This window comes from Caballeronia eucalypticola, from assembly GCF_047608185.1.
GTDB lineage: Bacteria > Pseudomonadota > Gammaproteobacteria > Burkholderiales > Burkholderiaceae > Caballeronia.
In genome coordinates, this window is the sequence record NZ_JBLKRU010000004.1 from 227,019 (window position 1) to 284,075 (window position 57,057).

At 60.7% G+C, this 57,057-nt stretch carries 53 protein-coding genes, 1 tRNA gene and 2 pseudogenes (1 of these 56 cut by a window edge); 33 read left to right on the top strand and 23 right to left on the bottom strand.

The genetic code is table 11. The features are described 5' to 3' along the window. Nucleotides 1–27 precede the first annotated feature (27 nt). Nucleotides 28–783, bottom strand: coding sequence for an ArsR/SmtB family transcription factor (locus tag ACMX25_RS07455; protein WP_414948943.1), 756 nt, complete (start codon nt 781–783; stop codon nt 28–30). A 161-nt stretch (nt 784–944) separates the two neighbouring features. Here ACMX25_RS07455 and ACMX25_RS07460 point away from each other — a divergent pair, with 161 nt between their 5' ends. From ACMX25_RS07460 to ACMX25_RS07475, 4 genes are all read left to right on the top strand, one after another. Continuing rightward, on the top strand, nt 945–1,097 hold the full coding sequence (locus ACMX25_RS07460) for a hypothetical protein (protein ID WP_414948944.1): 153 nt from the start codon (nt 945–947) through the stop codon (nt 1,095–1,097). A 125-nt stretch (nt 1,098–1,222) separates the two neighbouring features. Further along, nucleotides 1,223–1,750 (top strand): acyl-CoA thioesterase, encoded by a 528-nt coding sequence (locus ACMX25_RS07465; protein ID WP_414949071.1) that lies wholly within the window; start codon nt 1,223–1,225, stop codon nt 1,748–1,750. 475 nt (nt 1,751–2,225) lie between these two features. Continuing rightward, on the top strand, nt 2,226–2,672 hold the full coding sequence (locus ACMX25_RS07470) for a class I SAM-dependent methyltransferase (protein ID WP_414948946.1): 447 nt from the start codon (nt 2,226–2,228) through the stop codon (nt 2,670–2,672). 5 nt (nt 2,673–2,677) lie between these two features. Further along, a complete protein-coding gene (locus ACMX25_RS07475; RefSeq protein ID WP_414948948.1) occupies nt 2,678–3,022 on the top strand; it encodes a hypothetical protein in 345 nt (114 codons plus the stop codon). A 61-nt stretch (nt 3,023–3,083) separates the two neighbouring features. Here the strand turns inward: ACMX25_RS07475 and fumC are convergent, their stop codons facing one another. From fumC to ACMX25_RS07495, 4 genes are all read right to left on the bottom strand, one after another. After that, nucleotides 3,084–4,478 carry a class II fumarate hydratase gene (gene fumC, locus ACMX25_RS07480; RefSeq protein ID WP_414948949.1) on the bottom strand — a complete coding sequence of 465 codons (1,395 nt, stop codon included), beginning with the start codon at nt 4,476–4,478 and terminating at the stop codon, nt 3,084–3,086. A gap of 73 nt (nt 4,479–4,551) precedes the next feature. Further along, nucleotides 4,552–6,168 carry a phospholipase D family protein gene (locus ACMX25_RS07485; protein ID WP_414949072.1) on the bottom strand — a complete coding sequence of 539 codons (1,617 nt, stop codon included), beginning with the start codon at nt 6,166–6,168 and terminating at the stop codon, nt 4,552–4,554. A 644-nt stretch (nt 6,169–6,812) separates the two neighbouring features. Continuing rightward, nucleotides 6,813–8,237: an MATE family efflux transporter gene (locus ACMX25_RS07490; RefSeq protein ID WP_414948951.1), complete on the bottom strand. Its 1,425-nt coding sequence runs from the start codon at nt 8,235–8,237 to the stop codon at nt 6,813–6,815. A 391-nt stretch (nt 8,238–8,628) separates the two neighbouring features. Further along, complete coding sequence (locus ACMX25_RS07495; RefSeq protein WP_414948953.1) at nt 8,629–8,850, bottom strand: RNA-binding S4 domain-containing protein; 222 nt, start codon at nt 8,848–8,850, stop codon at nt 8,629–8,631. Between the two features lie 367 nt (nt 8,851–9,217). On the opposite strand from ACMX25_RS07495, the gene ACMX25_RS07500 reads away from it, so the two are divergent. The 3 genes from ACMX25_RS07500 (at nt 9,218) to ACMX25_RS07510 (ending at nt 12,232) form a co-directional block, all read left to right on the top strand. Continuing rightward, entirely contained in the window at nt 9,218–9,613 is a 396-nt protein-coding gene (locus tag ACMX25_RS07500; protein WP_414948954.1) for a hypothetical protein, read from the top strand. Nucleotides 9,614–9,674: 61 nt separating this feature from the next. Next, the gene (locus ACMX25_RS07505; protein WP_414948956.1) at nt 9,675–9,941 is read left to right on the top strand and encodes a hypothetical protein; all 267 of its coding nucleotides are present in this window, start codon (nt 9,675–9,677) and stop codon (nt 9,939–9,941) included. A 152-nt stretch (nt 9,942–10,093) separates the two neighbouring features. Further along, on the top strand, nt 10,094–12,232 hold the full coding sequence (locus ACMX25_RS07510; protein WP_414948958.1) for an ATP-dependent helicase: 2,139 nt from the start codon (nt 10,094–10,096) through the stop codon (nt 12,230–12,232). Between the two features lie 38 nt (nt 12,233–12,270). On the opposite strand, the gene ACMX25_RS07515 is transcribed toward ACMX25_RS07510, so the two are convergent. The 4 genes and pseudogenes from ACMX25_RS07515 to ACMX25_RS07530 all read right to left on the bottom strand — a co-directional run bounded on the left by ACMX25_RS07515 (nt 12,271) and on the right by ACMX25_RS07530 (nt 15,859). Next, entirely contained in the window at nt 12,271–13,035 is a 765-nt protein-coding gene (locus ACMX25_RS07515) for a DUF4088 family protein (RefSeq protein ID WP_414948960.1), read from the bottom strand. 168 nt (nt 13,036–13,203) lie between these two features. Next, nucleotides 13,204–13,696: pseudogene (locus tag ACMX25_RS07520) on the bottom strand (CreA family protein). A gap of 307 nt (nt 13,697–14,003) precedes the next feature. Continuing rightward, nucleotides 14,004–15,065 carry an aldose epimerase family protein gene (locus ACMX25_RS07525; RefSeq protein WP_414948961.1) on the bottom strand — a complete coding sequence of 354 codons (1,062 nt, stop codon included), beginning with the start codon at nt 15,063–15,065 and terminating at the stop codon, nt 14,004–14,006. Beyond that, nucleotides 15,062–15,859 carry a FadR/GntR family transcriptional regulator gene (locus ACMX25_RS07530; protein WP_414948963.1) on the bottom strand — a complete coding sequence of 266 codons (798 nt, stop codon included), beginning with the start codon at nt 15,857–15,859 and terminating at the stop codon, nt 15,062–15,064. The genes ACMX25_RS07525 and ACMX25_RS07530 overlap by 4 nt, the downstream gene beginning before the upstream one ends. A gap of 129 nt (nt 15,860–15,988) precedes the next feature. On the opposite strand from ACMX25_RS07530, the gene ACMX25_RS07535 reads away from it, so the two are divergent. Genes ACMX25_RS07535 through ACMX25_RS07545 form a run of 3 tightly spaced genes read left to right on the top strand, consistent with a single transcriptional unit; the run spans nt 15,989 to nt 18,722 of the window. Continuing rightward, entirely contained in the window at nt 15,989–16,732 is a 744-nt protein-coding gene (locus tag ACMX25_RS07535) for a (Fe-S)-binding protein (protein WP_414948964.1), read from the top strand. After that, nucleotides 16,729–18,138, top strand: coding sequence for a lactate utilization protein B (locus ACMX25_RS07540; RefSeq protein WP_414948965.1), 1,410 nt, complete (start codon nt 16,729–16,731; stop codon nt 18,136–18,138). The genes ACMX25_RS07535 and ACMX25_RS07540 overlap by 4 nt, the downstream gene beginning before the upstream one ends. Next, nucleotides 18,135–18,722: a LutC/YkgG family protein gene (locus ACMX25_RS07545; RefSeq protein ID WP_414948966.1), complete on the top strand. Its 588-nt coding sequence runs from the start codon at nt 18,135–18,137 to the stop codon at nt 18,720–18,722. Before ACMX25_RS07540 ends, ACMX25_RS07545 begins: the two co-directional genes overlap by 4 nt. Before the next feature lie 82 nt (nt 18,723–18,804). On the opposite strand, the gene kdgD is transcribed toward ACMX25_RS07545, so the two are convergent. The 6 genes from kdgD to fdxA all read right to left on the bottom strand — a co-directional run bounded on the left by kdgD (nt 18,805) and on the right by fdxA (nt 24,461). Beyond that, on the bottom strand, nt 18,805–19,722 hold the full coding sequence (gene kdgD / locus ACMX25_RS07550) for a 5-dehydro-4-deoxyglucarate dehydratase (RefSeq protein ID WP_414948968.1): 918 nt from the start codon (nt 19,720–19,722) through the stop codon (nt 18,805–18,807). Between the two features lie 58 nt (nt 19,723–19,780). Continuing rightward, on the bottom strand, nt 19,781–21,139 hold the full coding sequence (gudD, locus tag ACMX25_RS07555; RefSeq protein ID WP_414948969.1) for a glucarate dehydratase: 1,359 nt from the start codon (nt 21,137–21,139) through the stop codon (nt 19,781–19,783). A gap of 31 nt (nt 21,140–21,170) precedes the next feature. Further along, complete coding sequence (locus ACMX25_RS07560) at nt 21,171–22,508, bottom strand: MFS transporter (protein WP_414948970.1); 1,338 nt, start codon at nt 22,506–22,508, stop codon at nt 21,171–21,173. Between the two features lie 352 nt (nt 22,509–22,860). After that, entirely contained in the window at nt 22,861–23,604 is a 744-nt protein-coding gene (locus ACMX25_RS07565) for a FadR/GntR family transcriptional regulator (protein WP_414948971.1), read from the bottom strand. 325 nt (nt 23,605–23,929) lie between these two features. Then, a tRNA-Asn gene (locus ACMX25_RS07570) sits at nt 23,930–24,005 on the bottom strand. A 132-nt stretch (nt 24,006–24,137) separates the two neighbouring features. After that, the gene (fdxA, locus tag ACMX25_RS07575; RefSeq protein ID WP_299707510.1) at nt 24,138–24,461 is read right to left on the bottom strand and encodes a ferredoxin FdxA; all 324 of its coding nucleotides are present in this window, start codon (nt 24,459–24,461) and stop codon (nt 24,138–24,140) included. A 481-nt stretch (nt 24,462–24,942) separates the two neighbouring features. Between fdxA and pncB the strand changes: the two genes are divergently transcribed. From pncB to ACMX25_RS07595, 4 genes are all read left to right on the top strand, one after another. Further along, complete coding sequence (gene pncB, locus ACMX25_RS07580; RefSeq protein WP_414948972.1) at nt 24,943–26,133, top strand: nicotinate phosphoribosyltransferase; 1,191 nt, start codon at nt 24,943–24,945, stop codon at nt 26,131–26,133. A gap of 227 nt (nt 26,134–26,360) precedes the next feature. Continuing rightward, entirely contained in the window at nt 26,361–27,770 is a 1,410-nt protein-coding gene (locus tag ACMX25_RS07585) for a sodium:proton antiporter (RefSeq protein ID WP_414948974.1), read from the top strand. Between the two features lie 9 nt (nt 27,771–27,779). Beyond that, nucleotides 27,780–28,760 carry a 2-hydroxyacid dehydrogenase gene (locus tag ACMX25_RS07590; protein WP_414948976.1) on the top strand — a complete coding sequence of 327 codons (981 nt, stop codon included), beginning with the start codon at nt 27,780–27,782 and terminating at the stop codon, nt 28,758–28,760. A 2-nt stretch (nt 28,761–28,762) separates the two neighbouring features. Further along, entirely contained in the window at nt 28,763–30,238 is a 1,476-nt protein-coding gene (locus ACMX25_RS07595; protein WP_414949073.1) for a DNA recombination protein RmuC, read from the top strand. A gap of 10 nt (nt 30,239–30,248) precedes the next feature. Here ACMX25_RS07595 and ACMX25_RS07600 read toward each other — a convergent pair whose 3' ends face one another. The 6 genes from ACMX25_RS07600 to ACMX25_RS07625 all read right to left on the bottom strand — a co-directional run bounded on the left by ACMX25_RS07600 (nt 30,249) and on the right by ACMX25_RS07625 (nt 37,963). Next, nucleotides 30,249–30,740, bottom strand: a complete 492-nt coding sequence (locus tag ACMX25_RS07600; protein ID WP_414948978.1) for a GNAT family N-acetyltransferase — start codon at nt 30,738–30,740, stop codon at nt 30,249–30,251. Then, complete coding sequence (locus ACMX25_RS07605; RefSeq protein ID WP_031363462.1) at nt 30,737–31,012, bottom strand: hypothetical protein; 276 nt, start codon at nt 31,010–31,012, stop codon at nt 30,737–30,739. The genes ACMX25_RS07600 and ACMX25_RS07605 overlap by 4 nt, the downstream gene beginning before the upstream one ends. A 128-nt stretch (nt 31,013–31,140) precedes the next feature. Beyond that, nucleotides 31,141–32,448 (bottom strand): molybdopterin molybdotransferase MoeA, encoded by a 1,308-nt coding sequence (gene moeA / locus ACMX25_RS07610; RefSeq protein WP_414948981.1) that lies wholly within the window; start codon nt 32,446–32,448, stop codon nt 31,141–31,143. A 149-nt stretch (nt 32,449–32,597) separates the two neighbouring features. Next, complete coding sequence (gene mobA, locus ACMX25_RS07615) at nt 32,598–33,248, bottom strand: molybdenum cofactor guanylyltransferase MobA (RefSeq protein WP_414948983.1); 651 nt, start codon at nt 33,246–33,248, stop codon at nt 32,598–32,600. Between the two features lies 1 nt (nt 33,249). Further along, on the bottom strand, nt 33,250–34,359 hold the full coding sequence (gene moaA, locus ACMX25_RS07620) for a GTP 3',8-cyclase MoaA (protein ID WP_414948985.1): 1,110 nt from the start codon (nt 34,357–34,359) through the stop codon (nt 33,250–33,252). 187 nt (nt 34,360–34,546) lie between these two features. Further along, nucleotides 34,547–37,963, bottom strand: a complete 3,417-nt coding sequence (locus ACMX25_RS07625; RefSeq protein ID WP_414948987.1) for an Rne/Rng family ribonuclease — start codon at nt 37,961–37,963, stop codon at nt 34,547–34,549. A 922-nt stretch (nt 37,964–38,885) separates the two neighbouring features. Here ACMX25_RS07625 and ACMX25_RS07630 point away from each other — a divergent pair. From ACMX25_RS07630 to ACMX25_RS07645, 4 genes are all read left to right on the top strand, one after another. Next, nucleotides 38,886–39,890 carry an RluA family pseudouridine synthase gene (locus tag ACMX25_RS07630; protein WP_414948988.1) on the top strand — a complete coding sequence of 335 codons (1,005 nt, stop codon included), beginning with the start codon at nt 38,886–38,888 and terminating at the stop codon, nt 39,888–39,890. Next, nucleotides 39,891–40,550: an HAD-IIIA family hydrolase gene (locus tag ACMX25_RS07635; RefSeq protein WP_414948990.1), complete on the top strand. Its 660-nt coding sequence runs from the start codon at nt 39,891–39,893 to the stop codon at nt 40,548–40,550. After that, entirely contained in the window at nt 40,547–40,945 is a 399-nt protein-coding gene (locus ACMX25_RS07640; protein WP_414948992.1) for a Rieske (2Fe-2S) protein, read from the top strand. Before ACMX25_RS07635 ends, ACMX25_RS07640 begins: the two co-directional genes overlap by 4 nt. Nucleotides 40,946–41,040: 95 nt before the next feature. Next, a complete protein-coding gene (locus ACMX25_RS07645; RefSeq protein ID WP_414948994.1) occupies nt 41,041–42,039 on the top strand; it encodes a S49 family peptidase in 999 nt (332 codons plus the stop codon). Nucleotides 42,040–42,111: 72 nt separating this feature from the next. On the opposite strand, the gene ACMX25_RS07650 is transcribed toward ACMX25_RS07645, so the two are convergent. Both ACMX25_RS07650 and ACMX25_RS07655 read right to left on the bottom strand, forming a co-directional pair. Next, entirely contained in the window at nt 42,112–42,831 is a 720-nt protein-coding gene (locus tag ACMX25_RS07650; RefSeq protein ID WP_414948995.1) for an SAM-dependent methyltransferase, read from the bottom strand. Then, nucleotides 42,828–43,442, bottom strand: a complete 615-nt coding sequence (locus ACMX25_RS07655; RefSeq protein ID WP_414948997.1) for a Maf-like protein — start codon at nt 43,440–43,442, stop codon at nt 42,828–42,830. Before ACMX25_RS07655 ends, ACMX25_RS07650 begins: the two co-directional genes overlap by 4 nt. Before the next feature lie 446 nt (nt 43,443–43,888). Here ACMX25_RS07655 and ACMX25_RS07660 point away from each other — a divergent pair, with 446 nt between their 5' ends. The 15 genes and pseudogenes from ACMX25_RS07660 to lepA form a co-directional block, all read left to right on the top strand. Further along, complete coding sequence (locus tag ACMX25_RS07660; protein ID WP_414948999.1) at nt 43,889–44,542, top strand: DUF177 domain-containing protein; 654 nt, start codon at nt 43,889–43,891, stop codon at nt 44,540–44,542. Nucleotides 44,543–44,717: 175 nt separating this feature from the next. Further along, nucleotides 44,718–44,897, top strand: a complete 180-nt coding sequence (rpmF, locus tag ACMX25_RS07665) for a 50S ribosomal protein L32 (protein ID WP_299710249.1) — start codon at nt 44,718–44,720, stop codon at nt 44,895–44,897. A gap of 141 nt (nt 44,898–45,038) precedes the next feature. Then, nucleotides 45,039–46,038: pseudogene (plsX, locus tag ACMX25_RS07670) on the top strand (phosphate acyltransferase PlsX); the annotation flags it as partial. Nucleotides 46,039–46,210: 172 nt separating this feature from the next. Beyond that, complete coding sequence (locus ACMX25_RS07675; protein WP_414949001.1) at nt 46,211–47,200, top strand: beta-ketoacyl-ACP synthase III; 990 nt, start codon at nt 46,211–46,213, stop codon at nt 47,198–47,200. A gap of 69 nt (nt 47,201–47,269) precedes the next feature. Continuing rightward, nucleotides 47,270–48,202, top strand: a complete 933-nt coding sequence (fabD, locus tag ACMX25_RS07680; protein WP_414949002.1) for an ACP S-malonyltransferase — start codon at nt 47,270–47,272, stop codon at nt 48,200–48,202. Between the two features lie 67 nt (nt 48,203–48,269). Continuing rightward, nucleotides 48,270–49,010 (top strand): 3-oxoacyl-ACP reductase FabG, encoded by a 741-nt coding sequence (gene fabG / locus ACMX25_RS07685; protein ID WP_414949004.1) that lies wholly within the window; start codon nt 48,270–48,272, stop codon nt 49,008–49,010. Nucleotides 49,011–49,267: 257 nt separating this feature from the next. Then, nucleotides 49,268–49,507, top strand: a complete 240-nt coding sequence (acpP, locus tag ACMX25_RS07690; protein WP_004197638.1) for an acyl carrier protein — start codon at nt 49,268–49,270, stop codon at nt 49,505–49,507. A 147-nt stretch (nt 49,508–49,654) separates the two neighbouring features. Beyond that, nucleotides 49,655–50,893 carry a beta-ketoacyl-ACP synthase II gene (gene fabF, locus ACMX25_RS07695; protein ID WP_414949007.1) on the top strand — a complete coding sequence of 413 codons (1,239 nt, stop codon included), beginning with the start codon at nt 49,655–49,657 and terminating at the stop codon, nt 50,891–50,893. A 389-nt stretch (nt 50,894–51,282) separates the two neighbouring features. After that, nucleotides 51,283–51,417, top strand: a complete 135-nt coding sequence (locus tag ACMX25_RS07700; RefSeq protein WP_414949009.1) for a hypothetical protein — start codon at nt 51,283–51,285, stop codon at nt 51,415–51,417. Between the two features lie 95 nt (nt 51,418–51,512). Further along, the gene (gene rpoE / locus ACMX25_RS07705) at nt 51,513–52,112 is read left to right on the top strand and encodes an RNA polymerase sigma factor RpoE (protein WP_031363443.1); all 600 of its coding nucleotides are present in this window, start codon (nt 51,513–51,515) and stop codon (nt 52,110–52,112) included. A gap of 80 nt (nt 52,113–52,192) precedes the next feature. Then, nucleotides 52,193–52,822 (top strand): RseA family anti-sigma factor, encoded by a 630-nt coding sequence (locus tag ACMX25_RS07710; RefSeq protein ID WP_414949011.1) that lies wholly within the window; start codon nt 52,193–52,195, stop codon nt 52,820–52,822. 3 nt (nt 52,823–52,825) lie between these two features. Beyond that, complete coding sequence (locus ACMX25_RS07715; protein ID WP_414949012.1) at nt 52,826–53,869, top strand: MucB/RseB C-terminal domain-containing protein; 1,044 nt, start codon at nt 52,826–52,828, stop codon at nt 53,867–53,869. A gap of 19 nt (nt 53,870–53,888) precedes the next feature. Then, the gene (locus ACMX25_RS07720; protein WP_414949013.1) at nt 53,889–55,535 is read left to right on the top strand and encodes a DegQ family serine endoprotease; all 1,647 of its coding nucleotides are present in this window, start codon (nt 53,889–53,891) and stop codon (nt 55,533–55,535) included. Beyond that, entirely contained in the window at nt 55,532–55,801 is a 270-nt protein-coding gene (locus ACMX25_RS07725; protein ID WP_414949014.1) for a glutaredoxin family protein, read from the top strand. The genes ACMX25_RS07720 and ACMX25_RS07725 overlap by 4 nt, the downstream gene beginning before the upstream one ends. 131 nt (nt 55,802–55,932) lie before the next feature. Beyond that, nucleotides 55,933–57,057, top strand: the 5' portion of a protein-coding gene (gene lepA, locus ACMX25_RS07730; RefSeq protein ID WP_414949016.1) for a translation elongation factor 4. 666 nt of this gene lie beyond the right edge of the window; only the first 1,125 of its 1,791 coding nucleotides appear in the window; its start codon is at nt 55,933–55,935; its stop codon lies beyond the right edge, outside the window.

Consider the following 57,057-nt stretch of genomic DNA (forward strand, 5'->3'; position numbering starts at 1 on the left):
TCCCGGTTCCATGCCGTTGGGCGTCATTCATTCAGTCAGTACGGCGGAGAAATGCCGCTCACCAGCGGGCGTCACTCGCAGGACCCGTCGCTTGGCGGTTGTTTCGACCCAGCCATGTTCTGTGCAGGCATCGAGGAACGCCGCGCCCAGCGCGCCGCCGAGATGCGGCCGGCGTTCGCTCCAGTCGATGCACGTACACGCAAACCGTCTGCGCCGCGCTTTCTGAGCGGTGAGATCGATGCCGAGCCGCGAGAATTCATCGACTCCTTGCGGCGTTGCGTCGAGCGCCGTGGGGCCGGGCCGCTTCGATCCAGCCGGCACGACCTCCAGCCACTTCGATGTCAGCATCCGGTCGAACAGCCGCACCGCCAACTCGCCCGCGAGATGGTCGTAACACGTGCGCGCGTAGCGCATGTCGAGCGGCACGGCGGACGCCGGCCGCGGCGGCGGCCGATGCGCTTGCGCCGCTTCCCTCAGCGGCGCGCTGGCCTGCGCGAGATTAGCCAACGCTTCAATTGCCATCGCGATATCGGGCGTTGCAATGCGGTAATACCGGTGCCGTCCGCTCACTTCGAGCGCCAGCAGCCCACTTTCGACGAGCCGGGTGAAATGCCCGCTAGCGGCCGATGGCGAGATGCCGGCGATCATCGTAAGTTCGCCGGCGGGCCGGGCGGTTCCGTCCATCAGCGACCACAGCATGGCGGCGCGGCCGGGGTCCGCTAGCAGCGCGCCTATGCGTGACAAGCCGGGAAACGGGCGTGCATCTTCGTGATCGAGGGTCATCGCAGCCTCCTTGAATTAACTCTACATTAACGACTTCGCGCACTCGATGTTTCAGCGTAACGTGAAGTATCGATTCAAAGGCCGGACTCGATGTGAGCGCCGCTTGGCCCCCGCGCTAGAATGATGTTTCGCGTCAAATGAAGGCTGTGCAGGAGACTCTCGTGATAAAAATTTTGATAGCAACACTGCTGGTGGCGGCGTGTGCGGTGTCTGCGGGTTGTGCAGGCGCCTCGGGCGGTTCGCCGTCAGCGGGCGGGTCGGGCAGCATCACCATGTACGGGGTGGTCGACGAAGGTATATCCGTGCGAAAGTGAGTGTTAGAGCCGTTAAAGCGCGCCGATGCGGGGCGGCGGCCGCTTTTTTGAGACTCGTTTTGAGCCTCGTATAATTCGGCAACTCCACTTACCAGGCAGGCCCGTCCAGCTTGCCTTACATCACCATGAATACTGCAGCGCCCGTTCCTCAATCCACCGATGCCCCGATCACCGACCGGTCCGAAACCACGTTTCGTTTTCTAGCCGAACCGACCTCCGTCAACTTTGGCGGCAAGGTTCACGGCGGTGCGCTGATGAAGTGGATGGACGAGACGGCCTACGCGTGCGCCGCAGTCTGGTCCGGACGATATTGCGTGACGGTCAGCGTGGGCAATATCCGTTTTCGCCGGCCGATCCTGGTCGGCAACCTGGTCGAATTGCGCGCGCGCGTGGTGGCGACGGGGCGCACGAGCATGCACCTGCATATCTCCGTGCACGCAGGCGATCCGAAGAGCGGCGTGCTGCAACAGACCACGGATTGCCTGATGGTGTTTGTCGCCGTCGATGAACAGGGCAAGCCGGTGCCAGTTCCTTCGTTCGTGCCGGTGACGGACGAGCAGAAGCGGCTCGCGAAATATGCGATGGATGTGAAGGACGCGCTGGATGCCATCGTGGAATTGAAGCCGGAAGAAGTGGCGGCCGGGAAAGTGTAGTTAGCTGAAGCCGCGAGCGCGGTCGGATCGAGGGAGCTGCCCGTCTTGCGAACGAGAAGAACAAGCACAAGACGCGCTTCGTTCCTGATAACAGTTTCATAAATCAAACGAACAAATCAGACGTTTCTCATTCATGAACCAATGCGTTGTCGGCATAGTGCGCGCATCGCGCAGAGGCCGAACAGTCGCCTGGGCCAATACGCACAAACTTGAATGGGGAACGAGATATGGACTGGACCGAGGGATATAACAATTCGGTTGCCTACACAACGGGCTACTACCACGAGCAGAGTCCGACCTACCTGAACAGCTGCCTTGCGATGCAGCGCGTGTCGCCGCCATCGATTGAAAAATTCAACTACTGCGAGCTGGGCTTCGGCCAGGGCCTGACCTCGCTGATTCTTGCCGCAACGCATCCGCAGGGCGACTTCTACGCCTGCGACTTTAACCGCTGCATGTGCTGGCCGCGGCATCGGTGCGCGACGAAGCGAAGCTACCGAACCTCACCTTGCTGGAAAACAGCTTCGGTGAATTGGCGCAAGGCGCGGTCGAGCTTCCCATGTTCGACTACATCACGATGCACGGCATCATCTCGTGGATATCGGATGAAACGCGCGCGCAGATCGTGCAGTTCCTGAAGCGTTATCTGAAACCGGGCGGCGTGGTCCAGGTGAGCTACAACGCCATGCCCGGTCTTGCGCAGGTGTTGCCGTTGCAACGGCTGCTCATGCGAGGCGCAGCCAAAGGCGGGGATGCCTGGTCCGGCGCGTTGGAACTTGCGACGAAACTGGCGGATCTCGACGCGCTGCATTTCAAGCGCAACCCGGATTCGCTCGCGCGGGTTCAAGGTTTTCCCGGCCTGGACCCAAGCTACCTCGTCCATGAATATCTGCACGAAAACGCGCGTCGGCTGACCGGCTGAATGCCGTGTTGCTGTCGCGGGCGGAACAGGGTGAGAAGTGGAACGCGCTGGCGTCACCGCGATTGGGGGGCGGCGCAGGCGTGGGAACCCTCGACCTGTTAATGATGGCGTCCCTGCATGAGAAGGCCGACCGGAAAAAGGCGCTGAGCAAGGATATGGATGAGCTGACGGCGCGCGTCACACGTTCGCTGGCGGCAGTAGGTATGCAACTGAGGGTGGGCGACGTCGAGGTCGCGCCCGGCGACATCACGCGCCGCATGGGTCATATATTCGAAGACTCGGGCAAGACGCTGATAGCGCATGCGACCGAACTGGGTTTCTGGGCCGCACAGAAAGCCGCCACTCGGTAACCGGTCGCAGCGGTTGATGCTGCACGAACACCATCAACCGCTGCGCCCGAATACGTCTGAGTTACTTCTTCCCCACCATGTCTTCCGGCTTCACCCACTCGTCGAATTCCGCTTCGGTCACGTAACCAAGCGACAGCGCGGACGCTTTCAGCGTCGTGCCTTCCTTGTGCGCCTTCTTCGCGATCTTCGCGGCCTTGTCGTAACCGATATGCGGATTCAGCGCCGTCACGAGCATCAGCGATTCGTTCAGCAAACTGTCGATACGTGACTCGTTTGCCTCGATCCCGACCGCGCAGTTATCGTTGAAACTTTGCGCACCGTCGGCCAGCAGACGTGCCGATTGAAGCACGTTGTGCGCGATCATCGGGCGGAACACGTTGAGCTCGAAATTGCCGCTCGCGCCACCAATATTCACCGCCACGTCGTTCCCGAACACCTGGCAGCACAACATGGTGACGGCTTCGGACTGGGTCGGATTGACCTTGCCCGGCATGATCGAGCTACCTGGCTCGTTTTCCGGAATGGATAGTTCTCCCAACCCGCACCGCGGTCCGCTCGAGAGCCAGCGGATGTCGTTGGCGATCTTCATCAAGCCTGCCGCGATGGTTTTCAGCGCGCCATGCGCGAACACGAGCGCGTCGGCGGCGGCCATGACTTCGAACTTGTTCGGCGCGGTTTCGAACGGCAAACCGGTGAGCTTGCCGATCACGCCGGCGACCTTCACCGCAAACTCGGGATGCGCATTCAAACCCGTGCCGACCGCCGTGCCGCCCAATGCCAGTTGATACAGATGCGGCAACGTCGATTCAACGTGCCGGATGCCCTGGTCCAGTTGCGCGACATAACCTGAAAACTCTTGCCCGAGCGTCAGCGGCGTAGCGTCCTGCAAATGCGTACGGCCAATTTTTACGATGGAGTCGAACGCCTTCGATTTTTTATCGAGCGTCTCGCGCAAGGTCTTGAGCGACGGCACCAGATGCTTGACGATCGCGACCGCGGCGGCAATGTGCATCGCGGTCGGGAATACGTCGTTCGACGATTGTCCGCGGTTCACGTCATCGTTCGGATGCACCTTGCGTTCTTCGCCGCGCACGCCGCCCATCAACTCGCTCGCCCGGTTCGCAATCACCTCGTTGAGGTTCATGTTGGTCTGCGTGCCCGAGCCCGTTTGCCATACCGCGAGCGGGAATTCATCGGGATGCTTGCCAGCCAGGATCTCGTCGGCAGCGGCGATGATCGCGCGGGCTTTATCGTCGGCGAGCACTTTCAGTTCAGCATTCACTTCCGCCGATGCCCGCTTCACGATCGCGAGCGCATCGATCAATTCCGGCGATTGTTTCTCGCTGGAAATCTTGAAATTCTGCAAGGAACGCTGCGTTTGCGCGCCCCAGAGTTTTGCGTTCGGCACGGCAATTTCGCCGAAAGTATCCTTCTCGAGTCTTACGTCGTCCGTCATGGCTTCATGCTCCTTCGGCTTGGCTATCAGGTTCGGGTTTGGATCGGGTTTGAATAGCAGAAATATCGATCATTCAAAGCTGCGAGTCGACGGGCAGCAGCATGAACAAACCCGTCAACACGTTGCGGTAAAGGCCCGCTTGCGGGTCGACGGTGTAAGTTCGCTCCTGGCCGTTATCCTCCGTCGTCCAGACGAGCGGTTCTTGCGAGCCGATGCTGTTCAGGCCCGCGAGCACCGCTGGCGAAGCGAGTTCCACACGATACGCCCTTGCCGGCGTTATGCCGGCATCGAACAAACCTGCGGCCTCACCGGCGATTTGCGGGTTATAGATCACCAGCGCGAGTTCCGTGTTAAGCGACGCCGAGCGCGGGTCCAGATTCATCGATCCAATCACAAGGATACTGCGATCGATCACATAGGCCTTGGCATGCAGGCTGGCGCGCGATTGCGAGCCGAACAGCCCGGCGCCCGGCTGCGCATTGCCCTCGACTGGCACCGGCTTGAACTCATATAACTGTACGCCGGCTTTCAACATCGGCTCTCGATACGGCGCGTAACCCGCCTGCACGGCGACGGCGTCCGTAGCCGCCAGCGAATTGGTGAGCACCGTCACCTTCACGCCGCGCCCCGTGATGGCGGCAAGCGCCTTCACGCCTTCGGCGTGCGGCACGAAATACGGCGAAATGATGAGGACTTCGCTACTTGCCTGATTTGCCAGCTCGGTCAGGCGCTGCATGGGCGGACTTTTATAGTCCTTGTCCGGATGCTCGATCTTCACCGGCGAATCGGCAACGAACTCCGTGCGCGTCCAGGTCAGCCCCAGGCCATCCTGCGTTATTTGCTGCGCAAGCGGCGTGGCGTTGAGCGGCTTCGCGTTCAGCGGATCGGCCTGTTCTTTCCAATGCTGGCGAAGGTCGTCGCGCGTTTTGTCGAGATCGGCGGGATCGAATTTTTGCTTGTTGAGCGTGCGTAGCGGATACGCGATCGAACTGTTCCAGTAGTCGTCGAAACTCGCCGATATCTTTTGCGTCACCGGACCGGCCACGAACACGTCTAGATCGCGGAACTGAATGGTCGGGCTCGCGCTGAAGTATTCATCGCCGAGATTGCGGCCGCCGACAATCGCGATCTGGTTGTCGGTGATCATCGCCTTGTTGTGCATCCGGCGCGTGAAATGATCGACGTTCGTGAACAGGTTACGCGTGCGTTCACCGAAACTCCGGCTCGCGCTGCCGTACGGATTGAATACGCGAATATCGATGTTGTCGTGCGAATTCAGCGCGGCCATGATCTGGTCGATGTCCTTGAAATTCAGGTCATCGACGAGCATGCGGACCTTGACTCCACGATCCGCCGCGTAAAGCGCAGCGCCGAGCAGCAGCTTGCCCGTGTTGTCTTCGTTCGCGATGTAGTACTGCATGTCGAGCGTCTTGGTCGCCGCGCGGGCGAGCGCGATGCGGGCCTGCAGCGCCTCGGTGCCCGTGGGGAGTAGGCGCACGCCGGATTGGTCCGGATGCGCGGCTTCTTTCGGCAGGAGCGCGGTGCGCAGGGGCGTGTTGGCGTCGGCTGCGAGCGCGTGAGTGATGGGGCGGTCGGCCGCGTTTGCGGACGGGCGTGTAGCGCAGGCGCTGAGCGCAAGCGCCGTGAGCGCGGTGAGTACGAGGGCGGCGAACGCGAGGCCGCGCGACAGCGGAGTTGTGTGACGATGCCGTGCTGGGGAGTTTGGCTCGGATGAAATTTGCTTGGCTTGTGCGCGCCCTGTGCGGCTGCCGGTGTGCCGGCCTTGTGCGGCTTGGGATAAAGCTGGGTGAGCTGACCGCGAAGGTGATCGATATAACTGCCTGCTGCTTTCCGACACGTCCATTCCTCTTGTTTGCCCGAGCGATTTGTCTGAACTGCTTGCGGTTGTTGCGCACGCAGTGGCCGCGTGCAGCGCTGGATCTCGCGGAAGGTCGGCAAGGATCATGCGCGGTTATTTTATGGGAAATCGGCTACGGACACGGCAGACGGGTCGATTTGCGAAAAAGTGGAGCGGGTGGCGGGGCGGGAATGCGTAGGGACGAGGCAGTTGTTGGCGTCTTTTCTTATCGTTTTGCTGGCGGACCGCAGCGGATGAATGAAGCGGGCTTTTCTATCGCGAGGAATTGTGTAATCAGCGGCTAATCAGCCGCGCGCAGACGAAAAAAAGCCCGCTTCGACGAAGCGGGCCTAATACCCCTGCTACTGGATGAGTCTCGAGGAGACGGCTTGATCGTATCTGCGCGCCGCTTCAATTCCAACCAACAATGTCTGCTTAACTTATGCAGCGGCAATCGCGGATCTTCAGTCACTGCCTCAAGCCGATTGCCGTGGCGTCTGCCCGGATTTGCCGGGTTCAACCTCGCCGCGCGAGACCAGACGCCGGCTCATGCGGTCGAAGCGAAGGGTCATCAGCACCGCGACGCTTGCGAGTCCCGCAGCCAGCCCCCACCACAACCCCTTCGTGCCGCCGTTGAAGTGAAACGCCAGCATGTAACCGGTCGGAAAACCGATGCCCCAATAACCGAGCGCCGCCGCGAGCATGGGCACGCGCGTGTCCTTCAACCCGCGCAGCACGCCCGACGCAACCGTCTGCATGCCATCGACGATCTGGAACACGGCGGCCACACCCAACAGCGAGGCCGCCAGCGCGACGGTCTGCGCGTTCTTAGGATCGTCGAGATGGAGATACAGCCCGACAATCGCGTGCGGCGCCAGCACCAGCACGCAACCCGACATCGCCATGAACGCGACGCCCAGTGCAATCGCCACGAAGCCGGCATGGCGTGCCGCCAGCGGCTGGCCCGCGCCGATCCAGTAGCCGACGCGCACGTTCGCCGCCTGACCGATAGCCAGCGGCACCATGAACGCCACAGACGCCACGTTCAGCGCGATCTGGTGCGCGGCAAGCGGCGCTTCGCCAAGCGTGCCGACGGTCATCCCGGTAGCCAGGAACAGCGTGGATTCGACGCCATAGGTGATTGCGACAGGCCAGCCGATGCCGAACAGTTCGCCCATCAGCGGCAGGCGTGGACGCGACGCGACCACGAAGTGCCGGTAACGCGCCCGCAAATGCAGGAACGCGATCAGCACCAGCGCCGTCGTCCAGACCGTGATGGTGGTGGCGACTGCCGAGCCGAGAAAACCGAGCCGGGGCAGGCCGTAGGCGCCGTGGATCAGGCCGTAGTTGAGGAACGCGTTTACGAACACGCCGCCAATCGATACCCACAGCAGCCGCTTCGCCGCCCCGATAGCCGGCAGGAACGCGCGCATCATGCCGATCCCGAGCAGGCTGCCCGGCGCACCCCAACGCAGGATCGCGCAGTATTCGCCGACGTTCCTGGCGAGCATGGCGGGTTCGTGGAACGCGAGCAGGATCGGCTCGGCAAAGCTCAGCAGCGTGAAGGCGGGGATTGCCAGCAGCAGCGACAGCACCAGCCCCGTCCAGTAGATATTCGGCACGAGGTGATCGTTGTTCGCGCCACGCGCATGCGAAACGGACACGCTCACCGACGTCAGCACGCCCTGCAGCAGCACCACGACCACGAAGAAGAGGTTCGCGCCCAGGCCGCCGGCCGCGAGAGAGTCGGGACCGAGCGAGCCGAGCAGGATGGTGTCGGTGACGCCCATCGCCATTTGCGACAGTTGCGAAATGGCGAGGGGCGCGGCGAGCCTGGCGGTATCGACGGCATGGCGGGAAAGGCTTGGCGGCGCGTTCGCGCGGATCATTCTGGATGGCATGACGGGTTATCTGGATGCTTTGATGCACGGCAAAACCATGCAAAAACGGCAACGGGCGATACAGGCCGTTTCCGGTCTTGCATCGCCCGCTCGTTCCGGCCGCGCTTCGGCCTGATTGGTTAATCGGGCTGAAGCTCCGCTTTGAATTTCGGCTTTGAAATCCGGCTTCGAATTCCAGCTGTGAATCCCGGTCTTGAACCTCGGTCTTGAAGCACGTGAGATTGAAAGTATGGCTTCAACCCAAGGTTCAACTGTCAACAAGCTGAAAGCGGCGAAAGGGAACGAAAGCCGACTAGCTTATTGCTTGATGGCGATTATGTCGATCACGACGCGGTATTTATCGTGATTCGGATCGCGCTCGCGGCGATCCTCGTGCTGATCCACACGCGGCTTATTTCGGCTTGAGAACCTTGATCGTGGTGTCGTCGATGACCACCGTCTGGCCCGCGCGGATCTTGCACGTCTTGCGCAACTCGATCTTGCCGTTGACCTTCACTTCGCCCTCGGCGACGCGTACTTTCGCCGAGCCGCCGCTATCGGCGAGGCCCATCAGCTTGAGCAGGTTGTGCAGTTCGACGTAGTCGCCTGTGAGCGTGAATTCGAGGCGCGGCATGGGGCAATCTTCGCAAGGTTGGGGCGGAAAGGGCGCCCATCATAAACCAGCCGGGCACGCCACGTGCGTCTACAGCTCAGACTGCCGGAAATCGGGCGTTCGGATGTTTGCCGACTGTCAGGAAGTGAAACCTTCGGTAACAATGACACGTTTTAGCGAACTCCACCGTCCGGCGCCGGGTCAGTCGCAGTGATCGATGCGCATTTTTAGCGTTTGTATTGGTCATCTGAAGTGTAGACGGGTATTGGCGGCGTATTGCGCCAGGCGCGGTGTTTGAGCATATAACGCCCATCGCCTGGATGCCGCAGCCGGTTGCAATGGAAGCAATCGATCACCCGGAATAAAAACTGCCAGCGAGGAAATGAATATGTTGCAAGCCAAAAAAATGCTGTTGGGTACCGCTTTTGTCGCCATGGGTGTGTCCGCATCCGCGTTCGCGCAGACCGCGCAGCCTGCCGATGCCGGCCAGATGGCCGCACCGTCCGCGCAAACCGCGCCGCCGCCGCAGAATATCGTCGCACCGGCGCCGACCGATCCGCTGGTCGTGAAACGCAATGCCAGCGCGCAGGCTAGCGCCGAGTACAAGGCGTCGAAGAAGGCATCGAAGCAGGACCTGAAGGCGACGAACAAGGAAGCGAAGGCGCAATACAAGGAGCAAGTGCGCAACGCCAAGATCAACAAGAAGGCCGATAACCAGACCGCCAACGACGATCTGAAGTCTGCCTTGCCGGATGGTCCGCAGAACACGAACCTGCAGCACTAAGTTTCCAGTTCGATGAATACAGCGCGGCCCCTTCAAGCGGGGCCGCTAGCAAGGAGGATTCATGACAACGACCACGAAGCGCTTGATCGCCGCATTGCTCGCGGGAGCGTTCGCGACGGCCGCCACGATGTCGGTCGCGCAGGCGCAGACGGAAAGCACAGCGGAACCCACGCACGCTGACAAGAAAGCAGCGAAGAAGCAAGCCGCCGCCGATAAAGACGCAAATCTGGCGCAGGCCAAGGCCGACAAGAAAAAGACGGAATCGCAATCGAAGGCGAATGAAGCCGCCGCCGATGCAAACCTGAAAAACGCGAAGAAAGCGGATTGATTCGACGCAAGGAATGGACGATGGCCCGGCGCGTGTGAACGCACCGGGCCATCTCTTTTTTATAGGGCCAAAAGCCTGCCGCATCAGTTGCTTGCGTCGAAGAGTTGTATGGATATACAGTGTGCGTCACCCGTTTTTAAAGTCCATGCGACGTGCTCACGCTTAACTCCGCCACCGACGACGATCTCGCGCCCAAGCAGGCGCAGGAAGATGTTGCGTCGTACCTGACCAAATTGAACGACGCGCAGCGTGAGGCGGTCGAGTACGGCACGCACACGTTGAACGCCCGCGATCCGGCCGGCGCGCTGCTGGTCATCGCCGGGGCGGGATCGGGCAAGACGAATACGCTGGCGCATCGCGTGGCGCATTTGCTGGTGAAGGGCGCGGACCCGCACAGAATCCTATTGCTGACGTTTTCGCGGCGCGCAGCCAGTGAGATGACGCGGCGCGTGACGCGCATCGCCGTGAATGCGTTGGGTAATCGCAGCGTGATCGCGCAGGGCCTCACATGGTCTGGAACCTTCCATAGCGTGGGCGCGCGGTTGTTGCGCGATTATGCGGATCTCGTGGGGTTATCGCCGTCGTTCACCATCAACGACCGCGAGGATTCCGCCGACCTGATGAACCTCGTGCGGCACGAACTGGGGTTATCGGCGAAAGAAAAGCGCTTCCCGGCCAAATCCACCTGCTTCGCCATCTATTCGCGCGTGGTCAATACCGGCGTATCGCTTGCCACCGTGCTCGATCAGGCCTTTCCGTGGTGCCGCGAATGGGAAGACGACCTGCGCCGCTTGTTCGCGGCGTACGTTCACGCGAAGCAGCAGCAAAGCGTGCTCGACTATGACGACTTGCTGCTCTACTGGTCGCATCTCGCCGCCGAGCCGTCCATTGCCGCGGATCTTTCCAGCCGTTTCGACCACGTGCTCGTCGATGAATACCAGGACACGAACAAGCTGCAGGCGTCCATCCTGCTATCGATGAAACCCGATGGCCGCGGCCTCACCGTAGTCGGCGACGACGCCCAGTCCATCTATTCGTTTCGCGGCGCGACGGTGCGCAATATCCTCGACTTCCCGAATCACTTCAATCCGCCCGCGAAATGCGTGACGCTCGAGCGCAATTACCGCTCGACGCAGCCCATTCTGGCGGCATCGAATGCGGTGATCGGACTCGCGGCCGAGCGATATACGAAGAACTTGTGGACCGACAAGGCATCGGCGCAACGGCCGCGTCTCGTCTCCGTAGCCGATGAAGCCGATCAGGCGCGTTATATCGTCGAACAGGTGCTGGAGGCGCGTGAAGGCGGCATGACGCTCAAGCAGCAAGCGGTGCTGTTTCGCGCCGCGCATCACAGCGCCGCGCTCGAAATCGAACTCACGCGGCGCAACATTCCGTTCGTGAAGTTCGGCGGGCTGAAGTTTCTCGATTCCGTTCACGTGAAGGACGTGCTCGCGGTCTTGCGCTGGGGTGAGAACCCGCGTGATCGCGTAGCCGGGTTTCGCGTGCTGCAATTGCTGCCGGGCGTGGGGCCGGCTATTGCCGGGCGTGTGCTCGATCAGGTCGCCGAGCGCTCCGACACGCCGGCTGCGTTAGCCGCATTCGCCGCGCCGTTGCGCGCGAGCGAAGACTGGCCGGCGCTTGTGGCGCTGATGTCGAAAATTTGCGCGCGCGAAAGCGGATGGCCTGCTGAGTTCGAAATGATCCGGCGCTGGTACGAACCGCATCTGGAACGCAATCACGAAGACGCGTCAATTCGCCATGGCGACGTGCTGCAGATGGAAAGCATCGCGTCTACGTATCCCACGCGCGAGCGTTTTCTCACCGAACTGACGCTTGATCCGCCCGATGCCACGAGCGATGAATCGGGTGTTCCGCTCATCGATGAGGATTATCTGATTCTCTCCACCATCCATTCGGCCAAGGGACAGGAGTGGAAGAACGTGTTCGTGATGAATGGCGTGGACGGTTGCATCCCGTCCGATATGGGCACGGGCAGCGACGAGGAAATTGATGAAGAAAGGCGGCTGTTGTACGTCGCCATGACGCGCGCAAAAGAGGATCTGCACATTGTCACGCCGCAGCGTTTCTACGTGCACAACCAGGTCCATATGGGTGACCGGCATGTGTGGGCGGCGCGTACGCGTTTCATCCCCGCGCATCTGATGCCGCAGTTCGAAGCGTGCGCGTGGCCCCCGGTCCCTGAGCCCGCCGCGCCGACGGCCGCCGGACTGGCCGCTGCGGCAAAGGCGAAAGTCGATATCGCCGCGCGGCTCAAGAAGATGTGGGAGTGAAGGGTTTCGTTTGAGCTCGCCAAGGGCTCAAGCTCCACTCAACGTTCCGCACGCGAAGGCTTCGGCGCTTTGCGCTCTGGCGTGAAGATCGTGCGCAACCAGTTGCCGAAGCGCGTGAACCCGTCATACGGCTCTTCAATAAAAATTTCCGGCTTGATCATGCGTATCTGCTCGAGCACTTGCTGTGCTTCCTGCTTTGCCACCGAGCCATGAAACATGCCGAGTCGCAGCAGGCAGCGCAGTTCACCGAGCTTTTCGCGCGCGGTCGATCCCGCGCTATGTTCTGTCGCAATCTTGGTTTCGTACACGCGTTGACGCAATGAATCGGCGAGACGCCATGCGGGCGTCTGCATTTTCATCTCCAGTTCCTGTATGTCCGATGCCGCCGACTTGATCTGCGACGCGAGCGTATCGATCTGCGCCGGGTCTCCGTTCGCCTCGGTCACGATCGCCGTCGCCCACGCGCGCGATGCCTTCACGAGATCGTCAGGTTTCCAGTCCGAGCGGACCGCAAAGCCGAAACCGTGTTCCCCGGCTTGACGCATCATCATTTCAACGACGTCGGGAAACTCCTTGTCGAGCGCCCGTTTCGCCCATGCGTACTGACCGTTTTGCAGCATTCGCTGCACTGCCTGTTCGGTCAGCGGCGTGGGGTTGTCGAGGAGTTTTGCGCGCAGGAAATCTTCGAACGTGGGCGTGACGAATTGCGGGTCGAACTTGAGCGACAGGCGAATCAGCGTCTCGAAGTCGCGGCGTAGCGCTGCGATCGTTTCGTCTTTAAATGTAAGGGTAATCTGACCCATGATGTTTCCCGGTTCCCGATCCCGTCGACCGGTTTCAGCCGGCGCGGAAAGACAGTCGGCGTCGCCATGAGGGCGACGGCCGTTCGTCTTTATATCGGCGTGGGGAGGGGAAACTTTAGGCCAGCTTTCAATTATTTCGTCGATGCTCGATCAACCGGCGCGGCGGTCTTATTTGACGGGAATGGTCGTGCCCGCTGGCATTGGCACGGCGGTCACGCTGTTCTTCGCGCTGCCGGTCGTAATCCGGTCGCTGTAGGTCAAGTAGACCAGCGTATTACGCTTGGCATCGGACTATACGCACTACATGCAGCGTCTTGAAGATAAACGACATCCGTTCCGAGAACACATCGGCTTTCTGCTTGAGCGGCGCATCGATCTTGATCGGCGCGACCTGACGGCAAGCTATGGAGGCCTCAGACGGGTCTTCGGCTATTCCCAGCGTTCCTTTAACGCCGCCCGTGCGGGCACGGGAGACGTAGCACGTGACGCCGGTGACCGCCGGGTCGTCGTACGCCTCGACCGTGACGCGATCCGAGCCGGTGAAGCGGAAATTCGTGTTGACGCTGGCTATTTCCTGGGCGTGCAGGGCAGGCGCAGCAAGCAACGCAACGAGCGACGAACATGACGCGAAAGACTTCAAGGAGAAGAGAGCGCGTTTCATCGGAATCCTTCGAGGAATGAGGAATTGAAAAAGGCGTCGTATTGTAACGACGCCTCGGTTCAATCCACGTGAAACCGCATGCCGCGCTTTCGCGTTACGTGTGAGCAATGCCGCGATCAGTGAAAAATCAGATACAGGATCACCAGCACGATCACCGGCACGCCAAGCAGCCAACCCAGTAGATAAGGCATTGTCTTCCTCCATTCGATTTCTGATTCGATGAATTCAGTATCGATGAGAGGCCGGCCCGCCGATACCCGCGCGTGTCCTATTCGACTGTAGGCGGGTTCCTATCGGCGGCACGTTTCTACTTCACACAAATGGCGTAGCGCGTGACCTGCCGATACCGCTCGTTGGGGCGCAACACGACGTCTTCCGCGTCGTCCATGTTGATCTGGTTTGGAAATCCACCCGCTTCGAGGCAGAGCGCGCCGTGCTTGTGATAGGTCACGCCGCGCTTGCCCGGCACGCCTTCGAGACTGTTGCTGGTGTAGAACACCAAGCCGCGTTCGGTGGTCGAGACGATCAGTTCGCGTCCGCTAGCCGGATGATAAACAGCCGCGACACGCCGCATTTCGGGCAGTTCGGTGACCGGCGCTTCGTTGCGCAACACAAAACAATGGTCGATACCGCCGCCCGCCAGCGTGAGTTGCTCGTTGTCGCGGGTATCGATACGCGGTCCGAGCAGCGCAGCCGTACGAAAGTCGAACGGGGTATCGGCGACGTCTTGCAGGTGGGTCGGAATCGTATGTTCATCGATGGCGAAAAACCGGTCGGCGGCAATCTCGATCTCGTGGTCGTGGATCGTAGTCGAGTCCACGCCCGACAGGTTGAAGTACGCGTGGTTCGTGAGATTGAGGGGCGTGGGGGCGTCCGTGAAGGCGTCGTAGGTGATCGTCAGTTCGCCCGCGTCGTTGAACGTGTAGGTCACCTGGACGGTGAGCGTGCCGGGAAAACCGTTATCGCCCGCGGGCGATTCCAGCGTGAACACCAACGCGTCTCCCCTGTGCTCCGCCTGCCATAGTTTGAAGCTGAAACCCTGGAAACCGCCATGCAGCGAGTTCGGCGGCTGATTCGCTTCGAGCGGGTACTCCACGCCATCGAGGGAAAAACGCGCGTTTGCAATGCGGTTCGCCCAGCGTCCGACGGTTGCGCCCATGTAGGCCGGACCCGTGGTGTACGCGGCGGGGGCGTCGTGGCCGAGCAGGATATCCGCCAGGTTGCCGTCGCGATCCGGCGCGAACCAGGAGACGAGAGCCGCGCCCAGATTCGTGACCGTTACCTTCGAGCCGTTGTCATGGCCCAGCGTGTGAAGATCGACAGGCGTACCATCCGCGAGGTTGCCCCAGTGGGTGCTGGAAAGGGTCATGGTGTGGTCTCCGGATTTTGATTTTTTGCCGGGTGGCGGGGCGCTTCGGGTTTAGCTTCCGGCTTGGATAAGCGGGGCAAGCGGTCACGATAAAGCCTACTGACGTAGTCAAGATGTTTGCCTGCGGCTTCCCGGGCGCGTAGCGGGTCGCGGGCGACGATGGCATCGAATATTGCCTGATGTTGCGCCAGCAAATCCGCTTCGACCTGATCGTCGTAGTCCACCAGCCGGTGCGATGTCAGCATCGATTCACGCACGAGTTCCTGCAGGCCGTGCATCACGTGGGCGAGGGCGAGGTTGTGGGTGGCATCGGCGATAGCGAGATGAAACGCGGCGTCGTGTTCGGCTATCCGCGTGCGTTTCGGTTCGATGGCGGCCGTCTTGAGCGCGTTGAACGCTTCGGTGATACGCGCCAGATCGGTTGCGGTGGCGCGTTCGGCTGCGTAACCCGTTGCCAGGGATTCGAGACCGTGGCGGAGTTCGAGGACATCGGCGCTGGCCGTCGGATGCTGGCTCAGCAACGCGGCGAGCGGCGCGGATACGAGTGGCGCGGTGACATCGGAGACCACGAAGCCGGTGCGCGCGGCTGCCTGGATGAATCCATCCGATTCCAGCCGGATCAACGCCTCACGCAGCGATGGGCGCGACACGTTGAGCTGCTCCGCGAGATCGCGTTCGGCAGGCAGACGTTGTCCGGGGAGTAACGCGCCGCTGGTGATCAGCGCGCGGATCTGGTCGGAGACGACATCGGTAATGCGCGTGCGGGTGTAGGAATGGACGGGCTGAAAAGGCATGGAAAGTTCGTTCGCGCTCGAGGTTTGGCAGTTTGACATGAAACGCTGCAAACTTTAAAGTCTTGGTCAGACCAAGCTTACCAAATTTTGGCAAATCGTTTGTCTTTCTGGCTCCCCACTGCCCATCCAATGAAAGTCGCCCTGTTCGTTCCCTGTTTTATCGATGCGTTCTATCCCGAAGTCGGCATCGCGACCCTCGAATTGCTCGAACGTCTGGGCGTGGAAGTCGATTACCCGGAGGAACAGACCTGCTGCGGCCAGCCGATGGCGAACAGCGGCGCGCAAAAGGAAGCGGCCGGCGCCGAGCGGGTGTTCGCCCGCAACTTCGCGGATTACGACTACGTGGTCGGTCCATCGGCGAGTTGTATTCATCACGTGCGCGAGCATTTGACGGCGATCGAGCAGACGGCAGCGGTGAAAAAGGTCCGCACGAACGCCTACGAACTGGTCGAATTTCTCCACGATGTCCTCAAGGTGCGCGAATTTCCGTGGGCCGAATTCCCACATCGCGTGGGCTTGCACAATAGCTGCAGCGCCATCCGGCACTTAAAGGAAGTGTCTGCATCGGAGATCAATGGAGCGCCATTCTCCAAACCGCGCGCGCTGCTGGAAGGCGTCAAAGGCATCGAATTCGTCGCGCCTGCGCGCCCCGATGAATGCTGCGGCTTTGGCGGCACGTTTTCCGTGACCGAGGAAGCGGTATCGGTGAGGATGGGGCAGGACAAGGTCCGCGATCACCTCGGCGCGGGCGCGCAATATATTGTCTCCGGCGATATGTCCTGCCTCATGCATCAGCAAGGCTGCGCAGAACGCCTGAAACTCGATGCGCGGTTTATCCACATCGCCCAAGTCCTGAATGGAGCACGCTCATGAGCGAGGTCGTGAAGGGAAAAAGCAAGCGGCTCGATCACGCGAAGGCGGCGGGTGCGTTTATCGCGAAGGAAGATCACGTCGCTTTCCACGATAAACGTCTCTGGGACCTGCGCAGCAAACGCGATGCGCAAGCGCACGGCATGCCCGAATGGGAGACGTTGCGCGAGCTGGCGTCGGGGATCAAGGAGCACACGCTTTCAAATCTTGCCGATTACCTCGACCAGTTCATTACGCAAGCCGAGTCGCACGGCGTGATCGTGCATTACGCTGCGACCGCGGAAGAGCACAACGAGATCGTCTACAAGCTGATGTCCGAGCGCGGTCTCACCACGCTTGTCAAAAGCAAATCCATGCTGACCGATGAATGCAAGATGCGCGAGTACATCGAACCGCGCGGCATTACGGTGATGGAAACGGATCTCGGCGAGCGCATCCAGCAACTGGATAACCAGGATCCGAGCCACATGGTCGTGCCCGCCGTGCATAAGCTGCGCGCGGATGTGGCAGAACTGTTCGGCCGGACGATCGGCACCGATCCAAAAAATAGCGACATCCACTATCTCGCTGAAAGCCAGCGCATGAACACGCGGCCTTATTTCGTACGCGAGAAAACCGCCGGCATGACCGGCTGCAACTTCGCGGTCGCGGAAACGGGAACGGTTGTTGTCTGCACGAACGAGGGCAACGCGGATTTGTCGGCGAATGTGCCGCCGCTGCACATTGCATCGATTGGTATCGAAAAGCTGATTCCCCGGATTTCCGATCTCGGCGTGTTCATTCGCATGCTGTCGCGCAGTGCGCTCGGCTCTCCGATCACGCAATACACTTCGCATTTCCGCGCGCCCCGGCCGGGCTCGGAGATGCATTACATTCTCGTCGATCACGGCCGTTCCGAGCGCCTCGCGATGGAGGATTTCTGGTACTCGCTCAAATGCATCCGCTGCGGCGCGTGCATGAATACGTGCCCGGTGTATCGGCGCAGCGGCGGCTTGTCGTACGGCTTTACGTACTCCGGGCCGATCGGCGCGATCATCAATCCTACTTACGATATGAAGCGTTTCAGCAGCCTGCCGTTTGCATCGACGCTCAACGGCAGTTGCACCAACGTCTGTCCGACGAAGGTCAATATTCACGAGCAGATCTACAAGTGGCGCGAGGTGATTGCAGCGAACCATGAAGTGCCGTTCGTGAAGCAGGAAGTGCTGAAGATGGCGGGGCGCCTGCTTGCCAGTCCGACGTTGTATCGAGGCACGGTTGCGTCGCTCGGCGGCGCGCTCAAGCGGCTGCCGAACTTCGTGCTTTATAACCCGTTGAACATCTGGGGCCGTCAGCGCGACTTGCCTGAAACGCCGGCTGAAACCTTCCACGAGTGGTACAAGAAAAATCGCAAGGCGGCGCCGAAATGACAACAACGCGTGAGGCTTTTTTAACGAAAATCCGTACGGCGCAACCGGCCGCGCGGCCGCGTCCCGACGTTCCACTCTTCGATACCCCGCCCGGTGAGCGCCTCGAACGCTTTCGTACCGCGCTTGCTGCAATGGGCGGGACGGTGGTCGAAGGCGAGTCGCTCGATACGGTGCGTGCGCTGCTCGTCGAGCGTTTTGGCGCGGGCGCGATAGTCGCGTCGGCGGTTCCGGGTATCGAAGGAAACCGCGCGCTCACCGCCGATATGTCCCCTGCGTTGCTTCAGGACGTTGACGCGGGCGTCGTGCGGGCGCGCTTCGGCGTGGCGGAAACGGGCTCGGTCTGGTTCAGCGAGGACGAATACATCGTCAATTCGATTGGTTATCTGGTGCAGCACCTGGTCGTGCTGCTCGATCCTGCGCAGATTGTGGATGGGCTGCAGGATGTGTATCGACGCGATGACTTCAAGGCCGCGCGTTATGCCGTGCTGGTGACGGGGCCATCGGCGACGGCGGATATCGAAGGCGTGTTGATTCGCGGCGCGCAGGGCGTGCGGTCGTTGACGGTGGTGTTGCTCGCGGCTTAGGTTTTAAGCGTTTATACGCGACGCAAAATGCAAAAAAGCCGTTCCAACGCAAGTTGGAACGGCCTTTTAACTGCCGCGAACTTTATTGAGCGCCGAGCTTCTTGATCAGCACGTCGAGCTGCGCCATTTCATCTTCGGTCAGGTCGGTCAACGGTGCGCGCACGGGACCGGCGCTGCGGCCAATCAGCTTCGCCCCCGCCTTCACGATACTCACCGCATAACCCGCCTTGCGGTTGCGAATCGCGAGGTACGGCATGAAGAACTCATCGAGCAGGCGGCCAGTCGTCACGCGATCCTGCGATGCCACCGCTTTATAAAACTCCATCGCGGTCTTCGGAATGAAGTTGAATACCGCCGATGAATACACCGGCACGCCCAGCGCCTTATACGCTTCGGCATAAACCTCGGCCGTCGGCAAGCCGCCGAGGTACGAAAACCGGTCACCCAGCCGGCGACGGATCGTCACCATGTTTTCGATCTCACCCACGCCGTCCTTGAAGCCGATCAGGTTCGGGCAGGTATCGGCGAGGCGTTCGAGCATGTCGGCGTTGAGCTTTGAATTGGCGCGGTTATACACGATTACGCCAATGTTCTTCACCGCCTTGCACACCTGTTCGACGTGCGCGGCAATGCCTTCCTGGCTGGCTTCGGTCAGGTAATGCGGCATCAGCAAAATACCGTTCGCGCCAAGCCGTTCGGCCTCCTGCGCATAAGCAATCGCCACCCGCGTCGCACCGCCCGCACCGGCGAGGATCGGCACACGGCCCTTGCAGGTTTCCGTTGCCGTGCGAATCACGTTCGAATATTCGCTGTGCGTCAGCGAGAAGAATTCGCCTGTGCCACCGGCCGCGAACAATGCCGTCGCGCCATACGGTGCAAGCCATTCCAGACGCGCAGCATAGGTATCGGCGCGGAAGTCGCCTTGTTCGTCGAAGTCGGTCAACGGAAAGGACAGCAGCCCTTCGGAAACGATTTGCTTGAGCTCTTGAGGTGTTGTCATGGTCGGTCGTGAATTGGTTTTTGGGTGAGTCGCTAAATGCGCCGTTGAGTTGAGAAAATCAGCGCACGAGGCACGGGCGCTTGTTGTCGAAGGTCCAGTTCGGGATCAGGTATTGCATCGCGATGGCGTCGTCGCGGGCGCCCAGACCGTGTTCTTGATACAGCGCGTGGGCTTTATCGAGTTCGTCCATATCGATGTCCACACCCAGTCCCGGCCGCGCCGGCACCTTCACCTTGCCGCCCACGATCTGCAGCGGCTCGCGCGTCAGATGCTGGCCGTCCTGCCAGATCCAGTGGGTATCGATGGCAGTAATCTTGCCGGGCGCTGCCGCCGCGACGTGCGTGAACATGGCGAGCGAAATGTCGAAGTGATTGTTCGAATGCGAGCCCCACGTCAGGCCCCACTCGTTGCACATTTGCGCCACGCGAACCGAGCCTTGCATCGTCCAGAAATGCGGATCGGCGAGCGGAATGTCCACCGATTGCAACTGAATCGCGTGGCCCATCTGGCGCCAGTCGGTCGCGATCATGTTGGTCGCCGTCGGCAGGCCCGTGGCACGACGGAATTCAGCCATGACCTCGCGGCCGGAATAACCGTTTTCGGCACCACACGGGTCTTCGGCGTAAGCGAGCACGTGATGCTGGTCGCGGCACAGACGCACCGCTTCGGATAGCGACCACGCGCCGTTCGGGTCGAGCGTCACGCGGGCTTTGGGGAAGCGTTCGGCGATCGCCGTGACCGCTTCGATTTCCGCATCGCCGGAAAGCACGCCGCCCTTCAGCTTGAAATCGTTGAAGCCATAACGCGCGTGCGCGGCTTCCGCCAGCCGCACGATGGCTTCAGGCGTCATCGCTTCTTCGTTGCGCAGGCGGGTCCAGTCATCGGTGCCGTTTGTGCCCTCGGAATAGGGCAGGTCGGTCTTCTTTTTATCGCCGATATAAAACAGGTAGCCGAGCATCTCCACTTCATCGCGTTGCTGGCCTTCGCCGAGCAACGCCGCCACGGGCACGCCAAGATGCTGGCCGAGCAAGTCGAGCAACGCGGCTTCAAGTCCGGTCACGGCATGGATGGTCGTGCGCAAGTCGAAGGTCTGCGTGCCGCGTCCGCCGGCATCGCGATCCGCAAATTGCTTGCGCGTGGTGTTGAGCACGGCGTGCAGATTGCCGATCGACTGGCCGACGACGAGCGGACGCGCGTCATCGATCGTCTTGCGGATGCTCTCGCCGCCCGGCACTTCTCCAACGCCCGTATGCCCCGCGCTGTCGCGCAGGATCACGATGTTGCGCGTGAAGAACGGGCCGTGCGCGCCGCTGAGGTTCAGCAACATGCTGTCGCGGCCGGCAACCGGGACCACGCGAAGTTCAGTGACGGTGGGCGTGGCGTTCTCAGCGGTTGAAACGCTTGGGTTCGGGGACATGGACGTGCTCAGTGTGAGTTGATTTGGGCTCTTAAGCGGCCGGGGTCGGGTTTGGTTCGGTGGCGTGTTCGGGGCGGCCGGTCAACCGGTCCTTAGCGAAAAACGCGATCACGGCCGCGATGATCGACGCAATTCCCAGCCCATACAGACCGCCGGAGATCGAGCCCGTGTGTTGCTGCAGATAACCGAACGCTGCCGGCGCAAAAAAGCCGCCCAGGTTGCCGATCGAGTTGATCAGCGCGATCACGCCGGCCGCGACGCGTACATCGAGGTATCCCTGCGGCAGTGGCCAGAACAGCGACGCCGCTGCTTTAAAACCGATCGCAGAAAAGCAGATGGCGACGAACGAAAAGACCGGGTTCGCCGAGGTCGATGCAAACAATCCGCACGCAGCAATGACCAGTGCGAGCGCGAGCCACGCCTGCTGGAAGCGCCATTTCGCCGACAACATCGCGAAGCAATACATCGCGAACATCGCGATCAGCCACGGTACCGCGTTATAGAGGCCGACCTGGAAATCGCTCAGGCCGCCCATCTTGCGGATGATGGTCGGCAGCCAGAACGTGGCGGCATAAATAGTCAGCTGGATCGCGAAATACAGCACGCAGAACAGCACGATCTGCGGGTCTTTCAAGAGCCTTGTGATCGGCAGATGCGCGTTGCCGGCTGCTTCCCGCTCTGCCTGCTCGCGGGCAATCGCGGTGCTCAGCGCCTGTTGTTCTTGCTCGGAGAGCCATTTGGCGTCGCGGGGATGGGACTTGAGCATGAACCAGCTCACGCCGCACAGCAGGATTGAAAACAGGCCTTCGATCAGGAACATCCACTGCCAGCCGTGCAGGCCGAAGCCGCGTATCGAAAGCAGGGCGCCTGACACGGGTCCCGATAACACCGACGCCAGTGCCGAGCCGCCCAGGAAGATCGCGACCGCTTTGCCACGCTCTTTTTGCGGCAACCATTGTGTGAAGTAATACACCACGCCCGGGAAAAAGCCGGCCTCGGCAACGCCTAGCAGGAACCGCATGACATAGAACGACGTGTCGTTCCAGGTGAAGGCCATGGCGCCCGCGACCAGGCCCCAGGTGAACATTATCCGCGTGAGCCACGCGCGTGCGCCGAAGCGCGCCATCAGCACATTCGACGGCACTTCGAACAACGCATAGCCGATGAAGAACAAGCCGCTCCCCAACCCGTACGCCGCGGCGCCAATCCCCAGGTCCGTCTGCATATGCGTGTTGACGAAGCCGATATTCACCCGGTCGATGTAGTTCGCGATGAACATGATCAGGAAAAGCGGCAACGCGTGGCGCTTAACTTTTGACGCCGCCGATGTCAGCGCGTCGGGTGTCGATAAGGTGAGGTCGGGCGTCACAAAAATTCATCTCCGGATGACTTCCCGGTCAGTCCGGGGTATCGATGCGACCGCCGTAAGTCAATTCGCAGTCTTACAACGTGTGATACGTTGTCTGATGACATTCTAAAAGTGGTATGAGGACGGTCAAAATGGGTGTTAACCCGTGTCCGCAGCGCGGTTCCCGATGTATGAGATGTAATTTTCATCGATTGTGCTGACGAGATTATGGATTAAAGTCGGACGTCAGACAAGATCATTGATGTTAGGGGATGTGCTGGCAGGAGTTGGGCACCTGCTGATGCGACTGCAGGCGCCCGTCTGTGAGATAGATGTTATTCGGTCACTCGGCGCTGGCGTTACGCGAGCTGCTTTAGCCGGCCGCTTCGCTTGACTGATTCGCGCGGCGCAGGCGTTCCCGGCTATTCGATAAATGCATGCGCATGGCGGCGCGCGCGCTTTCGGCGTCGCGTCGCGTGATGGCTTCGAGGATGCTCTCGTGCTCAAGATTGACCAGCGAGACGTACGCTTTCGGATCGGCTTTCGCAATCCCCGCTGAATCGATGCGGTTTCGCGGGATCAGGGCGCTGCCCATCTGGGTCAGGATATCGACGAAATAGCGGTTTCCGGTCGCCCGGGCGAGCGCGATATGGAACTGGAGATCGGCCGCGACGCTGTCGCTGCCGTTGCGGCTGGTGGCCTCTATTGCGTCGAGCGCCGCGCGCATGCGCACGAGATCTTCCGGCCGCGCGCGCTGTGCGGCGAGGCCGGCGCATTCGGTTTCCAGGCTGATACGCAATTCAAGCACGGACAACACGTCACGCAAGGTGGTGGCCGGCACCATGTCGATGCCCAGTTTTTCGCGACGTGGTTCCAGCACGAAACTGCCAATGCCATGACGTGTTTCGATAACCTCGTTGGCCTGCAGGCGAGAAATACCTTCACGTACAACCGTGCGGCTCACGCCGAGCGTCAGCATGAGTTTCGCTTCGGTGGGGAGCTTGTCGCCCGGCTTCAGCGCAGCGGATTCAATCTGTTCGATCACGTAGTCGAACACGCTTTCCGCCAGGTTTCGGGCGCGTCGGGGTGTTATGACGGATGTGAGGGATTCGACCATCAGAAACGCTCCTTGGGTCAGCCGGGCGGCGGTGTCGTAGTTCGGAAGTGCAGTGGATAGACAAGATTATACCGTTGTCTGACGACCATCAATTTTAAAGATTGGATGATCGGGTTAAGCGGGTGATCTGATTGAAGGGAGAGGCTGGGGGGCGGCACTCGTTGACCAGACGAATATATGTTCAACTGTCCTGATTGATCGATGGCGCTGAGGGCGGCATCGATACTGCGGCGTATTTGTGATCCCAAGATTATTGAGCTTGATTTACGGCCCAGAATGCAAAAAGCCCAATCTTTCGATTGGGCTTTTCGAGCTGAAATCTTTTTGGCTCCTCGACCTGGGCTCGAACCAGGGACCTACGGATTAACAGTCCGGCGCTCTACCAACTGAGCTATCGAGGAACATCTGCAGCAGAGAAACGAAATTATATGGAGGAGAATCTAGCCTGTCAACACCCTGCGTTCATCTCAATTCAAAAAGTCACAAACTAGCGAAGCGTTACTCAGAATGCCACGACGTGTGGCCCCTCGGGCTCAACGCGCCAACAGCTCAAGCTTCTCTTTCACGTCCTTGAATTCGTCGGCCTCGGGCAGCGGCGCCTTGGTCTTGGTGATGCTCGGCCAGCCGCGCGACAGTTCGGCGTTCAGTTCAATGAAATGCTGTTGATCACCGGGGACATCTTCCTCGGCATAGATCGCATTGACCGGGCATTCGGCGACGCAAACAGCGCAATCGATGCACTCGTCAGGATCGATCGACAGGAAGTTGGGACCTTCGCGGAAGCAATCCACTGGGCACACGTCCACGCAATCGGTATAGCGGCACTTAATGCAGCTTTCGGTCACAACGTGAGTCATTCAGGCTCCTGCATACAGAATTCGTGGGAGGCGGCGAGGGCAACATGAAGTCGGGGTCCAGCCAGCGAAACGAGCGTCTCTAACCGAGAGACTCTATTCGGGGCAGGGGTATAGAGCTTTGAGCGCTTTAGCCTAACTATATAACCCGACTGTGCACGATCTGCGCGCCAAAACCGATATTGTAGCGTACCGGTATATTTGAGCGCGACCCCGGGTTAGAAGACCTTATATCGTTTAGTGATTTGTTTATGGGTCGCCGGCGCGCTCCTGCGCACCTGCTGTCCAGCGTGTTTCGCCAGAGTGGGCGTGCCGCTCCGGCTGGACACTTCGGGTAACATGCACTGGAGGCCGCCGGGGGCAAAGCAGGCAGTGCATTGGGGCGTGCCGGGTCCGTTTGCGGTTTTATCCGCGCGCTTGTGGGCGGTTCTACTCGCCCTTTACTCGCGCTTTTACTCGTTTCCCTAGCCGTTCGTCTGGAACCATGATTATCCATTCGCTGCTCGACACCGATCTCTACAAGTTCACGATGATGCAGGTCGTGCTGCATCACTTCCCGGCAGCCCACGCGGAATACAAGTTCCGCTGCCGCACGCCGGATATCGATCTCGTGCCGTATATAGATGAGATACGCGACGAAGTGCGCCAGCTTTGCCATCTGCGCTTCAAGGAAGAGGAGCTCGAATATCTTCGCCGGATGCGCTTCATCAAGAGCGATTTCATCGACTTCCTCGCGCTCTTTCATCTCAACGAGAAGTCCGTCACGATCAAGCCCTCCGCCAAGCAGAACGGCGAGATCGACATTGATATTGTTGGTCCGTGGCTGCACACCATCCTGTTCGAGATTCCGATCCTCGCGATTGTCAACGAGGTCTATTTCCGCAATACGCAGCGCGACCCGACCTTCGATACCGGCCGTGACCGCCTGCATGACAAGATCCAGTTGCTCGGCGGCCGCCCCGAAGTTGCCGACTGCAAGATCGCCGACTACGGCACCCGCCGGCGGTTTTCCAAGCAGTGGCATGAAGAGGTGATCCTCAAACTGAAGGAAGGCCTGGGCGAGCAGTTCACGGGCACGAGCAACGTCTACTACGCGATGAAGCACGGCTTGCGTCCGCTCGGCACCATGGCGCATGAATACCTGCAAGCTTGCCAGGCGCTCGGCCCACGGCTGCGAGATTCGCAGATCTTCGGCTTCGAGATGTGGGCGAAGGAATATCGCGGCGACCTGGGCATTGCGCTCTCCGACGTCTACGGCATGAAGGCGTTCCTCAACGACTTCGACATGTACTTCTGCAAGCTTTTCGACGGCGCCCGCCACGACTCCGGCGACCCGTTCGACTGGGGCGAGCGGCTGATCCGCCATTACGAAGAGAACCGTTGCGACCCGCGCACCAAGGTGCTGGTGTTCTCCGACGCACTCGACATTCCGAAGGTCCTGCGTCTCTACGAACGTTTCCATGGCCGCTGTCAGCTCGCCTTCGGCGTGGGCACCAACCTGACTAACGATCTTGGCTATCAGCCGTTGCAGATCGTGATCAAGATGGTTCGCTGCAACGGCCAGCCCGTGGCCAAACTATCCGATTCCCCCGGCAAGAACATGTGCGACGACCAGGCTTATCTTGCCTACCTGCGCCAGGTGTTCGACATCGCTAAACCCGTGGATGAACTGTAACTCGCGAAGCTGTTGTTGAAGGTCGATGCTGCCCCGCGTTAGCCGTTCGGTCGAGGGTATTCGAGTGGGTGCGATCGTTATAATCGAGTGCTTGATCGACGCACATGCCGCGATTCAAATGCCACGCGGCAAACGCCGCGTGGCACTCGCCACGACGCACAGGCCAACGAGGACAGCATCATGAAACCATCGGCCGTACGCCGGATTTCAAGCGGTAGCGCTCCAGCATGAGCACGTCCGTAAACAGGCAACGTTTATGGCAGGGCCTGGCGCTGCTCTTGCTGCCCTTGACCGCATCCGCGGCATCGCTGAATGGCGCCACGCTGTCTCCGCTATGGGCACTTCCGTTCGCCGGGATCCTGTTGTCCATCGCGATCGTTCCGCTGATCGCGCCGCATGCCTGGCATTCTCATTTCGGCAAGATATCGGCGGCTTGGGCGCTCCTGTTTCTTGTCCCTTTTGCACTTGGCTTCGGTACGCAGGTTGCATTCGCGACCTTCGTGCATGCCATGCTGGAAGAGTATGTGCCGTTCATCATCCTGCTCACGGCGCTGTTTACTGTCGCGGGCGGCATCTGCCTGCATGGCGACCTGCACGGGTCCCCGCGCCTGAATACCGGGCTGCTCGCGCTTGGCACGGTGCTCGCCAGCATTATGGGAACAACGGGCGCGGCCATGCTGCTGATTCGCCCGCTGCTGCGCGCCAATGAACATTGCAAGCACGTTGTGCATCGCGTGGTGTTCTTCATCTTTCTTGTGGCCAATGCCGGCGGTTCGCTCTCGCCGCTCGGGGATCCGCCGCTGTTCCTCGGCTTCCTGAATGGCGTGAGTTTTTTCTGGACCACGGTGCATCTCGCCGCGCCAACGCTCTTCATCTGCGTGGTTTTGCTGGCGCTCTTCTATGCGCTCGACCGCTATTACTTCGCCAAGGAAAAGGTGGTCCATAGGAGCGAGGTAAAAACGCCGTTGAGCGTGGACGGCAAGATTAATTTCGTCCTGCTCGCGGCGGTGGTCGCGCTGGTGTTAATGAGCGGCTTGTGGAAGCCGGGCATCGAGTTTGATGTATTCGGTACGCATGTCGCGTTGCAGAACGCCGTGCGCGATGGGCTGCTCGTCGTGGTGACGCTCTTGTCGCTCGTGCTCACGCCGAAAAGCGCGCGCGCAGGCAACGCGTTCAACTGGGCGCCTATTGAAGAAGTCGCGAAGTTGTTTGCCGCCATCTTCATTACCATCGCGCCCGTGATCATGATCCTGCGCGCGGGTGCGGACGGTGCGTTTGCCGGCATCGTGCACATGGTGACCGATGCAAGCGGCAAACCCATCGACATTGCGTACTTCTGGGCGACCGGCCTGCTGTCGTCATTTCTCGACAACGCGCCGACTTATCTCGTGTTCTTCAACCTTGCTGGCGGTGACGCCCCAACGTTGATGACGACCGGCGCCACCACGCTCGCGGCCATCTCGGCCGGTGCCGTGTTCATGGGCGCGAACAGCTATATCGGCAATGCGCCAAACTTCATGGTCAAGGCGATTGCCGAATCGCGCGGCATCGTGATGCCGGGATTCTTCGCGTATCTTGGCTGGTCGACCGTTATTTTGCTGCCCTTGTTCCTGCTTACTGGATGGCTGTTCTTTTAGGAGAAGTCGATGAAGAAAGTGCTGGTTGCGCGCCCCATTTTCCCGGACGTTATCGAACGTCTCCGGCAGTATTTTGAAGTCGATGCCAACCCGGGTGCACCGCTTGGCTCCGACGAATTCGCGCGCCGCATGGCTGATCGCGACGGCGCCTTGCTAGCAGGCGATCCCGTCACGGCGAAGGTCCTAGAAGGCGCGCCGAACCTGAAGGTCGTGTCGAACATGGCCGTGGGTTACAACAACTTCGACATGCAGGCGTTGAACGCGCACGGCGTGCTCGGCACCAATACTCCGGACGTGTTGAACGAGAGCACGGCCGACTTCGGCTGGGCGCTGATGATGGCCGCTGCAAGGCGTATTGCGGAATCGGAGCACTTCCTGCGCGCGGGCAAGTGGGGCACATGGTCCTACGACGCGTTCCTGGGCACCGACGTATGCGGTTCCACGCTCGGTGTGCTTGGCATGGGCCGCATTGGTCAGGCGCTCGCCCGGCGCGCGCGCGGGTTCAACATGCGCGTGATCTATCACAACCGTTCGCGCGTCGCGCCGGAGATCGAGGCGGACCTGAACGCAGAGTATGTATCGAAGGCGGATTTGCTCAAGCGCGCTGATCACGTCGTGCTGGTGTTGCCGTACACCGCCGAGAATCACCACACTATCGGCGCGGCTGAACTGGCAAGCATGAAACCTACGGCTACGCTGACGAACATCGCGCGTGGCGGGATTGTCGACGACGCTGCGCTGATCCAGGCGTTGCGCAACAAGACCATCGCGGCGGCCGGGCTCGATGTGTTCGAAGGCGAGCCGAATTTCGATCGTGATTTCCTGACGGTGTCGAACGTGGTGCTCACACCGCACATTGCCAGCGCGACCGAATCCACGCGCCGTGCCATGGCCAATCTCGCCGCGGACAACTTGATCGCCGCGCTGGGTGAAGGTCCGCGCGCGGGCAATCCGCCAAACCCGATCAATCCGGAAGTGCTCAAGAAATGAACATGTTGTTGCTGTTGAGCGTAGGTGTCGCTGTCCTCGCGATCGCTCTGGTGATCGCGTTGGTGCTGTTGTTGCGACCGAAGCGCGGAACAGAGGTCGAGGAGCAGTTCGAGGCGCTGGCCGATCGGATCATCGATATGGGCGAAGCGCACGCGCGCGGCCAGGAGCGGCTTGAACGCAACGTGAGGGGCGAAGTCACCGAAACGTCCCGCGCGTCGCGTACCGAGGCGGGCACCGCGTTCGCTCAATTCCAGCAGACGCTCGCGACGCAACTCGCGAGCATGGCGAACGTCCAGAGCACGCAGCTTGAGGCGTTCTCCCGGCAACTGGTCACGCTGACGGAGAGCAACGCGCTGCAAGGCCAGCACGCACGCGATGAACAAAGTCAGGCGCTGAAGCGTTTCGGCGATGCCCTCACGTTGCAGCTCGCGCAGATGTCGGAGTCGAATGACCGTCGCCTGACTGAAGTGCGCGCAACGCTAGAAGCGCGGCTGAAGGATATCGAAGCGAACAACGCGGCGAAGCTCGAAGAAATGCGCCGCACCGTCGACGAAAAGCTGCACGCCACGCTCGAACAACGGCTGGGTGAATCGTTCAAGCTGGTGTCGGACCGGCTGGAACAGGTGCATCGCGGATTGGGGGAAATGCAGACGCTGGCGGCAGGGGTTGGCGACTTGAAGAAGGTGCTGACCAACGTGAAGACGCGTGGAACATGGGGCGAGGTGCAGCTCGAATCGTTGCTCGAACAATTGCTGACGCCGGACCAGTACGCGAAGAATGTCGCAACCATTCCGAAGAGCAACGACCGCGTGGAGTTTGCAATCAAGCTGCCTGGCCGTCACGACGCGCCCGGCCAGAGCGGCCCGAATGCGGTGGCTACGCCGGTGTGGCTGCCTATCGACGCGAAGTTTCCGCGCGAGGACTACGAACGTCTGATCGATGCGCAAGATCGAGCAGATGTGGTGGCAGTCGAGGAGGCGTCACGTGCGCTGGAAGGCCGCATTCGTGCGGAGGCGAAGGCCATCGCCCAGAAGTATGTTGCGCCTCCACACACCACGGACTTCGCGTTGTTATTTCTGCCTACCGAAGGCCTGTATGCAGAAATCCTGCGCCGTCCTGGGTTGACCGATTTTCTGCAGCGGGAATATCGGGTGAGCGTGACGGGGCCGACCACGTTGACCGCGTTGCTGAATAGCCTGCAAATGGGGTTCAGGACGCTGGCAATCGAGCAGCGTTCCAGTGAAGTCTGGCAAGTGCTCGGCGCAGTGAAAACGGAGTTCAGGAAGTTTGGCGAAGTGCTGTCGAAGACGCGCTCGCAGCTTGAGGCGGTGACGCGCTCTATTGAATCGGCGGAAACGCGGACGCGGCAGATGAGCAAGAAGCTTCGCGACGTGGAAGCGTTGCCGGGCGAGCAGGCGGCCAACCTGCTCGGCGATGAACGTGAGGAATCAGTGGAACGCCACGAACCTGGCGCTTAGAACTCGGTCCTCAAGCCGCAGCAGGCGAAGCCAGCGTAGCCAATGCGTCGCCGGTGATGCGCACGATGCGCCAGTCGGGCAGCACGGTTGCGCCCATCTTCTCGTAGAAGCCGATGGCGTTTACGTTCCAATCGAGCACGGTCCATTCGAAGCGGCCGCACTGGCGTTCCACCGCAAGCGCCGCCAAGGCACGGAGCATCTTGGTGCCGAGTCCGCTGCCGCGAATGCCCGGTTTCACGTACAGGTCTTCCAGATACAACCCGCGCTTGCCTAGAAAGGTTGAATAATTCTGGAAGAACAGCGCATAACTCACTATGCGGCCGTCTTCTTCGGCCACCAGCGCTTCGGCACACGGCCGCGCGCCGAACAGCGCGTCGTGCACGCCGGCCTCGGTTGCAATGAACATGTGCATGAGCTTTTCAAACTCGGCCAGCTCGATCATCAAGCTAAAAATCGCGCCGACATCGGCGGGCGCTGCGGGTCGGATCTGAGTGCTCATCATGCCTCTTCCGGCGCGTCGGACAAGACGATCTCAATGCCGCCGAATCGCGACGCCACCCAGTTGTAGGCGTGGCACGCAATCCACAGCAAGATGAAGCCGAGAATGGCATTGAGCAGCAGTGCGCTTGTCACGGTGCTCAGTTCGACTGAGCCGTATCGGAAGAACGCAACCAGCACGCCAAGCAACACGATCGGTACGCTGAAGGTCAGGTACACGAGAATCAGCGCTTTGGCCGTTTGTCCCGGCGCGATGAACGAAATCTGTTTTTTCATGAAGGAAAAGCCCCGTCAGTCATAGTGCAATGCATTCGAACCGTCCGTTTTAGCCGCGCATGTCGCGACGGCAGTTCAGGTTCTTAAGGTTCAGGTTCTTGAAGCAGGTTGTCGAAAAGCCTTTGAAACTAGATCAGGCCGTCGAATGGCAGGATTTCGACGCTGTCTCCGGCATCGATGTTTCCTGCGTCGTGCTTCAGGACAATGAAGCAATTGGCTTCGCTCATTGAACTCAGCACGCCCGAGCCTTGCGGCCCGGTGATCACCACATGCCAACGCCCGGCGGCGTCCCGGCGTGCAACACCGCGTTGAAACTCCGTGCGCCCGGCGCGTTTGCTGATCGGCTGCGAACTCGTCGCCGATATCAACGGCAGCGCATGCGGCGTCGCGCCCGACATGGCGAGCAGCGCCTCGCGCACGATGAAATAAAACGTCGCCATTACCGCGACGGGATTGCCCGGCAAGCCAAAGAACAACGCAGACTCGCCTTCGCCCGGACGCTTGCCCGACCACAGGCGGCCAAACGCGAGCGGCCGGCCCGGACGCATCGCGATCTTCCAGAACGCCACGTCGCCAAGCGCGTTCATCAGGTCATGCGTGAAGTCAGCGTCGCCTACGGACACACCACCCGAACTGATCACCACGTCGGCATCTTGCGTAGCCTGACGCAAAGCCTGTTCAAGCGATGCACGATCGTCACGCACGATTCCCAGGTCGACCGGTTCCACGTTCATCCGGCGCAACATGGCGAAGAGGGTATAGCGGTTACTGTCGTAGACACAACCCGGCGCCAGCGCTTCACCAACCGAACGCAATTCGTCGCCGGTTGAAAAAAACGCGACACGCAAGCGCCGTTGCACCGCGACCTCGCCAATGCCCAGCGACGCAAGCAAACCAAGATCCGACGCGCGCACGATACGACCCCGGCGCAACGCCGGTTGGCCCTGCGCGAGATCCTCGCCTGCGAGCCGCCGATTCGCGCCGCGCACGATACGCGCTGCGGCGAACGTGATGGCGTCACCGGTGCGCTGTACGAGCTCTTGCGGAACGACCGTATCGCACCCCGGCGGGATCAGCGCACCGGTCATGATGCGCACGCACTGGGCGGCGAGCGGACGACCTTCGAAGGGTTGTCCGGCGAGCGCGGTTCCGGCGACCGTCAAGCGAAGCGGTTCATCATCCGATCCATCCGGCAACGTGGAGCCATCGAACGCATAACCGTCCATGGCCGAGTTGTCGTGGAAAGGCACGTTGATCGGCGAGATAACGTCTTCTGCCAGCACCCGGTCGAGTGCGTCGAAGAGACGCACGCGTTCCACTTCGATACGGCCGCGCGGCAACGCCCACTGGCGCACGATTTCCTGCGCCGCGCTGACGGGCAGCGCGTTCGGATCGTACTCGGCGACGCAGCTCGAAAAGTGCCTGGGTGTGTTCATCGATGGGTGGAGCGGAAGTCGCGATCAAAGCCCGCGGGCGGACCGGTGGAAAAGGCTGGCATGTCGAGGATGCTGGCGCAGGCAAGTGCGGCGCTGACCAAGCCGGGGCCTCGCCGCAAACCTGAGCACGGAATGAAACGAACCGGTGCTTAGTTGCGGTTGAGATCGGCTAGCTGCTGCAAATCGTTGACATTGTAAAACGCACGCTCGTTGGCGAAGGTCACTTCTACCGCCTTGTGGCGCGCGTACCACGCGCGGACCTTGCGCTCGCCGGCAAGCATAAATGCGTCGAGATCGTCCACCAGCGACGTGCGCAGCATCGCGAAAACCGGGTGAACGTGGCGTTCGCCGGTGGCATCGGCGACGGTTGCCATCGCGATATCCGCGTGTTCGGCGCTCAGGCCATCGAATAGGCGTTCGGCCAGGTGAGGATCGACGAAAGGCGCATCGCAGGGCACGAACAGCACGAACTCAGTGGATGCTGCATGCAACGCCGCCGATATCCCGGCAAGCGGGCCAGGGAAATCGGGAAACGCATCGGCAATCACCTTTGCCTGGAACGGCATGCCAAGTTGCGCGTAGATCTCGAGGCTGCGATTGGCGCTGATCAGCATCGCGCCGCATTGCGGCTTGAGCGCGCGCAGCGCGTGAAGCGCAAGCGGTTCGAGGTCGAGCGGCTGCAGGCCTTTATCGACGCCGCCCATGCGCGATCCGCGTCCACCCGCGAGCACCACGCCGGTGATGTCGTGCTTCGGAAAGGGATGGCCGGGAGTATCGGTTGGCTGCGTGAGCTCGGCCATGTCAGCCGCCGATGTACGACATTTCGACGCGCGGCGCGTCCGGATCGACCGCCGGCAACGCATTGCTGCCGCGAAGTTCCGAATAGCGGTCCGTGCGTGCTTCCCAGATCCGGGCGATGGCGGTTGCAACCGTGGCGTCGCTCGCGCCGCTGCGGATCAACGCGCGCAAGTCGTGGCCGGACGTGGCGAACAGGCACAAATACAGCTTGCCTTCGGTAGAGAGGCGGGCGCGCGTGCACGAACCGCAAAACGCGCGCGTCACGCTCGAAATAACGCCAATTTCACCGCCGCCGTCCTGGTAACCCCAGCGTTGCGCGGTTTCTGCGTCGTTGTGGGCTTCGAGCGGCAGCAGCGGGAAATGCCCTGCAATTCGCGCGACCACCTCCGCCGACGGCAACACTTCACTCATGTTCCAGCCGTTCGACGCACCCACATCCATATATTCGATAAAGCGCAGCACCGTGCCGCTGCCTTTGAAATGGCGCGCCATCGGCACGATTTCGTGGTCGTTCGTCCCGCGCTTGACCACCATGTTGACCTTCAGCGGCGCGAGGCCAACGGCGTGCGCGGTCTCGATGCCTTCGAGCACGTCGGCGACGGCGAAATCGGCGTCGTTCATGCGGCGAAACAACGCGTCGTCGAGGGCGTCGAGGCTTACCGTTACCCGCGACAACCCCGCGTCTTTCAGCGAGCGCGCCTTGCGGGCGAGGATCGAGCCGTTAGTGGTGAGCGTGATATCGAGCGGACGGCCTTCCGGCGTGCGCAGCAGCGCCAATCGTTCGATCAGGAATTCGATGTTCTTGCGCAACAGCGGTTCGCCGCCGGTCAGCCGGATTTTTTCAACCCCGTGCGCGACGAACAACCGTGCCAACCGCTCGATTTCCTCAAACGACAGCAGCGCGCTGTGAGGCAGAAATGCGTAGTTTTTATCGAAAACTTCGCGCGGCATGCAGTACACGCAGCGGAAATTGCAACGATCAGTCACCGATATGCGCAAATCGCGCAACTCACGCGACAGCCGGTCGGTGAGCAGTCCACGCGGCGTCGCAGCGATGCCGGAAAAATCCGGGATCGCGCTGACATCGGTAACAGGAATGATGCGTCGGGACATGATCGTTTATTTCTCGTGCAGCGGCGACGGTAGGGCGGCTGCTATGAACATCGAACAATTCATTTTAGCGGAAGGGCGGTTTTAAAGCGGCTTGCCGTGACCTTTTCACGGGCATTTGTCACGCGTCCAATAAAAAAAAGCGCCACCGACCGAAGTCATGTGGCGCTTTTCGAAACGTCAGACGCGTTTAGTGTGCGTCGTGTGCGTCGTTACCCGTCTCGACTTGCTGCATCGGCGCGGCGTCGAGCGGCGGCAGGCGCTTGCGTTCGCGCACGACACGTTTCGGCGCTTCAGCCTGCTCTGCAGCTTCGCGGGCCGCGCGGAGCTTGTCGGCGTCGGTGTTCACCCAGACGAGCCCAGCCGTATCCAGCATCGGCTTGAGCACTTCTTCCTTCAAGCTGACCGGCGCGACGGGAGCAACCGGAGCAACCGCTACGGTAGCGGGCGCTGCGGGAGCCACGGTTTCCACCGGTTCGAACGTCTTCACCGGCTCGGATTCGACCGGCGCAGACGCCTCAGCCACAACAGGCGCGGGCGATGCGATCGGCACAATCAGGTCCGATTCCGGCGTTGCGGCGACAGGCGCCGTTTTCACCGGTTCAGCAACCTCGGCTTGCGGCGCTGCGTGAGCAACGGCGGCTGCGGGTTCCGCTGCCTTCGGGGTATCGGCGAAAGGACTTTCGACCTTTTCTTCCGCGACCTTGGGCGTCGGTCCGAACGGATTTTCGATCGGCCGTGAGACTGGCTTTTCGAAGATGTTCGTTGCTGGCGCTTCGACAACCGTTGCGCTGGTTTGCTCTGCGGCGTGCACTTCCTGCGCCCCATGCGACACGACAAACCCTTCGGCTTCGGCGCGCTTTGCTTCCACGGGCACTGCCTCGACCGGCGCCACTTGCGTGACACGAACCGGTTCAGGCAACTCCGTCACGCTGATCGCGGCGGCCGAAACCGGCTCGACCGTGACTGCGTGCGCAGGTTCTTGCACAGGCGCTTGCACTGCCTGCGCCGTCTCAACGGGTTGAGCGACAACCGGTTTAGCCACAACAGGTGCGAAATCGCGGCTGTCATCGGCTTCATTCGACGAATCCGTGTCGAACACACCGGCCTGAGCGCGCTCGCTGTCGGCATTGCCTTCGTTTTCAGCAGTGTCACCGGCCTGATTGGCCGTCACGCCATCTTCTTCACGATCACGGCGTCCACCACGACGACCCCGACGGCGACGGCGGCGCTCTTCGCCCTCACGCGCTGCGCTGGCCTGATCGGCCTGCAACGCGTCAGCGTTGCCGTTCTGCTGCGATTCCTGGCCTGACAGCGCGTTGTCCGTCAACTCCGACACGACCGTTTCGCCTTGCGTCAATGCTTCGACAGCGGCTTCCGGCTGCGGCTTGCGGCGTTCGCCCCGTTCCGGACGTTCGCCACGTTCACGGCGTTGACCGCGATCGGCGGCTTCAGCGCTTTCCGGCGTGCGTTCGCCACCGCGTTCGCCACGATTCTCACGCGGCTCGCGCGGCTCACGTGCTTCACGTGCTTCACGCGGTTCGCGGCCTTCGCGTGCTTCACGCGGCTCGCGGCCTTCACGTCCACCACGGGGTTCGCGCGGCTCGCGGATTTCCCGAGCTTCACGCGGTTCACGCGTTTCCTTCGGTTCCCGTTCCTCGCGGCGCGGCTGACGGCCACCCGCCGCGCCCGGCGCGCTTGGCGTCGCACCAGAAGCGCCAGTAGCAGCAGCGCTATCGCGCGAAGCCGCACCGCCGCCACGACGGTTGCGGTTCCGATCGCCACCCTGGCCCGACCGCTCCGGCCGTTCGCCGCGTGCCGGACGTGCCGGTGCGGGCGTGAGGACCGGCACGGGCACCGGTTTCACTTCGGGTTGCACGCCAAACAGATTCTTCAGCCAGCCGATAAACCCGCCTGTCGATGCTGCCACCACCGGCGCAGGCGCTGCAACCGGCGCGATCACCTTCACCGGTGCGCTAGGCGCGGGCGATGCCGGCGTGATGCCCTTGACCATCGCTTCCTGCTTCGGCTTGATTTCTTCGGTGCGCTTGCTGTAGCCCGTTTCGGATTCCAGTTCGTGCGCCGCTTCTTCGGCCATCTTCCAGGAGGCACGCGGTTCGTCGAGACGCGTATCGTCGTGACGCAGGCGTTCCAGCTTGTAATGCGGCGTTTCGAGATGCTTGTTCGGGATCAACACGACGTTGACCTTGAATCGCGACTCGATCTTGTTGATTTCCGAACGCTTTTCGTTCAGCAGGAAAGCAGTGACTTCCACCGGCACCTGGCAATGAATTGCCGCGGTGTTTTCCTTCATCGCTTCTTCCTGAATGATCCGCAGCACTTGCAGCGCGGACGATTCGGTATCGCGAATGTGGCCCGTTCCGTTACAACGCGGGCATGTCACGTGGCTGCCTTCGGAGAGCGCCGGACGCAGGCGCTGACGCGACAGCTCCATCAAACCGAAGCGCGAAATCTTGCCCATTTGTACGCGCGCACGATCGTGCTTCAGCGCGTCTTTCAGGCGCTGCTCGACTTCGCGCTGGCTCTTGGCCGACTCCATGTCGATAAAGTCGATCACGATCAAGCCGCCCAGATCCCGCAGGCGCAACTGGCGCGCGACTTCATCGGCGGCTTCGAGGTTCGTGCGGGTCGCCGTTTCCTCGATATCCGCGCCCTTCGTCGAACGCGCCGAGTTCACGTCGATAGCCACCAGCGCTTCCGTGTGGTCGATCACGATCGCGCCGCCCGAGGGCAACGGCACCGTGCGCGAATACGCGGTTTCAATCTGGTGTTCGATTTGGAAACGGGAGAAGAGGGGAACGTCGTCGTGATAACGCTTAACCTTGGACAGGTTATCCGGCATCACGATGTCCATGAAGGCGCTGGCCTGGTCATGGATCTCGGTGGTATCGATCAGAATTTCGCCGATATCCGGCTGGAAGTAATCGCGGATCGCGCGGATCACGAGGCTGGATTCGAGATAAATCAGCATCGGCTTGCCGGCTACACCGCTTTGCGACGCCGCTTCCACTGCGCGCCACAATTGCATTAGGTAGTTCAAGTCCCACTGCAGTTCTTCGGCCGAGCGGCCAATCCCTGCGGTTCGCGCAATGATGCTCATGCCTTCCGGCAAATCGAGCTGGGACATTGTTTCGCGCAATTCCTGACGCTCGTCGCCTTCAATCCGACGCGATACACCCCCGCCACGCGGGTTGTTCGGCATCAGGACGAGGTAACGTCCGGCGAGCGAGATAAACGTGGTCAGGGCCGCGCCCTTGTTGCCGCGCTCTTCCTTTTCGACCTGGATGATCAGTTCTTGACCTTCGCGCAGCGCGTCCTGGATGCGCGCGGAGCGCATGTCGACGCCGTCCTTGAAATACTGGCGGGCGACTTCCTTGAACGGCAGAAAACCGTGGCGGTCTTCGCCATAGTTCACGAAGCAGGCTTCGAGCGACGGCTCGATGCGGGTGATGACTCCCTTGTAGATATTGCCTTTGCGCTGTTCGCGCCCGGCGGTTTCGATGTCGATGTCGATGAGTTTTTGCCCATCGACGATGGCGACGCGCAATTCTTCTTGCTGCGTCGCGTTAAACAGCATGCGTTTCATTGGACGGCTCCAGAGCGGCTCTACCGGCCCCCGTCGAGCGAATTCGCGCGGTTGTCAATCGCGTGAAGCAGGAGGGCGGGCGCGCCGCGCTTTTTTGTGTGTTGTCACAAAGCACGCTGGAGCGAGAGTTCTGGCGGGGGAGAATTGCCTGGAACAGGTCTGGCGGCCGGTCAGCGACGAAATGCGTCGTGACGGGCAGCAAGCCTTGGGGCACATGCGAAAAGACTTTGACACGCCGTGAAGCAACGGCGCGGCTTAAGCGGCACAGCGCTTTCGGCTCGACGTCCTTCAAACTACTCGAAGAGCCGGCAGCGCAGCCAGCAGCAGCCGGTTGCGGCCCGATGCAGGGTCAAACGGGAGGAAGGTTGTCGCGCAAACCAGTGCGACCAAGCAAACCGACCGACGTTTTTCAAACCTGCAGCAGGTTGCCGTTGCGGCTAGCCAGGTGCTCAAAGCGCCCGATAACCGCGTTGGGTGTCTCGTCTTGTTGCGTCCTCTGCCACGCTTCGCCCGTTTCAGCGCAGCTTGCAGCAGAGGCCGTTTTCTTCGCAACGGCCAAGCCACAATGTTCCGTTCACCCTAACTTGATACCCGCCCGATATCTTTTAGATACCTGCCTGATACCCGGGTCACATCCGGAAGAAGCCGGGTTTTAAACCGGACCTCACTGTCTCTCGCCGATAAAATTCTTGATCGCCAAAAATCCGTTACCGTATCGACGATCGACTCGACCGAACGCGCCTGTGGGCACCGTCCCTGCCGTGCGATATCGTCGTGCGTGCAACTTGTTACTCCGTTTTCCGGGTGAGCAACTGGCCCTGGGCGCAAGTAAAATAACGGTTTAACGCTTGCACCTGTACAGTCTGACAACATCCGGCCAGCTTAGTGGCTTTTTCCAGACTGTCCGCAAATTATATTCAGAATGAATGAGTTAGGCAAAACATCCCATAAAAAGGTCGCAAGCGAACAGGTCTCAATGATCGAGATCGACGAAAATGCGGCGGGTCAGCGCATCGACAATTTTTTGCTTCGCGTCTGTAAAGGCGTACCGAAAAGTCACATTTACCGGATTTTGCGCAGCGGCGAAGTGCGCGTGAATAAGGGGCGTATCGACGCCGCTTATCGGCTCGAAATGGGCGATCTCGTGCGCGTCCCGCCTATTCGTACCGCGCAACTGGATGAAACGCCGTTTTCATCGAATGCGCCCGCGGCTGAATTCCCCATACTATTTGAAGACGATCATCTGATCGTGATCGATAAACCCGCCGGGGTCGCCGTTCATGGCGGCAGTGGCGTGGCGTTTGGTGTGATCGAACAATTGCGCAACGCGCGCCCGCAGGCAAAATTCCTCGAGTTGGTGCATCGGCTGGACCGCGAGACGTCCGGCGTGCTGATGCTCGCGAAAAAACGCTCGGCGCTGATCAATGTGCATGAGCAAATGCGCGATAACCGTATCGATAAACGCTATCAGGCCGTCGGTCATGGCGACTGGCTGGCGGGTTGGGGTCGCAGGCGGATCGTGAAGGAACCGCTGCACAAATACCTGACGCCCGAAGGTGAGCGGCGCGTGCGCGTCCAGGACGACGGCCTTGCGTCGCATACCGTGTTCAACCTGATCGAGCGCTTCAGCGAGTACGCGTGGGTCGAGGCGGAACTGAAGACAGGCCGTACGCATCAGATTCGTGTGCATATGGCGCATATCGGCCTGCCGATCGCCGGGGATACTAAATACGGCGACTTTGCGTTAAACAAGAATCTGGTCCGTCCTAACGCCGATCCATCGCTCAAACGCATGTTTTTGCACGCTTTTCGGCTGAAACTCGTGCATCCGGCGACGGGCGAGACGCTTCAGGTTGAGGCGCCGTTGCCGGCCGAATGCCGGCGCTTTATCGAACAACTCAAGCAAAATTCCAGAGAGACCCAATAAATGGCCCGTCAGCAATTCGATCTGATTGTCTTCGACTGGGACGGCACGTTGATGGATTCCACGGCGCACATTACGCGCAGCATTCAGGCGGCGTGCCGCGACCTGGGCCTGCCCGTTCCCGCCGACGAAGCAGCAAGCTACGTGATTGGCCTGGGGCTGCGCGACGCGTTGCAGATTGCCGCGCCCACGCTCGATCCCGTCGATTACCCGAAGCTTGCCGAGCGGTATCGCTTCCATTATTTGATCAAGGGCGAGCAAACCGAGCTCTTCGCCGGCGTGCGCGGCATGCTGCAAAACCTTCGCGACGAAGGTTATCTGCTGGCAGTTGCCACGGGCAAAAGCCGCGTGGGTTTGAACCGCGCGCTGGACCAGTCGCGCCTGACGAGCCTCTTCGACGGCACCCGCTGTGCCGACGAAACGTTCTCCAAGCCGCATCCGGCCATGCTGCACGAACTGACGCGTGAACTCGGGCAGGACGTAAGCCGCACCGTGATGATCGGCGACACCACGCACGACTTGCAGATGGCGAAGAATGCCGGCGCGGCGGCGGTCGGTGTGACGTACGGCGCGCATCCGGCCAAGTCGCTGCATGCGCTGGAACCGCTGTTCGTTGCCGAAAACGTCACGTCGCTGGGGGACTGGCTGCGGGAGAATGCATGACTGGAACGTCGCTTGATCGGCCCCTTGACCCAGTGCGAATCTGTGCATCGGAGGAACTGGTCGACGGCGGCGACGGCGTCCGGCACAAAGCGGTCGACAAGGGCGGCGAAGCCACGGTATTTTTCGTCCGATACGACGGCAAACCCTTTGGCTACCTCAATCGTTGCGCGCACGTGCCCATGGAGATGGACTGGTCCGAAGGCAAGTTCTTCGAGAGCTCCGGCTTATACTTGATGTGCGCAACTCACGGCGCGATTTACGAGCCGGACACGGGGAAATGCGTCGGTGGACCATGTCGCGGCGCGCGTTTGCGACGGGTGGCAGCGGAAGATCGCGATACACCCGAAGGCCGCGCCGTCTTCTGGCTTCCTGACGACGATATCCGTCCAGCTTGAACGTTCTCGCGGTTGCTCTTGCGATTCGTTCTCGCGCTTTTCTCGCAATCGAAACAAACCCACCTTTCAATTTCAATCAGTCAACCAGGCGACGCATGTCCGATCAAATTCCCACCGATTCCGCGGATAAGGCGCGTCCCAATTCCATCGGCGATACCGGCGAAAACTGGGAGCGCGCCGCGCTCGAACGCATCGCGCTCGCGGCAATCAACGAACAACGGGCCGCACGCCGCTGGCGGATCTTTTTCCGATTCGTGTTCCTGGCGATCCTGGCGATCGCGGTCTGGGGCGCGTTCGATTTCACCAGTGACAAAGTCGCAAAATCCGCCCGCCACACGGCGCTGGTTGAACTGGAGGGCGAGATTTCCGCCAATAGCGACGCCAGTTCGGACAACGTGAACGCCGCGCTCGACAGCGCTTTCGAGGACGACGGCACCGCGGCGGTGATCCTTCGCTGCAACAGCCCGGGCGGCAGTCCGGTGCAGGCGGGCATCATCAATCGCGAGATCACCCGCTTGCGGGCGAAATATCCGTCGAAGCCGCTGTATGTGGTGGTGGGTGACATGTGCGCGTCGGGTGGTTATTACGCGGCGGCGGCGGCCGACAAAATCTACGTCGACAAGGCGAGCATCGTCGGATCGATTGGCGTGCTGATGGACGGTTTCGGTTTCACGGGCCTGATGGACAAGCTGGGCGTGCAACGCCGGCTGCACACATCGGGCGCGAACAAGGGCGCATTCGACCCGTTTTCGCCTGAAACCCCCGCTATGGATGCACACGCGCAGGACATGCTCGACCAGATTCACCAGCAATTCATCGATGCCGTCAAACAAGGCCGCGGCAAACGGCTGAAAGACTCGCCCGATGTGTTCTCGGGCATGTTCTGGACGGGTCAGAAGAGCGTGGAACTGGGCCTCGCCGATGGTTTCGGCGACGCCGATTACGTCGCGCGCGAGATCGTCAAGCAGCCGGATATTGTCGATTACACGCAGAAGGAGAGCATTGGCGAGCGCGTGGCTCGCAAGTTTGGCGCGGCGGTCGGCAATGCGTCGATGAAGGCTTTGATGATGGGCGGGAAGATGCAGCTGAAGTAAGTTTTGCACCGTTTTTCAAATGAAAACCGCTCGCCCCGAGTCCCCAGGCGAGCGGTTTTTTAACGTTTTAGGCTAAGCCCCGAGCAAAAGGAAAATCGCTGGCCGTTTGTGCAACTCCGGCGCGGCTTTCTTTTTCCACTCCGACACCGTTCGGGTGAGGATCGTCTCAGTGGGCAACGTCAGGTCGACCGCGACACACACCAGCGTGGACGGCGCGCAGGTCGCAAGCAGCGTGTCCAGCAGCGCACGATTCCTGTACGGCGTCTCGATAAAAATCTGCGTCTGGTTAGCCTTCCGCGACAACACTTCCAGTTCGCGCAGGCGCTTGCCCCGTTCGGCGGCATCGACGGGAAGATAGCCGTTGAACGCGAAACTCTGCCCGTTCATGCCCGATGCCATCAGCGCCAGCAAAATCGAACTGGGTCCGACAAACGGCACCACTTTGACGCCGCGCTCGTGGGCGCGACGAACGAGCAAGGCGCCCGGATCTGCGACCGCGGGGCAGCCAGCTTCGGAGACAAGGCCGGCGTCTGTACCGGCCAGAATCGGCTTCAGCAACTTGTCGACTTCGCCCGGCGGCGTGTTGACATTGAGTTCGCGGATTTCGATTTCCTGGATCGGCCGCTCGGTTCCGACCTTCTTCAGGAAGACGCGCGTGGTTTTCGCGTTCTCGCCAATGTAGTACTGCAGCGACGCGGCGCGTGCACGCACGGGCTCGGGAAGGACGTCGGCGAGCGCGGCACTGTCGCCGTCGCCGAGCGTGTTCGGGATCAGGTACAAAACGCCGCTCATGCTGCCCCCACCAAGGGAAAACCGGTCGCGCGCAACATCCGCGACAACGCGATCAACGGCAAACCCACCAGCGCGGTGGGATCGTCGGAATGGATTGCATCGACAAGCGTGATGCCCAATCCCTCCGATTTCGCGCTGCCCGCCACGTCGTAGGGCGTTTCGGCAAGTAAATAGGCTTCGATTTCCGAATCCGGCAGCTCGCGGAATTGCACACGCGTGACGATATCGGCTGATTGGATATGGTTCGTGCGGCTGTCGAAGAGACACAGCGCGCTGTGAAATTCGACGCTTTTGCCGCGCATCGATTGAAGCTGGGCGCGAGCGTTGTCGTGCGTGCCGGGCTTTCCGATCTGCCGGCCGTCGCTGGTCGCGACCTGATCCGAACCGATCACGAGCGCACCGGAGGCATTGGTCACACGGGCCGCGGCCGCGCGCGCCTTGGCAATCGATAGCCGGACAGCCGTGGCTTCCGGCGTCTCGCCATCGAGCGGCGTTTCGTCGATATCGGGCGAGATCACATCGAAGGGAATGCGCAGGCGTTCGAGCAATTCCCGCCGGTAGCGTGAACTCGATGCAAGGATGAGGCGCGGCTGATTTGAGACGTCGGGCATGAAAGATGGCTATAGACAACGAGGTTAGGGACTGAATCAGGCACTGAAAACGGGTCGCGGCCGATCCAAGAAGCCAATAAGAAGCTAAAAATGGCGCCGCCGCCCACCGAAGCATAAGTGTTTGACTCGAAAAGACAAAGCCGCTATGATTTTGGGCTTTTCATCGGTATGCGAAGGCCTTGCTACGTACAAAGCGACGCATGCTGGTACGGCAACGGAAGCTGGAGTGTACCGAGCGCCTCGCCGGGCGAGGGTGAAAGCCCAAAAGAGCCAAAAAGCGCAACCAGATGCGGCCCGCTGCCAAAACTGGAAAATCGGCTGGAAAATCGGGATAAACCACACCAGCCGGACGGGTCTAGTGCGGTGCATACTGCAGTTTCACCCCCGGTCGTCCTCCGCAGACCAGCTATCCAGCCGTCGCGGCAACGACCACTGCAGGAGCGCACATGACACAGAATCCTGGCAAACCTGCATGTCCCGCCGACTTGCGCGCGCTCGACTTGTTCGAATTCGCCCAAAGCCGTCGGCAGGCAGCAGGTGGTGTACGGGTCTCGCAATTGCCGCGTATGTTGAACGAAGTGCCGGCAGATGCTCCCGACCGCGACACGGTGTTTTCATGGCAGGCCGAAGGCTCCATGCAGCCCGAGTTGCAGGACGACGGTACCGAAGCGCCGCAGCCCTATTTGCGGCTCGCGGTGCACGGATCGGTCTGGATCGAATGCCAGCGTTGTCTTTCGCCGTATTCGCAACATCTGGATGTCGATGCAACGTATCGCATTGTCGAGACAGAAGATGAAGCGGACGAATTTCCGCTAGACAACGATGAAGTGGAAGTGATCGTTGGCTCACGCCAGTTCGATCTCATCGACCTGATCGAAGATGAATTGTTGTTGGCCCTGCCGCTCGTGCCGAAGCACGAAGTTTGTCCTGAAGTGCATGAGAGCCTGGTAACGGGCCTCGCGGGCACCGAGGGCGAGCTGGACGATGGTGGTCTGAATGGCGATGCAAGCGCGCAGCAGGATGGCGGCTCGGGCAGACCCAATCCGTTCGCCGCGCTCGGTAAGCTCAGGCAGGGCGGTTCGGACGACAACACGCATTAAGTGTGTCGAAGCGTGTGCTTCAAACGCTCGCACTAAAGAGTATTGGCATCCGACACCAGGTCGGGTGTCGAATCATCAGTCGGCGCGATGCGTCCGGAAAGACTCACTGGCTCGGGGTCAGGGTCTCGGATGTGTCGAGCTGTGTTAGAATTCGCAAAATTTTTCTGGAGTTATCATGGCAGTTCAGCAAAACAAGAAATCGCCGTCCAAGCGCGGCATGCATCGTTCGCACGACTTCCTGACCGCGCCGGCGCTGGCTCTTGAGCCGAGCACGGGTGAAGTGCATCTGCGTCACCACGTGAGCCCGAACGGCTACTATCGTGGCAAGAAAGTCATCAAGACGAAGAACGACTAAGCGTACGACGCTTGTTGCGTCTCGCGTCACCGTCTTGACTCGTGGTCTGAGTCGCGGTTGTTTGCGCTTGACATGTTCCCGGTATACCAAGAAGGCGGCATTTCACTGCCGCTTTTTTGTGCCTGAAATTCGTCGCACTCCATGACCGTAAAGATCACTATCGACTGCATGGGAGGCGACCACGGCCCGGCCGTGACCGTTCCCGCCGCGGTCAGTTTCGTGCGTTCGCATCCGGATGCGCAGTTGTTGCTTGTCGGCATCGAGTCGGCCATCCGCGCGCAACTGAAGAAGTCCAAAGCCACCGGCGAAACCCGGCTGACGGTCGTCCCGGCCACCGAAGTGGTCGAGATGGACGATTCGGTAGAGGTGGCGCTGCGCCGGAAGAAAGATTCGTCCATGCGAGTGGCGCTTAATCTCGTCAAGGACGGCCAGGCTCAGACGTGCATCTCGGCGGGTAACACCGGCGCATTGATGGCCGTGTCCCGCTACGTGCTCAAGACGCTGCCGGGCATTGAGCGACCGGCTATCGCTTTCGCGATGCCAAGCCAGAAAGGCTTCACCACTGTGCTCGACCTGGGCGCGAACGTGGACTGCGAGCCGCAGCACTTGCTTCAATTCGCCGAAATGGGCCACGCGCTTGTTGCCGCCATCGGCAATAAGGAGCGCCCGACCATCGGTCTGCTCAACATTGGCGAAGAAGTCATCAAGGGCAATGAGGTCATCAAACGCGCCGGCGAATTGCTGCGCGCAAGCACGCTCAATTTCTACGGCAACGTGGAAGGCAACGACATCTATAAAGGTACGACCGACGTGGTCGTGTGCGACGGTTTTGTCGGCAACGTGGCGCTGAAAACCTCCGAAGGTTTGGCGCAGATGCTGACCGATATGATCCGCGAGGAGTTCAGCCGGTCGCTCCTGACCAAGCTGATGGCGCTCGTCGCGTTGCCCGTTCTCAAACGCTTCAAACGGCGGGTCGACCCGGCCCAGTACAACGGCGCCGCGCTGCTCGGCCTGCGCGGGCTGGTCATCAAGAGCCACGGATCGGCACAGGCTTACGGGTTTGAGTGGGCTATCAAACGCGGGTATGATGCCGTCAAAAATGGCGTGCTTGAACGCCTCGTGCGCGCCATGGAAGAAAACGCTGCTCCCGTGCAACAAGCGGCGCTCGGCGCTTCCGCTGACACTGCTGGCACCGTGGTCCCGAATCCGGTCGACCCCGCATCCGACCCTGTCGTCCCAGGCGATAATACGGTCGTTGCCCGCCCGCTCGTGCAGCCGGGCGAACCGGGTCCCGCGCTATCCTCGAAGGCATAATGGCTCAAACGAATCTCTATTCCCGTGTGATCGGAACGGGCAGTTACTTGCCGCCGGATCGTGTCTCGAACCAGGCTCTGGCCGAACGTCTGGCGAAGCAGGGTGTTGAAACGAGCGATGAATGGATCGTCGCACGCACCGGTATTCACGCACGTCATTTCGCCGCACCCGATCAGACGACCAGCGAACTCGCGTTGCACGCGTCGCGCCATGCGATCGAGGCGGCGGATATCGATCCGCAATCGATCGATCTGATTATCGTCGCCACGTCCACGCCTGACTTCGTTTTCCCCAGCACCGCTTGCCTGCTGCAGAACAAGCTCGGCATCAGGAACAGCGGCGCAGCGTTCGACATTCAGGCCGTCTGCTCGGGTTTCGCTTATGCCGTTGCAATGGCGGACAGCCTTATTCGCGGCGGCACGCATCGCACAGCGCTGGTCGTTGGCGCTGAAACTTTCTCGCGCATTCTTGATTTCAACGACCGCACCACCTGCGTGCTGTTCGGCGACGGCGCGGGCGCCGTTATCCTGCGGGCCTCCGATGAACCCGGCGTACTCTCCAGTGCGCTTCATGCCGATGGCAGCCACGCGAACATCCTGTGCACGCCGGGTAATGTGAACAAGGGTGTAATCGAAGGCAGCGCGTTCCTGCACATGGACGGTCAGGCGGTGTTCAAACTGGCGGTCAAGGTGCTGGAAAAAGTCGCTGTCGAGGCGCTTGAGAAAGCGCAACTGACTGCTGGCGATATCGACTGGCTGATTCCGCATCAGGCCAATATCCGCATCATGGAAAGCACCGCGCGCAAGTTGCATGTGCCGCTGGAGCGCATGGTCGTGACGGTTGGCGAGCATGGCAATACGTCGGCGGCATCCATTCCCCTCGCACTCGATGTCGCTGTGCGCGACGGTCGTATCAAGCGCGGCCAGCACTTGCTGATCGAAGGGGTGGGCGGCGGCTTCACGTGGGGCGCGTCGGTTATCCGTTACTGAGCGGATATCCAACCGACACGACTTCCTCGCCACGTCAGTCAATCGACAATTCAATCGAGTAAGAACCTCATGAAATTCGCGTTCGTTTTTCCGGGACAAGGTTCCCAGTCGGTCGGCATGCTCAATGCATTTGCCGATCACGCCGTGGTGCGCGAAACCGTGCAGCAAGCATCCGATGCACTCGGCCAGGATCTGGGCAAGCTGATTGCCGAAGGTCCGGTCGAAGAATTGGGTCTCACCACGAACACGCAGCCTGTGATGCTGACGGCCGCGTACGCGATTTATCGCGTGTGGGAAAAGGAAACCGGGTTGAAACCGGCGGTTGTCGCGGGTCATAGCCTCGGCGAATATACGGCGCTGGTTGTTGCTGGTGCGCTGCCGTTTTCCGCCGCCGTACCGCTCGTACGGTTTCGTGCCCAAGCGATGCAAAGCGCGGTGCCCGTCGGCGAAGGCGGCATGGCAGCCATTCTGGGTCTCGACGACGACGCCGTGCGCGCCGTCTGCGCCGAAGCATCGGCGGCGGGGATCGTGGAAGCGGTCAACTTCAACGCGCCGTCCCAAGTTGTGATTGCGGGCGCGAAAGCAGGCGTTGAAAAGGCCTGCGAAATCGCCAAGGCCAAGGGTGCGAAACGCGCGTTGCCGCTGCCGGTGTCGGCGCCGTTCCATTCGTCGCTGCTCAAGCCGGCGTCGGACCAGTTGCGCGAGTATCTGGCGACGGTTGATATCGGCGTGCCGCAAATTCCGCTGATCAATAACATCGATGTCGCGAGCGTCGCCGAGCCGGCTGCGATCAAGGACGCGCTCGTGCGTCAGGCCGCGGGTCCCGTGCGCTGGGTCGAAACCGTGCAGAAGATGGCGCACGAAGGCGTCACGCACGTGATCGAATGCGGCCCGGGCAAGGTGCTGAACGGGTTGACGAAGCGTATCGACGGCACGCTGATCGGCGCGTCTATCTTCGATCCGGCTTCGCTCGAAGAAACACGCAAACTGCTCGCCGGCTGAAATCGCTGGCGGGGCTAGCTGGATGACGCCAACGCGGTCAAGCGACAAACCAAGGAGCGGACGAAAGATGATTCTGGACAAGCACATAGTGGTCGTGACGGGCGCGTCGCGGGGTATTGGCCGGTCAATCGCGGTCGAACTTGCGCGCCAGGGCGCGACAGTGATTGGCACGGCGACCAGCGAAAGCGGCGCCGAGGGCATTACCGAAGCATTGAAAGAGTTTGGCGGACAAAGCCGTGGCGCCGTGCTGAACGTGACGGACGCGGCCGCGAGCGAAGCGTTTATCGACGGCGTGGTCAAGGAATTCGGCAGCCTCAACGTGTTGGTCAACAACGCCGGGATCACGAAAGATCAGCTCGCGATGCGCATGAAGGACGACGAATTCGACGCCGTGATCGACACCAACCTGCGTGCCGTTTTCCGTCTTTCGCGCGCCGTGCTGCGCCCGATGATGAAAGCGCGCGGCGGCCGGATCATCAATATCACGTCGGTCGTGGCGTCGTCGGGGAACCCGGGGCAGGCGAACTACGCGGCGGCGAAAGCCGGCGTGGCTGGCATGACGCGTGCGCTGGCCCGTGAAATCGGCAGCCGCGGGATCACGGTGAACTGCATTGCGCCGGGTTTTATCGATACCGACATGACCAAGGTTTTGCCGGAAGCGCAGCGTGCGGCGCTCACAGCACAGATACCACTGGGTCGACTGGGCAGCCCTGAAGATATCGCGCATGCTGTGGCTTTCCTTGCTTCGCCACACGCCGGCTACATAACGGGTACGACGCTCCATGTGAACGGCGGCATGTACATGTGACAGGCATTTCGTTAATATCCGCGCCTTGGCGGGTGCGCAAAGTGCTGAATTAAAGTGCCGTGCGCAAGATGCGAAATCTGTTGTCAGAAGTGGTAAGCGGGAAAGGGCGCAGGAGAGTGCGCAAGAAAGGCGTGACGGGCATCAAAGGCACGTCACGCGCTAAACAAAGCTGATTCCGTGCGTGGGTATTTACGGGTACAAACCTGATAAAATGCGCGCACTTGTGTTTTTGAACTACATTTCCCTCGGAGGGCTGCATGGACAATATCGAACAGCGCGTGAAGAAGATCGTCGCCGAACAACTGGGCGTCGCCGAAGCTGAAATCAAGAACGAAGCTTCGTTCGTCAACGATCTGGGCGCTGACTCGCTCGACACCGTCGAACTCGTGATGGCTCTCGAAGACGAATTCGGCATGGAAATCCCTGACGAAGAAGCCGAGAAGATCACGACGGTTCAACAGGCGATCGACTACGCTCGCGCCAACGTCAAGGCCTAAAGCCCGACGCGCCAAGCTGCTTCCACACCATTCGGGGTTGACGCTCTGTCGCGATTCGAACCGATTTAACAGCCACAGGGCTCACAGGGCAATTTCCTGTGAATCTTGTGGCTTTTGCTTTTTGTCATTTATGGATAAGGGGTTACCGTGAGCCGTCGTCGTGTTGTTGTTACAGGCCTTGGGCTGATTTCGCCTGTTGGCAATACCGTTGCCGACGGCTGGGCCAATCTGGTCGCCGGCAAGTCGGGAATTGCCGAGATCACGAAGTTCGATACCACGAACTTCTCCACGCGCATTGCCGGCGAAGTCAAGGGCTTCAACGTCGAAGCCTATATGCCGGCCAAGGAAGCGCGCCACATGGATACCTTTATCCATTACGGCATCGCCGCCGGTGTGCAGGCCATGCAGGACAGCGGGCTGGAAATCACCGAGGAAAACTCGGAGCGCGTGGGCGTGGTGGTGGGATCGGGAATCGGCGGCTTGCCGATGATCGAAGCTACGCAGACGGAATTGCTGAACCGTGGTCCGCGCCGGGTTTCGCCGTTCTTCGTGCCGGCGTCGATCATCAACATGATCTCCGGCCATCTTTCCATCCGCTTCGGTTTGAAAGGGCCGAATCTGGCCATCGTGACCGCTTGTACGACGGGTCTGCATTGCATTGGCGAAGGTTCGCGGCTGATCGAATATGGCGACGCCGACGTGATGATCTGCGGCGGCTCCGAGGCGACTGTATCGCCCTTGGGTATCGGCGGCTTCGCGGCTGCACGCGCGTTGTCCCAGCGCAACGATGACCCTGCGACGGCGAGCCGTCCGTGGGACAAGGATCGCGACGGTTTTGTGCTGGGCGAAGGCGCGGGCGTGATGGTGCTCGAAGAGTATGAGCACGCGAAAGCGCGCGGCGCGAAGATCTATGCCGAAGTCAGTGGCTACGGCATGAGCGGTGACGCATATCACATGACCGCACCGCCGGAAGACGGTGACGGCGCGCGTCGCAGCATGCGCAATGCGTTGAAAAACGCTCAGGTCAATGCAGATGAAGTGCATTACCTGAACGCTCACGGCACCTCCACGCAGTTGGGCGATCTGGCCGAGACCGTTGGTATCAAGAACATGTTCGGCGACCACGCGAAGAAGCTCGTGGTGAATTCCACCAAGTCGATGACGGGCCATCTGCTCGGTGGCGCCGGCGGGCTGGAATCGGTCTTCACCGTGCTGGCGCTGCATCACCAGATCTCGCCGCCCACTATCAACATCTTCAACCAGGACCCGCTGTGCGACCTGGATTACTGCGCGAACGAAGCGCGGGAAATGAAGATCGATGTGGCGCTGAAGAACTCGTTCGGTTTCGGCGGCACGAACGGCACGCTCGTTTTCAAGAAGCATTGAGCGACGTGCTTAGCGGCGCGCGCCTGATCGTCGCGGGAATAGGCGAATGACAAGCGCGCACGTTTTGTTGCCTCGTGCGCCGGCGGACTTGCTTGCTGAGTCCCCGCGCCGGCACACGCTCCGGCCCTCACGATTCCTCTGGGACGCTACCGCAGCATTCGTGGTGGTATCGGCGGGATCGGTGTTCCAGTGCGTGGCGGCTTACGCCGGACTATTCAGCGGATGTGTCGCCGCTTTGACGGTGACCGCGGCTCTGGCCACTGTGGCCTGGGGCGGCGAGCGCCGCCGGCCTGTCGCGTTCGATTGGGCAGGACGGTTTGACTACGTGGGATCGTTCGGGACACGCGCAATATCGGCGAATAACTGGCTGTGCCCAGTGGAGCGACCGCTTGCTCGCTCTCACCTTGATGCCCGCAGCGGGCCTCCCGGCATCGTTTCTAGTGGCTGCCGACGCGCTCGCCAATACCTCCGCCTTTCGCGAATTGGCCGTGCGCGTCCGGCGCTGCGCCCAGGAACATCTGTAACGCGTGTAACCGCCGGTCAGCATCCGGCGTGTTCCTGCAGCGTAACGCTACAATAGCCCTCCGCGTAGCACCCCCAAAGTTAACGGATTTCCCAGGTGAGCGAAAAAGAAATCGATCAGGTACTGGTCGAACGCGTGCAAAAAGGCGATAAAGCAGCGTTCGAGCTACTGGTCGCCAAATATCAGCGCAAAATCATCCGGCTTATCTCGCGCCTCGTGCGCGATCCCGCCGAGGTTGAGGATGTCGCGCAGGACGCCTTTATCAAGGCTTATCGCGCGTTGCCGCAATTTCGCGGAGAATCGGCCTTTTATACGTGGCTTTACCGGATTGCGGTGAACACCGCGAAGAACTACCTTGCCACTCAGAGCCGTCGGGCTCCAACTTCTACCGAAGCCGATGCAGAAGAAGCGGAAACTTTCTCCGACGCAGACCAACTAAGGGATATCAACACGCCTGAGTCGATGTTGATGAGCAAGCAGATCGCACAGACGGTCAATGCTGCAATGGCGGTTTTACCGGAAGAGCTGCGCACCGCCATTACTCTTCGTGAAATTGAAGGTCTGAGCTACGAAGAAATTGCCGAAATGATGAATTGCCCAATTGGGACGGTCAGATCAAGAATTTTTCGTGCTCGCGAAGCCATTGCGGCAAAATTGCGTCCGCTGCTGGACACTCCCGAAGGCAAGCGCTGGTAACAGCGAGGTTGCGCGGGGCAGGGACGCGGTATCTGAGTCAGGTAGTGTCACTACGGGGTGCAGTCAAGATGGGGAGCATCATGGGGTCGGTTTCGGTGCAATCGCAAGCTAGCTCGCGCGGCGAGCGTCTGTCCGCTTTTGTCGACGGTGAGTCGTTCGACGGTTCGGGCGACATCAGTCAGTTTCTTTCCGGGTTTACGCAGAAGGATCGCGCGTCGTGGTCGGATTTCCACTTGATCGGCGACGCCCTGCGTTCCGACGATCTCGCGGCCAGTCCTGCAGCCAGCAGTGCGTTCATGAACGCGTTCTCGGCGCGTTTTGAAGCGGAAGCGCATGTATTTGCGCCCGCGGCCATTCCCGCCGCTTCCGCTGAGCGCCTTCGCTCGCGGCTATTCCGCCGACGCGTAGTGCCGGCTTTTGCCGTCGCCGCTGCCGCTGCCACGCTGACGTGGATCGTGGTGCCTCAATTGCAGGGCGTGGACAGCCACAACGGCGTGCAGATGTCGTCCGTGTCTTCAGATCATGTACAGCGCGTGGCCATGGCTTCCATGCCCGCCACCAGCACGCGCTCGCCGGTTGTCGAAGCGAACATCATTCGCGACGCAAGCCTGGACCAGTATCTCGAAGCGCATCAGCAATTCTCCCAACAGCCCGTCATGCCGGGCTCGATGCCTTTGATTCGCACTGCGGCTACCAGCCAAGGCCAATAACTGATGCAACGTGTGCGGTTGAAGAAAACGACTCATTGGGGGCGGTTGCCGGCGTTGATGTTCTGTGCAGCTGCGTTGTTATCAGCGGCATCGAGTGCTTTTGCGCAGGGCGACGATTCCGCCGCCGCGCGCAAGTCCGCTGCGGAACTGCTCAACAGGATTCACGACGCCGCACAGCAGCAGAACTACGAGGGCACCTTCGTCTACCAGCGTGGGACAACGGTGCAATCGTCGCGAATTATCCATTCTGCGGCACGCGGCGACGGTGAGTTCGAGTCGCTGGAAAGTCTGGATGGCAAGCCTCGCAAGATGCTTCGCCACGACGACGACATGTACACGTTCGTCCCCGAACGGCATTTGGTGGTCGTCGAAAAACGTCAGAACAAGGACGCGTTCCCGGCGTTGCTGACAACCGGCAGCGACCAGGTCCTGATGGTCTATGAGCCGAAAATGCTCGGTTTGGACCGCGTGGCCGGGATTGATAGCCAGGTGATCGAACTCGATCCGAAAGACGCCTGGCGCTTTGCCTACAAGCTTTGGGCCGACTCGAAAACCGGCCTTCTACTGCGCGCGCAGACGCTTGGCCCCGACGGTCAGGTGCTCGAACAGCTTTCATTTTCGCAAGTGCAGATTGGCGGGTCCGTGGACCGCGCCGGGATTGCGAACGGAATCAAGAGCCTAGCCGGGTGGACGGTCGTGCGCCCACCGGTCGAGCCGGTCGATATGGCCGCGCAGGGGTGGAAAATCACCCCTGCCGTGCCGGGTTTCCGGGAAATCCGGGAGTTGCGCCGGCCAATGGCGTCAAGTGAAAAGGGCCAACCGCCTATTCCCGTCGATCAGGCTGTTTTCTCCGACGGACTGGCGGCAATCTCGATTTTTGTCGAGCCGGCGGAAAAAAATTCCCGCAAGGAAGGGGCTGGCGACAGCGGCGCGACGCACGTGCTGGTCAAGCGCCGCGGTGATTTCTGGATTACCTTGCTGGGCGAAGTGCCCCAGGCCACGTTGCAGCAATTTGCTTCTGCCATAGAATACAAGCCTTCCAAGTAATTCCTCGGCCCACCACGATATGAGCAATCTCTCGCTGCGCACCTATTTCGCGGCCGCGGCGCTTGCCGCATGCCTGCCGCTCGCGACCTACGCGGCCACAGCAACCGCAGCGGCGCCCGCGTCGACGCCTGCGCCGTCCGCTACGACGGTCGCGGTGCCGGGAGTGAATTTGCCCGACTTCACCACACTGGTCGATAAAGTCGGTCCGTCGGTCGTCAATATCCGTACGACAACCCGCGTCAGCAGCAGTAACGACCTGCGCGGCTTGCCGCCCGGTATGGACGAGGGCGACATGTCCGAGTTCTTCCGCCGTTTCTTCGGCATTCCAATGCCCGGTACGCCGGGTTCGCCGCGCGGCGGTGGGGGCGGTAACGGAGGTGGAAGCGGCAACGGCGGCGGCGGTGGAAATGGCGGCGGAAGCGGCGGCAATGGTGGGAACGGCAACGGCGACCAGGGCGGCGACAGCGGCAGTAGCAGCAGCCCTGACAGTCAGGACAATTCGGAACAGAGCAGCGGCGTGGGCTCGGGTTTCATCATGTCGGCCGATGGTTACGTGATGACCAATGCCCACGTGGTCGACGACGCTGACACCATCTACGTCACGCTCACGGACAAGCGCGAATTCAAGGCAAAGCTGATCGGCGTCGATGAACGCACGGACGTCGCGGTCGTCAAGATCCAGGCGACGAGCCTGCCGGCCATTACCATCGGCGATTCGAACAAGGTGCGTGTCGGCGAATGGGTGCTGGCAATCGGCTCGCCGTTCGGGCTCGATAACACGGTGACGGCGGGTATCGTCAGCGCGAAGGGTCGGGACACGGGCGATTACCTGCCCTTTATCCAGACCGACGTGGCGGTGAATCCGGGCAATTCCGGTGGTCCGCTGATCAACATGGCGGGCGAGGTGATTGGTATCAACTCGCAGATCTACAGCCGTACGGGCGGCTTCATGGGGATTTCGTTCGCGATTCCTATCGATGAAGCCATGCGCGTCGCCGATCAACTGAAGACAACGGGCAAGGTCACGCGCGGCCGCATTGCGGTGGCGATCGGGGAAGTCACGAAGGAAGTGGCGGATTCGCTTGGACTCCCGAAGGCGCAGGGCGCGCTGGTGAGCAGCGTGGAAGCGGGCGGCCCGGCCGACAAGGCCGGTATCCAGCCGGGCGACATCATCCTGAAATACAACGGCCACGATGTCTCCACGGCAACGGACCTGCCGCGCATGGTCGGCGACACGAAGCCGGGCACAAAGGCGACGATCACCGTGTGGCGCAAGGGTCAGTCGCGCGATCTGCCGATCACGATTGCTGAAATGCAGCCGGACAAGATCGCGAAGACCGAGGCCAAGAAGACGCCGCCACCAAAGGCGAAGGCGAGCAATACGCTCGGCATCGCGGTGAGCGACATTCCGGCTGACCAGAAAAAAACGCTGAAACTCACCAATGGCGTGATGGTGGACGCGGTGGAAGGTCCGGCGGCGCGTGCCGGCTTCCAGAAGGGCGACATCATCCTGCGTATCGGCGACACGGACATCACGAGCGCGAAGCAATTCGACGCGGTCGCGCAAAACGTCGATCCGAGCAAGATGGTCGCGGTGCTGGTGCGTCGCGGCGACAACACGCAGTTCGTGCCGTTGCGGCCGCGCAGCGCGCCGGCGCAGAAATGAGCACGATGAGCGCGCTTAAGCTTTATGGGCGTGCGTGGTGCCACTTGTGTGAAGATTTGCGCGCCGGGCTCGAGCCAATTGCGGCTGAGTTCGGCGTTGCTATCGAATGGATCGATATCGACACGGATCCTGCGCTCGAGGCGTTATACGACGAACTCGTCCCCGTGCTGATGTTCGATGGCGTGGAGTTATGCCATTACCGGCTGGACGAAATGCGCGTACGGGACGCGCTCCTGAACACTTCCAGCACGCATATAAGTCCCTGAGCGATCGGACCTTTCCCGTAAAATCCGCCGTCAGCCCGCCTTTTCGGCTAAAATAGATAAGTTTTTCACCCCCATTTTCAAGGCGTGCTCCGCGTTTGTCTGGGCGCGCCTTTTTGCTTGATCGGCACTGAATGAATCATATTCGTAACTTCTCGATCATTGCGCACATCGACCACGGCAAGTCGACGCTCGCCGATCGCATCATCCAGTTGTGCGGCGGCTTGTCCGACCGCGAGATGGACGTGCAGGTGCTCGACTCCATGGATCTCGAGCGCGAACGCGGCATCACCATCAAGGCGCAAACCGCGGCGCTGAGCTACAAGGCGCTCGACGGTCAGGTCTACAACCTGAATCTCATCGACACCCCGGGCCACGTCGACTTCTCGTACGAAGTCAGCCGCTCGCTGTCCGCTTGCGAAGGCGCGCTGCTCGTGGTCGACGCCAGCCAGGGCGTGGAAGCGCAGACGGTCGCCAACTGCTACATGGCGATTGAACTGGGCGTGGAAGTCGTGCCGGTCCTGAACAAGATTGACTTGCCCGCGGCTGATCCCGAAAACGCAATTTCGGAAATCGAAGATGTGATCGGCATTGATGCAACCGATGCCGCGCGCTGTAGCGCCAAGACGGGTCTCGGCGTGACCGATGTGCTCGAGGCGCTGATCGCCAAAGTGCCGCCCCCGAAGGGCGATCCGGACGCGCCGCTGCAAGCGCTGATTATCGACTCATGGTTCGATAACTACGTCGGCGTGGTCATGCTCGTGCGCATCAAGAACGGCACGCTGCGTCCGAAGGAAAAGATCAAGATGATGGCGTCCGGCGCGATTTATCCGGTCGAAAGTCTCGGTGTATTCGCGCCGAAGGCCACGAATCTCGCGTCGTTGTCGGCGGGGCAGGTGGGCTTCATCATCGCGGGCATCAAGGAATTGCAGGCTGCAAAAGTCGGCGATACGGTCACCACCGTGGCGCGTCCGGCCGAAGTGCCGCTGCCTGGTTTCAAGGAAGTGAAGCCGCAAGTGTTCGCGGGTTTGTATCCGGTGGAAGCGAACCAGTACGACGCGCTGCGTGAATCGCTGGAAAAGCTGAAGCTGAATGACTCCTCGCTGCAGTACGAGCCGGAAGTGTCGCAAGCGCTTGGTTTCGGCTTCCGATGCGGCTTTCTTGGTCTGCTGCACATGGAGATCGTGCAGGAGCGGCTTGAGCGCGAATTCGACATGGACCTCATCACCACGGCGCCCACCGTGGTGTACGAAGTCGTG

What these genes read in the sequence shown, in the direction of transcription:
- ACMX25_RS07455 (WP_414948943.1), bottom strand. Translation starts at nt 783, where the DNA reads ATGACCCTCGATCACGAAGATGCACGCCCGTTTCCCGGCTTGTCACGC.
- ACMX25_RS07465 (WP_414949071.1), top strand. Translation starts at nt 1,223, where the DNA reads ATGAATACTGCAGCGCCCGTTCCTCAATCCACCGATGCCCCGATCACC.
- fumC (WP_414948949.1), bottom strand. Translation starts at nt 4,478, where the DNA reads ATGACGGACGACGTAAGACTCGAGAAGGATACTTTCGGCGAAATTGCC.
- ACMX25_RS07490 (WP_414948951.1), bottom strand. Translation starts at nt 8,237, where the DNA reads ATGCCATCCAGAATGATCCGCGCGAACGCGCCGCCAAGCCTTTCCCGC.
- ACMX25_RS07495 (WP_414948953.1), bottom strand. Translation starts at nt 8,850, where the DNA reads ATGCCGCGCCTCGAATTCACGCTCACAGGCGACTACGTCGAACTGCAC.
- ACMX25_RS07500 (WP_414948954.1), top strand. Translation starts at nt 9,218, where the DNA reads ATGTTGCAAGCCAAAAAAATGCTGTTGGGTACCGCTTTTGTCGCCATG.
- ACMX25_RS07505 (WP_414948956.1), top strand. Translation starts at nt 9,675, where the DNA reads ATGACAACGACCACGAAGCGCTTGATCGCCGCATTGCTCGCGGGAGCG.
- ACMX25_RS07515 (WP_414948960.1), bottom strand. Translation starts at nt 13,035, where the DNA reads ATGGGTCAGATTACCCTTACATTTAAAGACGAAACGATCGCAGCGCTA.
- ACMX25_RS07525 (WP_414948961.1), bottom strand. Translation starts at nt 15,065, where the DNA reads ATGACCCTTTCCAGCACCCACTGGGGCAACCTCGCGGATGGTACGCCT.
- ACMX25_RS07530 (WP_414948963.1), bottom strand. Translation starts at nt 15,859, where the DNA reads ATGCCTTTTCAGCCCGTCCATTCCTACACCCGCACGCGCATTACCGAT.
- ACMX25_RS07535 (WP_414948964.1), top strand. Translation starts at nt 15,989, where the DNA reads ATGAAAGTCGCCCTGTTCGTTCCCTGTTTTATCGATGCGTTCTATCCC.
- ACMX25_RS07540 (WP_414948965.1), top strand. Translation starts at nt 16,729, where the DNA reads ATGAGCGAGGTCGTGAAGGGAAAAAGCAAGCGGCTCGATCACGCGAAG.
- ACMX25_RS07545 (WP_414948966.1), top strand. Translation starts at nt 18,135, where the DNA reads ATGACAACAACGCGTGAGGCTTTTTTAACGAAAATCCGTACGGCGCAA.
- kdgD (WP_414948968.1), bottom strand. Translation starts at nt 19,722, where the DNA reads ATGACAACACCTCAAGAGCTCAAGCAAATCGTTTCCGAAGGGCTGCTG.
- gudD (WP_414948969.1), bottom strand. Translation starts at nt 21,139, where the DNA reads ATGTCCCCGAACCCAAGCGTTTCAACCGCTGAGAACGCCACGCCCACC.
- ACMX25_RS07565 (WP_414948971.1), bottom strand. Translation starts at nt 23,604, where the DNA reads ATGGTCGAATCCCTCACATCCGTCATAACACCCCGACGCGCCCGAAAC.
- fdxA (WP_299707510.1), bottom strand. Translation starts at nt 24,461, where the DNA reads ATGACTCACGTTGTGACCGAAAGCTGCATTAAGTGCCGCTATACCGAT.
- pncB (WP_414948972.1), top strand. Translation starts at nt 24,943, where the DNA reads ATGATTATCCATTCGCTGCTCGACACCGATCTCTACAAGTTCACGATG.
- ACMX25_RS07585 (WP_414948974.1), top strand. Translation starts at nt 26,361, where the DNA reads ATGAGCACGTCCGTAAACAGGCAACGTTTATGGCAGGGCCTGGCGCTG.
- ACMX25_RS07590 (WP_414948976.1), top strand. Translation starts at nt 27,780, where the DNA reads ATGAAGAAAGTGCTGGTTGCGCGCCCCATTTTCCCGGACGTTATCGAA.
- ACMX25_RS07595 (WP_414949073.1), top strand. Translation starts at nt 28,763, where the DNA reads ATGTTGTTGCTGTTGAGCGTAGGTGTCGCTGTCCTCGCGATCGCTCTG.
- ACMX25_RS07600 (WP_414948978.1), bottom strand. Translation starts at nt 30,740, where the DNA reads ATGATGAGCACTCAGATCCGACCCGCAGCGCCCGCCGATGTCGGCGCG.
- ACMX25_RS07605 (WP_031363462.1), bottom strand. Translation starts at nt 31,012, where the DNA reads ATGAAAAAACAGATTTCGTTCATCGCGCCGGGACAAACGGCCAAAGCG.
- moeA (WP_414948981.1), bottom strand. Translation starts at nt 32,448, where the DNA reads ATGAACACACCCAGGCACTTTTCGAGCTGCGTCGCCGAGTACGATCCG.
- mobA (WP_414948983.1), bottom strand. Translation starts at nt 33,248, where the DNA reads ATGGCCGAGCTCACGCAGCCAACCGATACTCCCGGCCATCCCTTTCCG.
- moaA (WP_414948985.1), bottom strand. Translation starts at nt 34,359, where the DNA reads ATGTCCCGACGCATCATTCCTGTTACCGATGTCAGCGCGATCCCGGAT.
- ACMX25_RS07625 (WP_414948987.1), bottom strand. Translation starts at nt 37,963, where the DNA reads ATGAAACGCATGCTGTTTAACGCGACGCAGCAAGAAGAATTGCGCGTC.
- ACMX25_RS07630 (WP_414948988.1), top strand. Translation starts at nt 38,886, where the DNA reads ATGAATGAGTTAGGCAAAACATCCCATAAAAAGGTCGCAAGCGAACAG.
- ACMX25_RS07635 (WP_414948990.1), top strand. Translation starts at nt 39,891, where the DNA reads ATGGCCCGTCAGCAATTCGATCTGATTGTCTTCGACTGGGACGGCACG.
- ACMX25_RS07640 (WP_414948992.1), top strand. Translation starts at nt 40,547, where the DNA reads ATGACTGGAACGTCGCTTGATCGGCCCCTTGACCCAGTGCGAATCTGT.
- ACMX25_RS07645 (WP_414948994.1), top strand. Translation starts at nt 41,041, where the DNA reads ATGTCCGATCAAATTCCCACCGATTCCGCGGATAAGGCGCGTCCCAAT.
- ACMX25_RS07650 (WP_414948995.1), bottom strand. Translation starts at nt 42,831, where the DNA reads ATGAGCGGCGTTTTGTACCTGATCCCGAACACGCTCGGCGACGGCGAC.
- ACMX25_RS07655 (WP_414948997.1), bottom strand. Translation starts at nt 43,442, where the DNA reads ATGCCCGACGTCTCAAATCAGCCGCGCCTCATCCTTGCATCGAGTTCA.
- ACMX25_RS07660 (WP_414948999.1), top strand. Translation starts at nt 43,889, where the DNA reads ATGACACAGAATCCTGGCAAACCTGCATGTCCCGCCGACTTGCGCGCG.
- rpmF (WP_299710249.1), top strand. Translation starts at nt 44,718, where the DNA reads ATGGCAGTTCAGCAAAACAAGAAATCGCCGTCCAAGCGCGGCATGCAT.
- ACMX25_RS07675 (WP_414949001.1), top strand. Translation starts at nt 46,211, where the DNA reads ATGGCTCAAACGAATCTCTATTCCCGTGTGATCGGAACGGGCAGTTAC.
- fabD (WP_414949002.1), top strand. Translation starts at nt 47,270, where the DNA reads ATGAAATTCGCGTTCGTTTTTCCGGGACAAGGTTCCCAGTCGGTCGGC.
- fabG (WP_414949004.1), top strand. Translation starts at nt 48,270, where the DNA reads ATGATTCTGGACAAGCACATAGTGGTCGTGACGGGCGCGTCGCGGGGT.
- acpP (WP_004197638.1), top strand. Translation starts at nt 49,268, where the DNA reads ATGGACAATATCGAACAGCGCGTGAAGAAGATCGTCGCCGAACAACTG.
- ACMX25_RS07710 (WP_414949011.1), top strand. Translation starts at nt 52,193, where the DNA reads ATGGGGTCGGTTTCGGTGCAATCGCAAGCTAGCTCGCGCGGCGAGCGT.
- ACMX25_RS07715 (WP_414949012.1), top strand. Translation starts at nt 52,826, where the DNA reads ATGCAACGTGTGCGGTTGAAGAAAACGACTCATTGGGGGCGGTTGCCG.
- ACMX25_RS07720 (WP_414949013.1), top strand. Translation starts at nt 53,889, where the DNA reads ATGAGCAATCTCTCGCTGCGCACCTATTTCGCGGCCGCGGCGCTTGCC.
- ACMX25_RS07725 (WP_414949014.1), top strand. Translation starts at nt 55,532, where the DNA reads ATGAGCACGATGAGCGCGCTTAAGCTTTATGGGCGTGCGTGGTGCCAC.